Raw genomic sequence first — 57671 nt, 5'->3', positions numbered from 1 at the left:
GGAAGTGGACTTGGGCTCGCAATCTCTAAGGAAATTGTGGAAGCCTTTGGTGGCCATATTTGGGTCGATAGTATTGAAGGAAAGGGTTCAACGTTCTATATTTCACTACCAAACGAACCAGTCGAGGAGGATCTTTGGGATGAAGGAGAAGCTTAAACCTTATATTTTACCGGTTTCACTGTGCATTGCCGTACTAGTCAGTTTAGTGCTCATCGTGGCGCTACTGGTTAATCCAGCTCGCTTTGGGAGTCGAATGCATCAGGATAAGTCTGCTACGCTTAAAAGCGAAGTTTCTTCGAAGAATCGTTATGATATCTATTCTCCCACCGAGGTTATTACTACCACTAGGAGTGGGAAACAGAAGTCGCTCACAAGTGAGACCACGAGTTTGACCGGTGAAATCGTCAAAAACATCAAGACCTATCAGGTCAAGTCAATCAAAGAGGTCTCAAAGGATAACCAAAAGCGGTATATCGATACCCTTAACTCTGAAAATTCGCTGATGCTGAATTATGGTGGCGAAGTTCCAGTTAATTTGTTAAGTAAGATTTTTAATCATAAGGTGAAAAAGAATGATTTCAACGTTGATCGCATGGTCATCCCACTAAATGACAGTACCCACTTTTACCTGCTAGGCGATGACGGTTACCACGTGTACCAGGTCACCACTAAAAAGCGGAATTTAGCCAAGTTACAGAACATTCTTACTACGAAAGTTCAAAGCGTGGACGTTCAGATGCGGACGTTAAACGATCGCCCGTTTCTCTTCTACCCAAGCCAGGTCAAGATGCGTAATTACGGGTATTTACTCGCAGAACAGTCCCAGACGGCCTACATTAATCGGGTATTGGGTAATACGACGGATACCAGCGTTAAGCACCGAAAGAAGAGTACGACCTACAGTAGTCGGGACCAGTCGTTAAACTTTGACAATGAGGACAACGTTATTTATCAGGACTACCAGCAAAGTAAGCGGGGCCACAGCTATGAGGATGTTTTAAATTCAGCTTATCGTTACGCTAATAAACTAGGAATTCCACTGGATAATGCTCGTTTTGACAGTTATAATCCGGTCAAAAACACCGTCACCTACCGAACGTTTGTGGAGGGTTATCCGGTCTTCAATCAGAAGCGACTGGGAACGTGTTCGTTTAAGATGGGAAATGGTGGAGCCAATCGTTATGAATTTTCACTTTTAAGTTTCCAAATCCCAATTCCAACGAACGCCGAAAGTACCACCCTTCCAAGTACTGGAACAATCTTAAACCAACTATCCGCTCAGGGAATTGACATGAAGAAGGTCAGATCCATCACCCTTGGTTACCAAGTTGTTCCCGAAAAGAACAATAAGCAGTTAATCACCTTGCAGCCATCATGGTTCGTTAATTACGACGGCACCTGGATTAACTCCCAGTTGATTGGCAATGGGACCGGAAAGGAGAGCTTCTAATGAATTTTAAGCGAATTCAAGAAATCTTCTTGCTGGCTTTCATTATTTTAGACGTCTTCTTGGTCCTAATGATTGTTCAAAACCAAAACATGCAGTCAGAGAACACGAGTCAAAACAGTGCGAACTCCACCATTATAAAAGAAATGCGCAGGGATGAAATTTCCGTTGGCAAGCTCTCTAATAAGCGCTCTAACGGTTACTACATTTCCGCTTCTAATGATGGTAATCTCGCAAATGAGATGGGTAATTTGAAAAATCAGGACGCGCGCTTTGAAAATGGAGCGGTCGTAAGTACGTTGCGGACGCCAATTGACATTGATAATCGGAACCCACAGAACACACTGGATCCACTCATGAAAAGAAAGAGTTTTGTGATTAACGGTGAGGATTATGAGTACGACCAAAACCAGTCCAATTCAAGTAAGATTGTCTACATTCAGAAGGCTTTGACGAGTAATTTGATGGACAATAATGCCAGAATCATCTTCTATTTAGATGACGATGGGAATATTAAGAGTTATACGCAAACGGCGCTTAATAACATCAAGATTTTACACGAGAGTTCTGAGACCATTTCGGAAGAACGGGCACTGATCTGGCTCTACCAGTACAATGAGATTCCCAACAACTCCAGGGTGCTTTGGACTAGAAGATCGTACACTAAATTGTTAAACATTAATAATAATGGGGTCTACATCCCTACTTGGGTCATTGCCATCCAGACCCGCAACTCCAAGGACGTTTCCATAAGGCGGATTAACGCTTTCACTGGGTCGGTCTTAAAGACCGAAAACGTTCAGGAGAACTTTAAAAATAAAATCACAAGTGGGACAGAAGATAATTAGAAAGCTGGGAATAAGTTGAGCGAAGATCCAATGAAAATCAGTGTATTGTCGAGCGGAAGTGGCGGCAACGTTACTTATATTGAGACGAACCAGCACAAGGTCTTACTTGATGCCGGACTGTCGGGCAAAAAGATTGAGAACCTCATGAATTCGATTGGACGGAGTTTGACCGACGTTGATAAGTTATTTGTGACCCACGAACATACCGATCATGCCAAATCAGTGGGAATCTTGGCGCGTAAGTATGACATGCAGGTCTACGCGAACGAGAAGACCTGGAACGCGATGGGTAACAAGATCGGAAAATTTCCTGAGGAACAAAAGTTTATTTTTGATCCCGATACCACTAAGTCATTTGGGGACTTGGACGTTGAAAGTTTCAGTGTGTCCCATGATGCTGCCGACGCCCAGTTCTACAATTTTCACGACGGCGATAAGAGTTTTGTGGTGTTGACTGATACGGGCTACGTCTCTGATCACATTGAAGGGGTCATAAGAGACGCCAACGCGTACGTTTTAGAGTGTAATCATGACGTGGAAATGCTGAGAAACGGCGACTATTCGTGGCCAACCAAGCAACGTATCATGAGTGATGAGGGACATTTATCAAACGAAGACGGCGCGGACGCCATGATGAAAATCATCGGACGTGACACTAAGAACATCTTCATCGGACACCGCAGTCACCATAACAACATGAAGTCACTGGCTCATCTTACCGTCGCTTCCATGCTTGAAAATGAAGATTTTGGGGTCGGACAAGACTTCAATTTGTTTGACACCGATGTCGAAAAACCATCCGATTTAATAACTCTTTGAGAATAATTGATACTTTTTTAAAAACTATTTGATAGAATAATATTAAATGGGGTGTAAATATGAAGAGAACACATCCGCTACTAACAGTTGCCATCGTGGCACTAGTAGCCGGTCTATTGGGCGGTGGAATTGCCTATGGTGGGATTTCGTGGTATAACGGCGGAATGTCTCTAGGAACTCAATCCGTCCCTGCGGGTTCTAATCGTGGCGGAACCGCAAAAGTTGAGAATGTAAGGGTAAATGCCTCTAATCAGGCGGAAAAAGTCTTTAGGGACAACAAGGATACCGTTGTTTCGGTCATTAACACCGAGAAGACCAAGTCCAGTGACTCTGATCCACTTCAGGGTATGTTTGGTGGCGTGTTCGGAGGAAATGGCGGAGACAATGGTGGCCAAGACCAAAAGGATCAGCAACAGATTAGTGAGGGTTCTGGAGTTGTCTACAATAAGGATAACGGCTCAGCGTACATTGTGACCAACAATCACGTGGTGTCTGGTTCGTCCAACCTGGAAGTCATCTTGAGTAACGGCCAGAAAAAGGAAGCTAAGCTAATTGGCCATGATGCCGTAACCGACCTTGCCGTTCTTAAGATTAACGGCGATGGTGTCAATAAGGTGGCTAACTTCGGTAATTCTGACGACATCAAGGTGGGTCAAACCGCCCTTGCGATTGGATCGCCACTTGGTTCTGAGTACGCTTCGTCTCTGACTGAGGGAATCATTTCCGCAAAGAAGCGGGAAGTTCCGCAGGCTAGCACCGAGAATGGGCAACAGAACGCCAGTGCCGGTGACGCAACGGTTATTCAGACCGATGCCGCCATTAATCCCGGAAACTCGGGAGGACCACTCCTAAACAGCGCTGGTCAAGTAGTGGGAATTAATTCCATGAAATTGTCGAAAGATAGTTCCGGTACCAGTGTTGAAGGGATGGGTTTTGCCATTCCAAGTAACGAGGTCGTACGGATTATCAACCAGCTCATTAAGAACGGAAAGGTAATTCGTCCCGAACTAGGCATTAAGTACGTGGACCTAGCTAACATCTCGGTTAAGCAGCAGAAATCGATTTTAAAGCTCCCTTCAAACGTTACCAATGGAGTTGTGGTGATGGACGTTAGGGGTGGATCACCAGCCGCTAATGCGGGTCTCAAGAAAAATGACGTGATTACCAAGTTGGCTGGAAAAGACATTACCAATCAGGGTAAGTTACGTGACATCCTGTATGAGCATAACGTTGGCGACAAGATTTCCGTTACCTATTATCATAATGGGCAAATGAAAACGGCTGAGATTACGCTAGATCAGCAAGCAAAACAGCAGTAATTTAAAAAATGTTCGTCGTAGAGTAAATGCGGCGAACATTTTTTGTTTGAAAAGAGTGAACTGACATTCGGATAGCTTAATGCGATAATTGAATCAATTGTCCGTTTAAAGCCTGAATTTTAGTTGTGATGATTGTAACGATACTTATGGGTTCCGTGATAGAGGGATTGACGGTAAACTCCGAACAAAATTGGTTTAAAAAAAATTAATAATCAGAAAATACGTGGTTGGAAATGTCAAGTGGTAAAAGTCTGTGCATAACTTTGGGGATAAACTCATTGTGAAAACACAAAAGCTGTAATTGAGGCTTTTAATGATAGTGGAAAAGTATCGAGAAGTTATCCACAGGAAGTGTGCATAAGTTTATGTAACAAAATTTTATTAAAAAAAGAACGCGATAAACGTTGATATCACAACAACGAAAATTGCGTTAACGAACGTATGTCTTGTTTATTTCTGTGGATAAATAAAAATGTTGTTGACAAAATCGAAATATTAACAGGTCTTTAAATTCTCCAGAAACGTGATAGTTTGTGAAGGTACCTGTGGATAACTTTGTGGATAGTCTGTTTAAAGGAGTCGACTTATGAACATTAAATTGGTGGTAGTTGGAAAATTGAAGGAAAAATACTTCAAAGACGGAATTAATGAGTACGTCAAACGACTTTCTCGTTTTTGCAAGTTTAAGATTGTTCAGGTTCCCGACGAAAAGGCGCCTGAGAACCTTAGTCAAGCGGAAATGGACGAGGTGATGGAGCAAGAAGGAACCCGAATTTTGGCTAAAATTAAAGACCGCGAGTATGTGATTGCTTTGGCAATTCAAGGCGATGAACTGACCTCTGAAGCCTTTGCGAAGAAAATCAAGGATCTCGCAACGTACGGTCACTCGGACATTACCTTTGTGATTGGTGGGTCGTTGGGACTTGCTCGTAAGGTCTTAAAACGGGCTAACTTTGAACTGTCATTTGGTCGTTTTACGCTACCGCACCAGCTGATGCGCTTAGTGTTGACCGAACAAATCTATCGGGCTTTCATGATTAATAGCGGCAGTCCGTACCATAAATAGACTGATTGACTTTGATTAGAAACTAAGATTATAATAATTATGGATTTAAAAGGGAAGAGATGTTCGGATCATCTTTTCCATGTTCGCAAGTTAGGTGTGGTTACTGTGGTGAAGCTAATCAGTTATGATTAGCTTTTTTTATTATTTTATTTGTAAAATATGGATATTTGCTTCAATTACACGTACACGCCGAAAGGATGTCATTAATAATGAAAAATTTAAATTCGCATCGGGTGCTGCGTTTTCTGGTTCAAGTTCTAATTACCGCTATTGGAACGGCGATTATCGCTTTGGGAATGACGTTGATGCGGAAAGAAAACTTAGGAATGGACGCCTTTACCGCGTTAAGTGTCGGATTATCGCACCATTTACCGCTTGGCTTGGGTAACATCCAGTTCATCGACTACATGATCCTGTTGGTCATCGTGCTGATTTTGGATTACCATCAGATTGGTTTTGGGACTTTGATTAATATGCTGGTGGGTTACGGGGTTCAGTATTTCACGCTCTGGTTCGGTGCCTACTTGGTGTTCGATAACTTCTGGTTGAAATTGTTGTTCGCTGTCCTTGGATTCCTGATATTCACGGTCGGAATTGCCGTTTACATGTCGGCCAAGTTCGGGGTGTCCTCGTATGACGCGATTGCTCCCATTTTCTCTCAAAGATTGCACATGCCGTACTGGTTAGTAAGAGTGATTCAGGATGTGCTTTTCATGTTTTTGGCGTTCCTCGTTTCTGGTCCAATTGGAATCATGACGGTCATCATCTCGTTATGTTCGGGTCCGTTTGTGGAACTCTGGGGCAGACACCTCCATCTGATTAAATAAAAAACGGTCCGTTGGAAAAATCCAGTGGACCGTTTAGTTTAATTAATTTTTATTATCATTTGGGTCAACGCTGCAGCTTCCGCCTTCACAGTTAGCGCCTTTTTGTTGGTCGTCATCGCCACCAACCATTTCAATTGGTTGAAAGCTATCCCAAGCCTTGTCTAAAGCGGACTTGAAGACTTTTACCGGTTGAGCACCAGAAACGGCGTACTTCTTGTTGAAAATGTAAAACGGAACTCCGTTAATTCCAACTTGTTGAGCGGCGGCTTCGTCAGCTCGGACGTCGTCCTTGAATTTATCACTGTCTATAACAGATTTGACTTCGTCTTGGTTTAAACCAACGCTCATGGCAAGGTCAACTAAAACGGAGTTGTCGTCAACGTTTAAACCGTCGGCGAAGTAAGCCTCAAATAACTTGTCCATCAGTTCGGATTCTTTACCCTTGGTTCCCGCAAAGTGAAGTAAACGGTGAGCTTTTAAGGTGTTCACTACTTTAATCTTTCCGGTATCCATCTTTAAACCAGCTTCGTTTGCCAGTTCGGTGATGGTTGATAAGAATTCGGAAACTTTTTCCTTTGACATCCCCTTTTCCTTACTCATGTGGTCAGCCATGGTTTCTGGTTCACCAGATGCGTTTGGATCAAGTTCAAAACTATTGTAATGAACCTCAACGTCGTCCTTATGGTCAAAATCACTTAGTGCGGACTTGAAGTGGGCCCGTCCGATGTAACAGAATGGACATGCAATATCGGACCAAACTTGGACTTCCATTTTTTTCGTCATTTTAGTACCTCCTACAAATTATCTACTAACTAAAGTATAGTGTTCAACTGAATCAATCACAATCATCTTGCTTAAGAATCACTTATCAATGGCGTTGCTTGTTCCAAGTAACTTATCGTTTTTGATTTGTTTTGGATCTTGGTTTTGTTCAGTGGTTTGCTTACTATCACTGTTTTTTGCTTCATTTGGAGTGTTTTGATTTTTATTCTCGGCATGATCCGATGACTTCTTGTTAGAATCGCCATGGACTGATTTGAGAATCTTATTAAGCCAATTCTTCATGTTACTTCCCCCTCATCTACTTCTCACCTTATTATAGTATAGTGGGTTTTGATTGTAATGAAAGTTAACTAATTTATAAAGAATTGTGATAGGCCAACTACGAAGCGGACCTTTTGCTTGCTTTTATTTCGGAAATTAAATAGAATTAAAGTACATATTAACTTACTTTTTGTGAGTAAAGGGAGAGAGATTAAATGAAAACAGTTGACGTAATTTTAGGTAGTGCCCGATCCAATTCTAGTGGTGCCGGAATTTTTAACTTTTTAAAGAAGAACGCAGAAGAACTTGAGTCTGACAACGAGGTCAAGTTGAACTTTATTGATATTGGTGATTTAGACTTACCAATCTTCAATGAGCCACTACCACCAATGGGTGATCCTGACCGGAAATTAACGGGGGCACCCAAGAAGTGGATTGATAACATCAAGGCTGGTGACGGTTATCTATTTATCGAACCAGTCTATGACAACGGTCTTTCTGGTGCGTTTAAGAACGCCCTTGATTATATTGGCTTTGAAACGGCTGACAAGCCTGCCCGAATTGTTTCGTATTCTAGCAGTGCCTTGTCTGGTCAAGCTTCCGCTTTAGGCATTCTTCCCACTTTATCTATGTTGGGAATGGTAATGTTGCCACACATGACCATGATTGGTCACATTGACGACAACTTTGAAAAGGATGGCAATTTTGTAAGTAATGCGCCATCAGAAGAGTACTATTCCAAACAGTTAAAGGATGCGGTAGGTGACATTGCTTCTTACACCAAGCTTTTAGGTAATTAGGACTATAAATAAATACGCAAAAGGAGCACTTCAAAAAATGAAGTGCTCCTTTTTTTATTGAAAAATCATCTGCAAGACGATCAGGATAATCGAGATCAAGAAGACCGCTGTGATTATGTACTTGAAGAGTTTGTTAATCTTATTACTTCCCTCGGGGAAGAGCCACAAGATTAAGATTAAAAGGACGTTTAGGCCAATTCCCACCCAAGGATTGGGATGAAAAAAGGTTAAGACCATCAGTAACACCAAAATCACTAGTTCAAGTAGTTCCTTAAAGACTGTCAATTCAAGTAACCTCCTTTCTGTTTTACTAAAAACACCAAATCCGAGTAGACGTGGAGGTCTCTCAATAGATTTGGTGCACAGGTATGTTTTTAAAATGGCAAAAGAGATTGATTGGTACTTCTCATTACCGAACTAATTATACCATTGCGTTAAAACAAAAGCGAGATTATTTTTAATTATTTTAGATGGTTGACAAGCACTGGCGATTAAGGCTGATTTAAACGGTCTAAGTATCAACTAATAATGGATTATCATTAATCAGTACATTCAACAAAGTTAATTAATTAAGAGCCAAGTTATATTACGTTCGAGGATTTTTCTGATGCGACGATTGTTAAACATGTAACTATTAAAAAGTTAGTTAAAATTTGATAAAAATGTTTAACTTTCCCAGTGTATCAACACATATCCGCTTTTACAAATTATCGACCTTTGAACGATTTGACAAAATTTGTGAAACAGTTATCATTATTGACGTACGACTAGGAAACTTTTTCTAGTCGGTTAAAATGCTTGTTATAAATTGCGAAACCCCGTACGATATGGGTGGTTAAATCGTTTAACCATAAGCATGAATAACAATCTTAAGGAGGATTATTATGAAATCTGCAATTGAAGTGAACTCTGAAATTGGGCAGCTGAAGTCTGTCTTAATGCACAGGCCCGGAAAAGAGATTGAAAATGTCATTCCGGATACCATGAAGCAGATGTTGTTTGATGACATCCCGTATAAAAAAATCGCTGACAAAGAGCACGATTATTTCACCAATCTACTCCGTAATCATGGAGTGGAGGTTGTGTACATCGAGGATTTGTTGGAAGACATCTTAAAAAAGGATGACGTAAGGGATGATTTTGAGTCAACTTACCTAAGTGAACACTACTACACGGGTAGTTCGGCAGAGGACATCAAGCGCTACTTTGAGAGTCTCTCGATTCACGACTTGGTCAGTACGATTTATGCCGGCCTAAGACGAGATAAAATTCATTTTACTCACCCAAGTTTGCACGACGTGGCCGGGACGAACGCTTTTGATCCCTTCCTACTGGATCCACTACCAAATGCGTACTTTACCAGGGATCCGCAAGCTTCGATGGGATCTGGTTTAACGATTAACCACATGACTTTTGAGGCGCGGCGTCCGGAGTCACTCATCACGGAGTACGTGATGAAGTATCATCCACGGTTTGCCGGAAAAGTTGACGTTTGGCTGGACCGCTATAATGATGCTCGGATTGAGGGTGGTGACGAACTCGTTTTAAACGATCACGTCATGGCAATTGGTTGCTCGCAACGAACCTCAACTCGTTCGATTGAAAAACTGGCTCACAAACTTTTTGAAGATCCGAAGTCACATTTTGACACAATCGTGGCGGTTCAAATTCCGCATAACCATGCCATGATGCATCTAGATACGGTCTTCACCATGGTCAACTACGACCAATTTACCGTATATCCAGGGATCATGAACGGTGGTAAGATGAATATTAACATCCTTCATCCCGGAAAAAACAATACCATCAACATGGAACATCGTGAAAGTCTGCCGGATACACTCAAGGAAGTTCTTGGATTATCTGAGATTGACATGATGGAGACCGGTAATGGTGACCCAGTTGCCGCTCCACGTGAACAGTGGAACGATGGGTCAAATAACCTGGCAATTGCCCCTGGGGAAGTGGTCACATACGATCGCAACACGGTCACGATTGATGTGATGCGGAAACACGGTATTACCGTTTACGAGATTTTGTCTTCAGAACTATCGCGTGGCCGTGGTGGAGCTCGTTGTATGTCACAACCAATCATTCGTGAACCACTTGATAAAAATAATTAGAGGGGGAGCAAATTAAATGAGTACATTACTAGAGGAATTAAAATCAATGCAGGGACGTTCTTTTTTAAAGGAGTCTGATTTTACACCAGCCCAGATTGAAGCTTTGATTGATTTTGCCATTAACTTGAAAAACGAACACAAGAAGTACGGCAAGGTAACCAAGTATTTACACGACAAGGACCTGGTGCTCTTGTTTCAAAAGACTTCGACCAGAACCAGACTTTCGTTTGAACTTGGTGGTGACGACTTAGGTGGAAACACGGCCTACATTGATCCAACCTCAAGTCAGTTCGGCAAAAAGGAATCGGTAGAAGACTCCGCTCGAGTCTTTGGCGAACTGGCTGACGGGATTGAGTACCGGGGCTTTGAACAATCCGACATGGAAATCATGGCCAAGTACTCGGGAGTTCCCGTTTGGAACGGTCTTTCAAACGAGTGGCATCCCACTCAAATGATTGCTGACTTCATGACCGTGAAAGAAAACTTCGGTCACTTAAAGGGGCTCACGTTGACCTTTGTTGGTGACGGGCGAAATAACGTGGCTAATTCTTTACTGGTGACCGGTTCGATGCTGGGTGTGAACGTTCACATCGTGGCTCCAGACGAACTGCACCCCGAAAAATCAGTGGTTGACTTAGCGGAAAAGTACGCCAAGGAATCAGGAGCCCACTTCATGATTACCTCTGACATTGACAAAGGGGTCAAAGGATCTAACATCATCTACACCGACGTTTGGGTGTCAATGGGTGAAAACAACTGGCAACAACGAATTGACCAACTACTACCATACCAAGTCAACATGGACTTAATGAAAAAGACGGGCACCCCTGACGATGAATTGATTTTCATGCACTGTCTACCAGCCTTCCATGACGGCAACACCACCACTGCCAAAGAGGCAGTTAAAAAGTACAAGGGCCTAAACAGTCCCGAAATGGAAGTAACCGACGAGGTCTTTAGAAGTCCTTACGGGCGCCAGTTCGTTGAAGCTGGCAACCGCAAGCACTCGATCATGGCAATTATGGCCGCCACTTTAGGCGACTTAAGTATGTACAACGAAAATTAAATTTTACTAAAGCATAAATAGGATTATCAATGATACAATCATGTCCTAAATTAGGATTTGAGAGGATTGCGTAAATTATATGGGAAATAAAAAGGGAGTTTCATTATTTGGATTAATCATGCTGGTCATTAGTTCCGCGATTGGCGCTGGAATTTATAATGCCAGTGAACAGATTGCGGCAGCGGCCACTCCGGGACCCGCGCTGGTTGCGTGGATTATTACGGGAGTCGGAATTTTTGCACTAGCAATGAGTTTGAAGTCTCTAAGTGAGGATAAACCAGAACTGACTGGAATTTCCGATTTTGCCAGAGATGGATTTGGTGACTTTGCTGGATTTCTATCGGGCTGGGGATACTGGCTATCGGCATGGCTTGGTAACATTGCGTTTGCCACCATGATGATGTCAGCGATCGGTTATTTCTTTCCGGTTTTTCGATCAGGCAACTCAATTCAAGCGGTAATCATTGCGTCGGTATTCACGTGGCTACTCACGTGGTTAGTAACGATGGGGATTGAAAACGCGGCTTTCATCAATACCATTATCACCGTAATAAAAATAATTCCCTTGGTTGCTTTCGCAATCTTAGGAATTGTCTTATTCAAAGCTAACGTTTTCACCGCCCACTTCTGGGCTAATTTTAGTACTAACTTCACGTATAGTCCGGCGACGGCAATGGGGGTATTTGATCAAGTCAAGGGCTGTATCATCACCACCATGTGGATCTTCATCGGGATTGAAGGTGCCACGATGATGGCAGGACGCGCTAAGAAGCGTTCTGATGCGGCCAAGGCGACCATTATTGGCACCATCTCACTCTTGATCATCAACATCGTGATTGCGATGCTACCATATGGTTACTTACCCCAAGCCAAACTAGCTAAGTTGAGCAACCCGGCCCTGACCTACGTTGTTAAAGATATGATTGGACCAATAGGTGCGGCTTTTGTCAGTATCTCACTTATAATCACCATGGTCGGTGCCCTCCTGTCATGGACCATGCTTCCGGTTGAAGCGACGTCACAACTAGCTGATCAGAAGCTACTACCCCGGTGGTTCGGTTACTTAAACAAGCACAATTCACCTTCACACTCATTATGGTTAACTCAGATTTTGGTACAAATTGTTTTGATTTCGTTACTATTTACCGATCAGGCGTACAACCTGGCAATCTCGCTGTGTACGGCAGCGATTGTGATTTGTTACGCGCTGGTTGGTGCCGATCAAATTAAGGCTGGACTTCAGGCTCATTCGGTTAAGAAAATGATGCCGGGAATCCTAGCTCTATTGTTTGAAGTTGTCGGAATCGCAGTGGCGGGACTACAATTCTTGTGGTTATGCTCAATTGCATACGTTCTAGGCTTTGGTTTCTACATCAAGGCAATCAAGAATCAAGGACGTAAAATCACACCCTTTGAATGGATCATGATGGCATTGATAACGATTGCTGCCATTGGGGCGGTCATTGCTCTATTTATGGGAAAGATAGGAGTGTCGTAAATGAAGAGAATCGTGATAGCTCTAGGTGGCAATGCGATTTTAACCGATGATCCAACTGCAAAAGGGCAAAGAGAAGCTTTAAAAAAAACCACGAAAAAAATCGTGAAGTTTGTGCGTAATTCAACTGAGAACCTTCAGTTAGTGATTACTCACGGCAATGGCCCGCAGGTTGGAAACTTGTTACTCCAAGAACTAAACGGTAGCACGAAGGAAAATCCGCCAATGCCACTTGACGTGGTTGGAGCGATGACTCAAGGTGAGTTAGGACTGTGGATTGGGGATGCCCTCTCAGACAATGATATGACTAGTTCAACCATTGTCACGCGGGTATTAGTCAATCCCAATGATCCAGCGTTTAAGGATCCAACCAAACCCATCGGTCCGTTTTACGCGGACGTTAATTCCGTCTTAATGAAACATCCGGACTGGAAATTCGCCGAAGATGCCGGACGCGGATTCAGACGGGTCGTTCCATCGCCTCATCCCATCAGCATTTTAGAGGCGAAACAAATTAGCACCCTGGTTGACAGTGGGTTCACTGTCATTGCTGGTGGAGGCGGAGGCGTTCCGGTCGTCATGACCGATGACGGTGATGTCAAGGGCGTGGAAGCCGTGATTGATAAAGACTTTACGGCTTCGTTAATCGGACAAATGGTCAATGCTGATCAGTTAATTATCCTGACTGGCATTGACCAGGCGGCCATTAATTTCGGTAAACCAAATCAAAGAGAACTGGGATACGTGTCGCTTGACGAACTGGACATGTATCTAAAACAACGTCAGTTTGGTAAGGGTTCGATGGAACCCAAGATTCAAGCGGCGATGCAGTTTGTGAAAAACACCGACAAGGAAGCCGTGATTACATCATTAGATAACGTTGCCGATTTTGAGGAAAACGGTCGAGCAACGGTCATTAAAAAGTAACGACTGAAGAAATCACCCGATGACTATGAACTAGTCTTTGGGTGATTTTTAGTTGTTATTAAGTGGTCCGCGGGACTATAACCATTTTTCCAATTTGATATTAGCATTTAAGAACGAAATGTCAAAGATTATTCTTATCTAGTTAGAGGTAATCCAATGTCATGATTAGTCTTTAAAACAAAAAGTTCCCTTGCAACTATCAAAAGTAGTTGCAAGGGAACTTCATGGTACTTGTGGGTCATAACCATCAAATAGAAAGGAGTAGTGCATCTTGTTTGAAAACTACCGCCTACGCGGTACAAACATAGTATATCATACATGATAAAAATGTCTATCTTTATTTATTTTATGTGATTGAACGGTGGCACGATTAACGCTGGCTTTAACATAAACTTCACATGCATATCGCTATTAACGTTTAGTTGAATTTGTTATGCTTTAGACGTATATAGGAGGTTTCAATTATGAAGATTATGATTATTGGTGGAACCGGAAGAGTCGGTTCTGACCTAGTAAAACAATTTCAAAAAAACACTGACGATTCGGTTACCATTGCGGCTCGTCATCCTGAAGAAGTCAAGTTTGTGGACACCGTTGAGGAACGTCCCAAAATTAACACCATGAAGTTTAGCATCGTCGACATGAGCGTTAACGAAATGGCCGACGCAATGAAGGGCTTTGATGCCATCTACTTCACCGCTGGATCTGGTGGACACAACGTGGTCCTAGTTGACAGTTACGGAGCCATCAAGACCATGCAGGCCGCCGAAAAAGCCGGCGTCAAACGTTACATCATGCTCAGTTCAGCCTTTGCGCTTCAACCAGACCAGTGGGAAGGAAAGAAACACTACGCCAAGTTACAGGACTACCAGGCTGCTAAGTTCATGGCCGACCACTGGTTAATTCACGACACCAACCTGAACTACACCATTTTACAACCGGGTTCCTTGCTTGAGACCCCTGGAACCGGCGAAGTAACCTTTAATGATGACCAACCTGGTTCAAATTCAATCAACGACGTTTCACAGGTCTTGTTTGACGTTTTAAATAACCAACATGCCTTTGACAAGGTAATCATCATGCACAGTGGTGACATGAGTATCGAAACTGCACTTAACAATTTAAAATAGTTAGGGAGAATTAAGATGGCTGTTAAAGATAAAGTAGTTGTAATTACGGGAGCTTCTAGTGGAATTGGTGAAGCGACCGCCAAGTTGTTGGCAAAGAACGGCGCCAAGGTCGTGTTGGGCGCTAGAAGAGAGGACCGCTTACGTGCGATTCAGGAAGATATTGAAGCTGACGGTGGCGTGGCTGCCATTCAGAAGACCGATGTCACCAAACTCGATGAGGTCAGAAACCTGGCGTCCGCTGCGGTTGACCAGTTTGGTCGCATCGACGTTTGGATGAACAATGCTGGTGTGATGCCCCAATCACCACTGATTAAGGGTGACGTCAAGGGTTGGAATCTCATGATTGACGTCAATATCAGGGGTGTTTTGTACGGCATTACTGCTTCCCTTGATACGATGCGTGGTCAAGGTGGTGGCCAGTACATCAACACCGCTTCGGTGGCGGCTCACACTTCTGGAATTAACAGTGGGGTGTACAGTGCCACAAAGGCGGCCGTTAAGATGATTAGTGATTCATTACGAGAAGAAGAAGCCAATGCCAAGTCTGGCATTCGAGTTACCATGATTTCACCCGGTGCGGTCGATACCGAATTGCCTAATCACATTACCGATCCAGACATCAAGAAGCAGTTTGAGTCATACGACTTGACGCCGCTTAGTCCCAAACGGATTGCGCAATCCATCCTGTACGCCATTGACATGCCAAAGGATGCCTCGGTCAACGAAATCGTGATTCGACCAACTGATCAGGTTTAGGACTGACGCATATGAAACTTGATGTATCCAAACACGTTCTACGGGATGGTTCGTTTTTAATCATCGCCATCCTGTCAATTATGCAGTTTGCGCGCTACGTCTACACCCAGGAGTATCTGCGTTCGGCTAAGTACCTGGTGCTGTTTTTGATCACCGTCTTAATGTATGGACTAGTTCCAGATCAGGTCCTGCAGTCGATTGTCAATCTGATTATGATTGGGTTGCTCCTGATTTTTACGTGGTACGACGAACGCATTGATAAACGACGAGAAAAGAAATAAATTAATTAGACTAGTTGTTGGTTTTAACCGATAATTAGTCTTTTTTTACGGGAAAATTAACCAATCCGTGAACCATTTCCGCGATGAAGGTTGAAATTGTTAATGTTTAATACTATTATTATAAAAAACAGGTTGTTCGAATTTTGTTATCTGACAATATCCGAACATTGCATATAAAATGGAGGAGAAAGTTCGATGAATTACTATCTAATCATTAACATCATTGGGGTCGCCGTGTTCCTCGGAATTGCCTTTTTGTTTTCCAAGGATCACAAGCACGTCAACTGGCGATCGGTCATCGTCGTTTTAGTCTTAAACCTAGTCATCGCGTTTCTCCTTACTCGCTTTAGTTGGGGTCGAGACGCTGTCAAGGGTGCCGCTGAAGGATTCAACTGGATTGTGCAGGTTGCTTACACTGGGATTGCCTTTGCACTTCCCAACTGGGTACACGTCAAACAGATGAACTTTGTGACTTCAGCACTGCTTCCAATCTTAATGATTGTTCCGTTGTTTGATATCCTTACATACTTTGGGATTTTGCCATTTATCATTAAATGGATCGGAATTGCGTTATCAAAGGTCACGGGACAACCAAAGTTCGAATCATTTTACGCCGTTGAAATGATGTTCCTTGGCAACACTGAAGCCCTAGCTGTTTCTAGTCTGCAACTCAAAAAATTATCTAGTGAACGACTCTTGACCGTCGCCATGATGTCGATGTCTTGTATCACCGCTGCGATCGTTGGTTCGTACACCCAGATGATTCCGGGTCAATATGTCTTAACCGCGATCCCGCTTAACATCTTGAACGCCATCATCGTGACTTCACTACTGAATCCGGTTCACGTTACGCCTGAAGAAGACACAATTGCGACGATGACGGAACCTTCAGAACAGGTTGCTGAGGAAACGGTTGCTGATAAGCCGGAAAAACCCAAGAAAGAACCGTTCTTCTCATTTTTGGGTGACTCAATCTTAGGTGCCGGTAAGTTGGTATTAATTATTACCGCCAACGTCATTGCCTTCGTTGCTCTTGCTAACTTAATTAGTAAGTTACTGGGACTCATTAATCCTTGGTTGTCACTTCAACACTTACTTGGAATCGTGATGTTCCCATTTGCATGGCTGATGGGGATGGACGTTAACCACGCCTTCCAGTTTGCTCAGTACATGGGAACCAAGTTAGTAACTAACGAATTCGTGGTCATGGGTGCCATTGCTCCCCATATCAACAACTTACACATCTTCCCAGCTCACTACCAAGCCCAACTCTGTGTCTTCTTGACTTCCTTTGCCAACTTCAGTACCGTTGGCATGGTTATTGGATGCTTGAAAGGTCTTGTAAGTCGGGAAAAGAACGACGTTATTTCCAGAAACGTTGGATACTTAATCCTATCCGGAATCTTGGTATCATTACTCTCGGCTGGAATTGTCGGACTATTCGTTTGGTAATTATTAAATAAAATTCATGACACTTCTGATTTAATTCAGAGGTGTTTTTTGTTGTCTAGTTATAAATACGTAAGTTTAGCGAAACTTAATTTTAGTATGATACACTGAACGTAAATAATTAGGGGATGAGAATTTGAAACGAATCCATCCAAAGCTAAAGATTCGTTGGCTCGCCATCGTCTTGGTGCTAATCTCGGGGATCGTCGCCGTGACCTTCACCCATTTTGACGCACCAATGTACAAACAGACGGTGGCTCGAGTCGTAAACGTGCATAACTACGGTCGCACTTCACAAACTGATGAATTTAAGAATCATGATTACCAAGAGAATCAGAAACTGACGCTGAAAGTTTTAAACGGGGAGTACAAGGGGAAGACAATTACCGCCAACAACCAGTATTCTGGTGCCGGGGCGACCGACATGAAGTATCATGCCGGACAACAGGTCTTTATCCACGTTGCTAACAAGAATTTAAAGCCCTCGTCGATTTTGATCAATGGCTTTAAGCGGGACACCGCGGTGGTTTTCTTAATCTGGCTAACGGTGATGCTGTTGCTGGTGATTCTGAAGTTTAGTGGCTCCATGGCGCTTTTGAGTATCATCATTAACGCCATCCTGTTCTTTTTGGCGGTTTCAATTGACGTGGGAACGAGCTTCAATCCGTTTGTTTTATTTGCCATCTTGTCGGTCATTTTCACGATTGTCACCGCCATTCTGATTTTTGGGGTGTCAAAGGAGACGGTCGTGACGATTTCGTCCACGATTCTAGGGACCGCGGTCGCGATTCTGATTGCGTTCATTGTCCTGTCAGTCACGCACGAGCGGGGCATGAACTTTGAGATGATGGACTATGTGACCCAAAAACGACTGCCAATCTACTTCGTTGGTTGTATGATTGGGTCGCTGGGGGCCATCATGGACCTCTCAGCCGATATCACGTCCAGCCTGTTTGCGGTTTATGAAGAAGACCACAGTCTTTCGTTCTTGAAACTCTTAAAGAATGGTCAAAACATCGGGCGGTCAATCATGGGACCGTTGATTAACGTCTTGTTCCTGATCTTCGTTGCTGGGACTTTTCCCATGATGGTGCTGTTTTTAAGAAACGGCAATAGCTGGGGCTACTCGTTCTCAATGATTATGTCACTTGGGATCATTCAAAGTTTGATTAGCGCGATTGGGATTACGCTGACGGTGCCGATTACCAGCCTGATTGCGAGTGCACTTTGTGAAATGAAGGTGATTAAATGAGTACCATGACCGTCTTATTAATCATTCTCTTTTTCGCAATGCTGCTGGCAGGGGGCTCCAAGGGTTTCGTGGCCTTCATTGGGTTACTATGTAACTTTGGACTGGTTTTCATGTCCGTCGTTTTGATTGCGTTCGGCATTCCGTACCTCTGGGTCACACTGGTTAACGCCGTCATTATCCTCGTCATTACAATTTACTTCGGTAATGAGCAAGGCCGGAACGCCGACGTAGCGTTTGTGACCTCGTTAATCGTGGTGGCAATCGTAATTGCATTGATCATTCCAGTGGAACATTGGGCGCAGGTGCAAGGCTTTGGACCCGAAAATACCGAAGATTTGGAAGGAATGTCGCTCTTAATTGGCGTGAAATTCCTAAACGTTTCGTGCGCAATGACGATTCTGAGTTGCCTGGGAGCGGTGGCCGAAGCGGCCGTTGCCATGGCCACCGGTTTAGTTGAGATTCAGGACCATAACATCAAGATTTCCGATAAAGACTTCAGTTATATCGGGGTTTCGATTGGAAAAGAAATTGTTGGAACGGCCTTTAACACCCTGTTTTTTAGTTTCTACGGGGAGTTAGTTGGTTTGTTCATCTGGTTTGCGCGTTTGCACTACAGTATCGGCATGGTCATGAACGACAAGATTTTTGCGTCGGAGTTAATCATGACGTTGATTTCCGCCATTGGAGTGGTATTGACCATTCCCGTGACCATCGCGGTGATGCTGTATCTGAAACATCGCAAGTTGAAGAAAGCAAATAAAGCATAAATACGTAAAAAGCATTCGATTAGTCGGATGCTTTTTATTTTTATTAAATTAGACAATTCACATGATTTTTTCTATACTTTGATGTATTAATGGATAAGGTGGTTTGAGTAATGAGTAAGAAGTGGTCATGCTGCAAGAATGATAAAAACTGTGGTTCTTTTAAATATCAAGCATTAAAATGGATAAGTAAAGTTTGTAATTGGATATGTAAAGGATTAAGGGTTGTAAAACAATATTGGATGAAAATAGTAGTTGTAATAGTCAGTATTTTAGTAGTAATCGGGTTTCTAATTAAAGCTGGAATTACTGGTGATGGATGGGCAAGTTTTTTTGGTGCTATTATTGGTATTTGTGGTGTTGTATGGCAAGTAAATAGACAAATTAAAGATCAAGCTAATTCTTTGGAAAAACAAATAAATGTTCAAAATGAGAATGTCAATAGACAAATTGAAGCTCAAAATAAAAATATAAAAAAACAAATGGATCATCAAAATAAACTATTGAAAAATCAACTGGAAGAAGAAAGACAGAACAGTTTTGATTCAGCAATTTCCACTGAAAATTTTAAAGGTTATATGAGCATTTCTAGTGATTTATTATCAATCTCGGATTTATATATTAGTTTACTTGGAGATTTACACCAGGGATATTTCAATAGAGATTCTTTAGATCGTAATAATATTAGTGTCGAAAAATTAATCAAAATTCTTATGAAAGACTCTGATACGTTTACGACATTAAATCATGTTTACCAAACAAGAACTACTGATCAGAAGAAAATAGATAAAGTAAAGAATTTTAATGATACAGTCAATAAAAAGTTATTTGAAATAAATAAAACTATAGGTGATGTTAATAATTTAATTATAAATAGTACTCAAAATATACATTTAGATGTTTTGTTAAAATATGTTGAGTCTATTATTACAGGACTTGAGTCATTATCATCCTACATTGTTAAAGGAGCTAATAATATTATAAAATGATTTGTGAACTTTATCCTTTACAACTCGCGATTTCTGTGGTTAAATTAATGCAAAATAAGAAAGGGATGAAATCAATGACAACGATTACTACGAACTATCAAAATACTTACTGTTGCTGTACTTGTTACATGTAGGTCAGCGTTCGTAGTTTTAGATGCGGGTGTTGATCAAACGCCTGTATCTAAGTGTAGTAATTTTTGTGCTCAGTTAGATACAACATTTTGTTAGTCTAGCTGAGATTGGTGAATTCCAACTCAATCGAATATACTAATCTACTCTATTTACGTGGAGAAAAAGGATCAGTTAGGCTAACTTTATTGGATAGTCTAACTGATTTTTTTAATTGTTTCGTTTAACAAGGTTTTGGCAGAAACAGGATTACTTAGTTGAAGGGGAGAAATAGGATGAAGAAGAGATATTGGATTACCGTTTTAGTCGCAATTATCGTGATTTTATTTGGATATACGTTTGTATACCGACCATACCAGAAGGCCCATGCACCACAGTCAAACAAGAAGACCATTACTTTAGCAAGTTCGCCCGGTCCTTACAGTGACCTGTTTATGAAGGGCATCAAACCCATTCTTGAAAAAGACGGTTATAAGGTTAAAAATAAGTCATTCTCCGTCTTACTGAATGCCGACATGGCGTTAAACCAGGGTCAGGTTGACCTAAACGTTGAACAACACGGCGCCTACATGAATAACTTTAACAAGGAAAATCACGGGAACTTGGTTGCCTTAACCAAGGTGCCAACGATTCCAACCGGGATTTACCCCGCAAAAAAGCACAGCTTAAAAGACGTCAAGAAGGGTGACACGGTTGCCATTCCAAACGATCCATCCAACATGTCACGAGCTTTTCTAGTAATGGAAAAAGCGGGATGGATTAAGTTGAAGAAGGGCGTGGACCCCATCAAGGCCACTAAAAATGACATCATCGACAACAAGTACGACCTCAAATTTGATGAAATGGATTCGGCCAACGAACCACGTTCCAGAAACAGCGTGGACTACGCCATCATCCCTGGTTCTGACACATACGGTGCTAAGATCCCCGCTAGTTCAATGCTGCTGAAGGAAAATCCACAGAGTCAGTACATGCTGCTGGCTGTTGTAAACAAGAAGAATGAGCACACCAAGTGGGCGCAAGACGTCAAGAAGGCCTATAACTCCAAGCAGTTCATGAATTACATGAAGAAACACAATCAGGACCACGAGTGGGAAATTCCTGAGAAATAATTGAACACTGTGTCTAAAAATACGATGAAATCCTCCAAATGTTTGGAGGATTTTTTGTTTCACGTGAAACTTTTAAATGATCAATCACTCACTCACAAGAAAAGCACTTGTCTATATGTTGAGTTAATAGTGATTTTATTGTTATTATGCTTAGCTTGTGATTTAATATATATTATTAAGTAGGAGGATAGTTTTATGAACAATTTAAACTTTACAGAGTTAAGTGAAATTATTGAAAACTCTAATGTTCGGTTACATGCAGTAAAAAGGGGAAATGATGGTACATATATAAGTCATGACGTTCAATGTCCAGATGATCTTATGAATCAATTAAAAGAAATAACTACACAAGTCCTTACTTCAAATGGAAATAAGGAAAGAGATGAGTATAATATTCTAGGAGCAACTGATGGTACGATTGAGACTATTTCATCAAATGAAGATTATTATACTAACTTGGATGTAGTTATAAATTCTTTGAATAATCCTGTGGTTGATGGTAATGATAATAATTATGATTTTTTTATCTATGAATTTTACATAACTAGAAATGGTGAAACACATACGTTATATGCTTTTAGAAAAACGATTAATTTTAAGAAATTTAAGAAGGGATTTATTGGTGTTTTTAGAGAAAATAATTTTCAGAATCTTTCGCCCCAAAGTTTATTGGGGACTGATGATCAGGTTGACTTCATTAGAATTGATGAAGGAATAATGATTTTTAATCACATTTCTTTTGAAAGGGTACTTGACCTAAAAGAGGGGTTTAGACATGATGCAGAGAATTTTTTTGATGATCATCGAGAAGACTTTGAACAAGGAATTGATAATTTTAATGATTTAATACATGATGCACTTGATAATAATAGTATTATCAGAAGAATTGCAAAGATTTCTGATAATGATAATTCTACTGAATTCTTGAACCATTTAGATAGAGTTCAAACTATAAATGAAATGTTTGATCTAGGATTAGAAATACGCGATGACAGAATAATATATCATAAATCACAATTGTCTGATATAGTTCATTTGATGCAAGATGCTTATTATAGGACGTTGATAGAAGATCATCCTGGAATAGATAAAAGAAGATAAAAATTAGGTGTGTTATGAGGTAAATCAATTTGACTGGGTTCTTATATTTTTTAAAGCGTATTTTTATTTTCATTTCATCATACGTTATATTATTTATAATGCTTTTTTTTCAAAATATGTCTAGTTTTTCTTTTCCTAGTCTTTATAGGCTATTTACAGAAAATGTATGTTTTTGGATAGCCATTATTATTACTTCTGTTGTATCTTTGATAACTTTTTTAATTGTTATTTATCAGTTATGGAATATTGGAAAAAATAGTAATGATGAAGATGTGTTTTCAATTGAAAGTTATGAATCTGTTGATATGGATGTTTTAAATTATTTTGTTACTTGTCTTATTCCATTATTGTCATTAGATATAACTAATTTTTCATCTATATTAGCTAATTGTATATTATTCTTTATTGAAGGATTTTATTTTTTATTTACTGACTCATTTCAGTTTAATATATTATGGGCATTATTAGGATATAGGTTTTACAAAGTTAAGGCTAAAAATTCTTCTAGTGATTTTATATTGATTACAAGAAATAAAGTTAATGATTTTAATAGAGATGATATCAAAATGTATCAAGTTGATTCATCCAAGTTTATATATGCAAAGAAAATTAAATAGTAATAAAATATAACTACACAAAAACAGGTCAACCTCACAGTTGACCTGTTTTTTACTAAGTATTGCCAATCCTACTTGTTATCTTTGTTCAAAGCGATGTTCTTAAGGGCTTCAAAAGCATCGATGTCGATTTCTTCAGTAGTATTGTTGTTGAAGGTAACTTGGTATGAAATGATGTTACCTTCTGATTCGCGGGGATGGATTGAGTTCACGTTGTTCACGTTAATCAAACGACCATCGCCAGTTTCAACTAATCCAGAAAAGTTCATGTTTTTCACCTCCTTACTAGTATTATTACATATGACGCGCCAAAAGATAACTAATAACACGCTCAAATTGCCGTTAAATTGGGAATTTATTGCCTTTTGTTAATTTCGTGATTTACATTAAAAAGACTTAATAAATTAAGCAAGCGTTTTTATTGCAACCGTTTTCATATGGGAGTATATTAGGGTCAACAAAAGAATTAAGTACTTTTGGGAGGAAGAAATTATGACAGATGTAAAGAAAATTCCTGCAGCAGTAGCAATGCTTAAAGTTATTGAATCATATGGCGTTAAGGACGTTTATGGATACCCTGGTGGTTCCATTAACTCAACGCTTGCTGCGCTCGATCAAGAAAAAGATAACATTAATTACGTACAAATTCGACACGAACAGGTTGGTGCATTAACGGCCGCTGCTCACGCTAAACTAACTGGTAAAATCGGAGTTGCCTTTGGGTCCGCTGGTCCTGGTGCGGTCAACTTACTAAACGGTTTGTATGACGCCAAAGAAGACCACGCTCCAGTCCTTGCCATCGTTGGCCAAGTTGGTCATGACAACATGAACTACAATTACTTCCAAGAATTTCCAGAGACCCCAATGTTCTCTGACGTTTCGGTTTACGACCGTATCGTAATGACTCCTGAAAGCTTGCCACACGTTGTTGACCGTGCGATTCATGAAGCATACGCAAAGAAGGGTGTTGCCGTAGTTGTCATTCCAAATGACTTCGGTTTTGAAGAAATTCCAGATGTTCCGTACAGTTCTGCATCAAAGACTTACGACAAGCCAGCTCCAGAACCAGTCGCAACCGATGATGAAGTAAGTCAAGCCCTTAAGATGATTAAGAATGCTAAACGTCCAGTGCTCCACGTTGGTCGTGGAATCAAGGGCAATGGCGACAAGTTAATCGAACTTTCAAAGAAACTCCAGATTCCAGTTATTATGGATGGATTAGCTTTAGGCTACGTTGACGCCAACTACGAAGCTAACCTAGGAACCGCCAACCGTGCCGCATCAAAGGACGCTGACGAAATCTTGAGTACCGCTGACTTAGTTATCGCCATTGGTGGTGACTTCCCATTCGCTAAATCAGTTTATGCAAGTCACAAATTCGCTTACATCCAAATTGATGACTCTCAAATCCAACTTGGTCGTCACCACGAAGTTGACCTCCCAATCTGGTCTGACGCGGGCTCATTTGTTGACAAGGCATTGGCTCAAAGTGAAAAAGTTGCTCCAAGTCCATTCTACAAGGCCGCCGTTGCTGACCAAGCTAACTGGATGGAGTACATTCACAAGATGTTAAACATTGGCAGTGACGAAACCGATGAGAGTAATGGTAGTTTCATGGAAGAATTCAAGGACTTTGGTAAGCACTTGAAGGACACCATGACTAACGCTAACTCAACCATGCCAGTTGCCCCAATCTACAAACAAATTAACCGAGTAGCCGACAAAGATGCCGTCTTCTCAATCGACGTTGGTGACAACATCATCAACAGTTTCAGATACTTGGACATTCAACCAACTAACAAATGGGTCATTTCCGCATTGTTCGCAACGATGGGTTCTGGACTTCCTGGTGCCATTGCGGCTAAGAAAGCTTACCCAGATCGTCAAGTCTTTAACATTGCTGGTGACGGTGCCCTTTCAATGGTTATCCAAGACTTAGTAACTTTGACGAAGTATCAACTTCCAGTTATTAACGTGGTTACTTCAAACGAAGACTTAGGCTTCATCGAAGGTGAACAAGAAGACTTACCAATGCAATTCTTCGGCCTTCAACTTCAAGGTCAAAGCTTTGAATTGATCGCTAAGGGAATGGGAATTGACGCTACGACTGTTCACAACGTTTCTGAACTTCCAGCTGCTTTTGACAAAGCCGTTAAGGTTACCAAAGCTGGTCACCCATTCTTGATTGACGCAAAGATTAACCAAGACCGTGGACTTCCAGTTGAAGATTTGATCGTTAAGATTGAAAATGGTCAAATCGTTGAAACCATCAGTCCAAACTACAAGAAGGACAAGAATGACAACAAGACTTACACATTACCAGAATTCTTCGCAGAATATGGTGGCGAAGGCTTGTTACCACTTAAAGACTTCTTCGACAAATACGATGTTCAACTTTAATAAGTAAGAAAAAGAGCTCTCATTGAGAGCTCTTTTTTGTGGGCAAATAGAGGATGTAAAAACTTGAGCAAATTCCTCAGCTCACGGCGATTTAATGGTATGATGAAAGTAATCACAAGAGGATATCGGAGATGAAATATAATGAGTTTTAAAGGATTTGTTAATTGGTTTTTAGTTGTTTTTTGGATTGTGACTTTCGTGGTGTTAGCCATGGGTTTCAGTATGGTATCAATGTATATGATGGTAATCGGAATGCTGATTCACAGTTTAAATTGTGTCCTGGGAGATAAAATTTAAAGGAGGAATTAGATGTTTAAACCAATTTTATTGATTATCGCAGTGATTGCCTTAATCATTGCCTGTTATTTGTATTGGACGAATCGCGGTCGGGCTGATGATAAGAGTTATATCAAGAGCTGGACGTACTGCTTCTTTGTTGTATGTATGCTGGTTGCTGTCGTAACTTTTGCCGTCGCCACTAGAAACATTTTGTCAGTTGCTGGTTTTGTGATTGCCTTTGTCCTGTTTGTTTACTACTTGGTTCGTTACTTCGTCGTAGCGCTAGGGAAGCACTATAGTTGGGATCAGACGGTCTTCATTAAGTACTTTAGAAGAGCCGTGTACGCACTGCTTGCGACCCTAATCTTCTTCATTGCGTTCTACTGCTCATCAAATAACCAGTTGGATATGTTGCATCATCGAGAGATCACTTCACATCTCCAGATGAAGCACAAGAAGACGCACAAGGAAAAGATGAGAATGGAGAAGAAGGATAAGAAAGCGGAAATGAAATAGAAAAGAAGCATGACTTTAGCTAATAATGTTCAAGTCATGCTTCTTTTCTATTTAGATACTCATCATGCAACTTTTCAGCTAATTTATAATCTAAACAATGTCTTTTATAGAAAGAATTGGATTTGTTTTCAACAGGCTCATTGGACTTTCTATAGACCGTACGAGCCTTACTTTTTACCTTATCTTCATTTTTCTTAAGAAACAGATATTCGTTTAATAGGAGTCTATCTTTTTTACGACTTGCTTTTATTTTAATTTCAGTAAGTTCTGATTTTGGAACTGGAATCATGTTATTAAAGAGTAAATAACCAAGTATGTTGGTGTCGTTTTTTAATTCTCTTAAAGTAGTAATGACTCTACGTCTAGCCTTCATTGCGTTTATTCGATGCTTATTGTCGGAATGATATGACGTAAGTGGCACATAATAGTAATAAAAACAATTACTTTCATTTTTAATTTTCATAATTGTGCCAATATAATCTACTTCAGAAATATAATTGATTCCATGGTTATTTTTAACATGCTTCAATTTATTCTGTAAAAAGTGAATATAATGGTCACTTATTGTATAAAATTTCATCTATTTTTCCTTATTTAGACATATAAAAAGGTCGAAACCACCCCGGCTTCAACCCCACTAAAGATAAAGTTACAAGTCCCACTATCGCAGGGATACTCGATAAATAACCAAGTCTCACTATCGCAGAGACACTCGCAATAATAGTTCAGGTCCCACTATCGCAGGGATACTCGCTATCTATAATCATAATAGCATACTATGATAATTTTACAAATAAAAATCTTCCTTGTTCTCCATTTATTCCCTATGGTAAAATTATTATCGTGAAAAATTTCATTTTTACGTACTTTACTGTGCGTACGATAATATTCTACTTGGAGGTTAACGTTCATGAACGTTATGCAAGCAATTGAGAAGACCGTCACTAATGCGGGAATCATTAGTTCGATCACCTCAACGATTTTCATTATTTTACTGGGTTTCTTTTTACGTAAGAAGAACATTTTTACCGATAAATTCGGGAAGATGTTGTCAAAGGTCGTCTTGACCGTCGCCATTCCAGCTTTGGCACTGAATTCATTCATGCAACCAATCAACGATGATACCTTAAAAGAAGGAATGAATGTCCTCCTGTGGGGTTTCATCATTTACATCATCTTGATTTTCATTGCGCCACTGCTTTATCCCAAACAAGACGAGGATAAAAAAGAAGTGATGGGAATTTTAACCACGTTTGGTTCCACGACTTTCTTTGGAATTCCGATCGTTGGGGCGGTCTTTGGACCGAAGGGAATCATGTACAGTTCCATTTTCAATATTGGTTACCGGGTTTTCCTTTATTCATACGCCTACATCAGAATGTCAGGTTTGAAGATGGAAATGAAAAACATCAAGAAAATGTTCCTTAATCCTGTTGTAATTGCAACTTTCCTCGGACTTTTTCTGTGGTTAGGACAAAATTATGTTCCACATGTAACAGTTCAAACGATGTTGAACGGTATTCCTGGAAAAGGTACCAGTAGTGTAGCTTTCTACCGCATTGACCAAACCGCCTTGTGGCTCTGGAAGCCGTTGAACTACTTAGCTCAACTATCGTCTCCACTGGCTTGGTTATCAATTGGTGTCACTCTAGGTTCGATTTCGTTCAAGCAGGCTGCTTCTAACAAGCTTTCTTGGTACTACAGTTGGAACAAAGTTATCATTGTGCCATTGTTCAACCTGATTGCCTTGACGGCTCTCTCAATGCTGGGCATTATGCCAATGAGCTACGTGGCCATCGCAACGATTGTTATCATGATGGCAACCCCAACTGCCACGGTTGCTTCGGCCTACGCAATTAGCTTCAATCGGGATCCAGTCTTGGCTTCGAACGCGTCGTTCTTGTCGACCATTCTGTCAGTGATCATGATGCCGATTTGGATTGCACTGCTGGAAGTTATCAATAACTCGGGGATTATCAAATAATGGGTGATAAAATGTTCAAAATTACTGCGTACGGGGTACGTCCCGTTGAAGTCAGTTACTTCAAAGATTTGAATAAATACAATTATGAATTGAACCTGGTTTCGGAAATGTTAAATCGCGACAACGCCATTGATTCCAAGGGATCAGACGGAGTGTTAGTTCGTGGGAACTGTCTGGCTAACCGAGAAAATTTACAGAAGTTTGCTGACTGGGGCATTAAGTATGTCTTCACGCGTACGGTTGGATACGACCACATTGACCTGAAGGCTGCCAAGGAACTTGGCATCAAGGTCGCTCGCGTTCCCGGATATTCGCCTTACGCTGTAGCTGAACTTGCGATGACCCTCGGAATGAGTCTGTTTCGTAAAGTAGCTTTCGAAATCAACGCCACTCACGACGGCAATTTTATCGTCAACGATTCGTACTTTAGTCGGGAGATTCATTCCAGTACCGTTGGAATTATTGGTGCGGGTCGCATTGGCCGTGCTGAAGCTAGTTTGTACAGTGGGATGGGTGCAACCGTGCTCGCTAACGACCGTCACAAGGTTGACGCTCCTGAAATCGATGAATACGTCTCCATTGATGAATTATTGAAGCGGTCTGATATTGTTTCACTGCACGTTCCCTACACTAAAGGTGAAACTGATAACTTAATCAGTACCGCCCAAATCAATTTAATGAAAGACGATGCCATTTTGGTTAATACGGCTCGTGGTCAAGTGGTTGACTTAAAATCCGTCGATAATGCTCTTGCGTCCGGCACATTAGGTGGATATGGTTCTGACGTGTTAATTGATGAAGCTAACATTTTTGGTCACGAATTCAAAGGGATCGACAATATTAAGAACCAGGAAGTCGTTAACCTAATGAAAAAGTATCCTAACGCAATTGTGACGCCGCACGTTGGTTCGTTTACGGAACCGGCTTTGACGGACATGATTACCGTTAGTTACGACAATTTTCATGAAATGTTGACGACGGGTAAGTCTAAGAACGAGATTTAAGATTAAAAGAGAATATTAATTTTAGTCAGCATTTAACAATTATTGAGAGTGTCTTTTTTAAAGACATTCTTTTTAGTTTTACTTTTTATTCTATATGGTATAATCATCACTATAAAAAATTTCATTTTTTACGTATGAAGAGAGATGATACTACATGAAAGTGGTTAATTGTAATAATTTCAAAGTGAACTTTGAAACATACATGGATCGGGTTATGAAGGATGATGAAGAGGTTACAATTCATTGTGAGAATGGTGATTCGGCGGTGCTCGTTTCAAAAAAGAAATATGATAGCATGATCGAGAATCTGTTTGTCTTAGGAAATGGGGAGAATTTGAAGTTCTTGGAACATTCGAAGAAGCAATTGAAAAATGGAAAAACGAATCATTTGAAATAATAGTTAATTTAACATAATTATGCTGTATAATAACAAATGAAGATTATGCAATCAACTCATCGATTTAATAGGGCTGATGAGTAAAAGTTCGTTAGCTTATTGCTGATGACTTCGTTTGCCTTTAGCATTAAAAAATGCAGCTCCCATTTAGGAAGCTGCATTTTTTAATTATCGTGTCTGTTTAAACGGTCAAGTAATATATCAATTAATCGAATGATTAAATGTGATAAAGTACTAATCGTGATAGATACGATAATAAATAACAAGTAATACATGATTTCACCAGTGGGAACAGTTAGATTTTCGGTAAATCATTTCCCACTCTAATTATTATACAGTATAATTGACTTATTATCTGGTTAGGTTATAATATATTCATAACAAGTAATACATGATCACCGGTTTTCGGTAGGATTGATGATCAAGAGTTCGTCGGCTTGTCGCTGATGAGCTCTTTTTTTATCCATAAAACTACATAAAAAGGCTGAAACCTAAATTGGTTCCAGCCTTTTTGGTACTATAGGTCTCGCTAATGTGGAGACATTGACAAGATGGTGCCATTCCCACTAACGCAGGGAGCCTCGTTACTTCTATGATACCATTTCAATTTAATTAAATAAATGCCGTAATGGCCGAAGCAAAGACGATGAGAACTAACCCAAGGTAGGTCAGAGTCATTTCCTTTGGCGTCTTCTTCTGGTGCAGGAAGTAAATCCCGGTCAAAGTGGAAACGAGGACGGCTAGTTGACCCAGAACGTTGGCAGTGGCCAATCCGTTCATGTCAGGTTGAGCTGATATTAAGTACATTAACATACCAAAGCCTTGCGATAATCCAGCGAGAATGTTCTTGTATGAAACGGATTGAATGAAGACATTTTCGTCTTTTAGGTTCCACAAATCGTAAATCACGGCACATAGTACCATTCCGATGGCCTGGGGAAGAAAAGCATGGTTCCCGTCCATGGCTTGCATATTTGGCAATAAAGCTTTCATTGATGGCATGATGACAACCTGTGGAGCGGCTGAGTAAACTAAGTATCCCAGGGCACCAATCAGCTGAAAGATCGTAGCTTTCTTTAAAGCACCCTTATTGGTGGATTCTGGGTTTTGGACCCAAGCGGTGAGAGTCGCACCAAGGATTACGATAACTAGGGCAGTAAATCCTAAGACTTTTCCGATAATGCCAGTCCAGTCGCCTAGAACAAAGACTCCCCAAAGCGACGTCAGGATCAGCTGAAAGGCCGTGGTAATCGGCATTACTCGTGATGATCCAACTAATTTAAAACCCTTGAACTGCATGATCTGACCAAAGCCCCAGCCAAGTCCGGAAATAATCCCAAAGGTGGTGCTGATCCAGCCAGGAAGGGCTAATCCTTCAATGAAAAACAGGACGACCGCAAATACTAAGGTTCCAAGGGTGGCACCTAAGATTTGGTTGGCGGGTTTTCCACCCACCTTCGAAGCAATCGTTGGGAAAAGTCCCCAACCGACCATTGGTCCTAAACCAATTAATATCGCTAGCCAATTCATAATAATAACCTCCTAAAGTGTGTGAATGAATTTTTGAAACGCTGCGGTCCCCTGGTCATCGAGCTTGAAGACCCCGGCGTTTTCCAAGACGTGCATAAAGGTAATCCCGACTTCTTTGTCAATCACGTCCTGGACGTTGTCGGGATTGAGTTGGTAACTTTGTTTGATCTGGTTGGCCCAGGCAACGTGATAATCCGCGATGTCGTTAGGCTGACCAAGTAGATACTTCTTGACCTCGGCCAGTTCGGATTTCAGACGAGCGGGCAAGATGGCACGTCCCATCACCTCAATCAGGCCAATGTTTTCCTTTTTGATGTGTTGGTATTCGGCGTGGGGATGAAAAATGCCATCGGGATACTTCTTGGACGTCTGGTTATCACGCAGAACCACGTAGACCTCAAACTGTCCCTGCTCGTTCATACGGACAATCGGTGTGACCGTGTGATGCGGTGTCCCGTTTGTTTCGGCACGCACGTCGACGGACGGGTCCGAATACTTGCGCCATTCATTTAAGATATGGGTCGCAAAATCAATTAGTTCCTGTTTATCGGTCCCAGTCAGGCGAATCGTCGACATCGGCCAGTTTAAGACCTCGGCCTTAACGTCTGGATACTGGTCCAGGTCAAAGGTGAACCGGGTCTGTGCTTTCATCATTGGGAAGGTGTGATAGCCGCCCTGGTAGTGTTCGTGACTCAGAATTGAACCGCCCACGATTGGTAGGTCCGCATTACTCCCCATAAAGTACGCAGGGAACATCGAAACAATTTCAGTTAGGTTGAAAAACGTCTGCGCACTAATTTTCATCGGCTCGTGAACATCATCCAAAAAGATGCAGTGCTGATCAAAGTAGGAGTACGGTGAATACTGAAAGCCCCATGGTTTTCCGCCAACTAAAACATCAATGATGCGGTGATTGACCCGCACCGGAATTTGCGAATTACCGTAGTAACCCTCGGTTTGAGCGCACAGGTTGCACTCGGGATAACCAAAGTGGGTGTTTTGACCGGCCTTGGCAATGTCCTTGGGGTCCTTCTCCGGTTTCGACAGGTTAATCGTGATTTCCAGATCCCCAAACTTGGTGTCAATGTCCCAGAGCATGTTCTTCTTGATGCGAGCGGTTTTAATGTAGTTATTTTGTTGGCTTAAATTGTAAAAATAGTTTGTGGCCTGGTCGGGGGCTTGTTGATACAGGTTCCAGAACTTGTCGTTGACGACGCTTGGAAGTGGGGTGTAGAGATTAGTCAGTTCCGCCTCTAACAGTTCATGGTTTTTGAGGGTATCGTCAATCTGACCATTCTTAATGGCCAAGTCGATTAGCTGGTCGACCGTTGCCAATAATTGGTCAGATAAGTTCGGATTGGACACGTTCTTTTCACCAACCAAATGGTAAAGATAATTTATGAGATACGTGCGATCCGTGGGTCGGTACGTTTGTCCGGTATCAATGACCTGGTCCGCGTAATGTTCAACGAGATTTTCCATGTTGTTCACCTCACCTAAATCTGGATTTCTTTAGGGCCATCCGAGATGTTGGCGATGTAGAAGTCAGCGTCGTAGCCGAAGCGGTAGTTGTAGGTGTCACCAACGTTTTTGGTGAAGTTTGCGACTTGGTCAGATGGAACGATTGCAATCGCACACCCACCGAAGCCAGCACCGATCATTCGCGATCCAACGGCGCCGTTCTTCCAAGCTTCATGAACTAGCGTATCCAAGTTCGGACCAGTGACTTCGTAGTCGTATTCAAGGGAAATGTGAGATGCGTTCACCAGTCGACCAAATTCAGCAATGGCGTTGTTGCGTAAAGCCTTCACGGCTCTTAAGGTTCGTTGATTTTCGGAAACCGCATGACGGGCTCGTTTCAACAACGTTGCGTCATTAATGGTGTAGGTGTACTCGTCGAATTCATCATTTGACATGGCACCAAACGAAGAGAAGTCGGCCACCTTGTTGACGAGTTTTAAGGCGTCCTCACACTGTTGGCGGCGCTCGTTGTACTTGGAATCTTTGAGGCCCCGTTTCTTGTTGGTGTTCATGATGACGATTTTATCGTTTCCGAGTTTAATCGGAACGAACTCGCTCTTCATCGTGTTGGTATCGAGCAGAATGGCCGTGTCTTTTTTGCCCATCTCAACGGCGTACTGGTCCATGATGCCAGAGTTAACGCCAATGTCAGTGTTTTCAACGTGCTGTCCGAGTTTGGCTAGTTCTGGTCCCGAGAAGACGTCGTTAAACTGGTCGTTTAAAATCTTGCCAAACAGCATCTCAATGGAAGCAGAGGATGATAGCCCCGACTCGTCCGGTAAAGTGCCGTAAATTAGAATGTTAAAACCATGATCCAGCTTGTGACCCTTGTCGGCAAAGGCCTTAAACATCCCTTTGGGATAGTTAATCCAGCCATCATCGTGGTTAATTGTTAGGTCATCGATTTGAAAAGAGTTCACGCCCGTATCCGGGAAGTTCTCCGAATAGATGTTGACTTGTTTGTCGTTACTCGGAGTCACCACGGCGTACGTTCCGAGGCTAATGGCACAAGGGAAGACGTGACCACCGTTGTAATCGGTGTGTTCACCGATCAGGTTGATTCGGCCGGGCGCAAAGTACGCCTTGGTCGGTTCCTGTGAATACAAGTCTTGAAATTTATCCTTTAAATTACTAATAATTTTGTTAGTTGAAGTTATTTTCTGGGTCATTTAAAACATCTCCTTAGAAATCATTTCATTTGTAGTGATTTCTATTTTGAGAGTAAGCGTTTTCATATGGTAAGTCAAGATTTTTTATCTTATAAAATAAATTGTGTGAATGGCCCAAATCGTTAATTTGTTGCGTATGTAAGCGCTTTACATAGTCAAGCAATTCGTTATACTGAAATTGTGATCACATTGAATTTGTTAAAAAGCAACAATTTAAGCAATAGGAGGATGGTTATGAATAAATCAAAATCAAAACCTAAGAAGGACACCCTTCCGCGGTTAAGTTTGTATACAATTTTTGCGATGACGTTTGGCTTCTTCGGAGTCAGTATGGCATTCTCGCTTCAAAGCTCACAAATGGGACGAATCTTTCAGACCATTGGTGCCGATCCGACTAAATTAGGATTCTTTTTCCTATTACCACCGTTGGCTGGAATGATTGTACAGCCCTTAATTGGGAAATATTCAGATGTCACTTGGAATCGGTTTGGTAGAAGAATGCCATACTTGCTAGTGGGAGCTCCAATCGCTGCCATCGTGTTGGTATTATTGCCAAACGCTGGATCCTTTGGGTTTGGTTACGGATCGTTTGCCGCTTTACTTTTTGGTGCTATCACAATTGCTGTGATGGATGTTTCGTCAAATGCATGTATGCAACCTTCCAAGATGATTGTTGGTGACATGGTAAATGAAGATCAAAAGGATTTGACCTGGTCATGGCAGCAGTCCTATGCCAATCTAGGTGGAGTATTTGCGACGTTATTGCCATTTATTTTAACGGCAATTGGAATTTCTAACGTTGCCCCAAAAGGTGTGGTTCCGTTATCGGTTAAGATGTCTTTTTACATCGCTGCTGCAGTTCTTTTAATCATGTCATTGTATACGGTATTATCGGTTCACGAATACAGTCCAACGGTCTACGCTAAATACCATGGGATTGACGTTAACAGTCAAAAAACTAAGAGTAGTTTAATTAAATTGTTAAGAACTGCTCCTCGCCCGTTTTGGGAAGTTTCGTTCGTCCAATTCTTTAGTTGGTTTGCTTTTCAATACTTATGGACCTATGGAACTGGTTCAATTGCTAAGACTATTTGGCACGTTACTGATCCAACTTCTGCTGCATACCAAGCAGCCGGGAACTGGTTTGGAATTTTGTCAGGAATTGAGGGACTGGCTGCTGCTATCTTTGGTTTCTTGGTTCTATCACGAACTAAACCAAATTCACGTAAAATGTGGTATCGAATTGGATTGTTTGCCGGTGGGGTTGGATTTGTTTGGTTGTCATTCATTCATTCCCAAGCTCTTTCAGTGGTAGCCTTTGTTTTAATCGGAATTTCCTTTTTGGCAATGCAATCTGAGTCTTTGTCAATCGTTACTGGGGCTTTAAACGGTGAGGACGAAGGTGCTTACTTAGGACTCTTTAATATTAGTATCTGTATGCCACAGATCATCGCATCGTTGGCCAGTTTTGTGATTTTACCATTAATTGGTAAATCAATGCCGGGGATGATTTTGGTAGCTGGAATTATGATGCTGATTGGAGTATTAGCCGTTAGTGCTATTCACGTGAAACCAATTGTAACTTCAAAATAAGATTTAATTTAGGAGTTTGTTATGAAAAACTATCAATGGTGGAAAATGCAAAAGAAATCCGTCAGAATTATAATGATATCGAAAGTGAGTTGCGCACTTATGAAACAAGAATTTATTTAAGTAAATAAAAATGGGCTCATCAAACCATACCTTGATGAGCCTATTCTTGGTGAAAATTGATTTGAGAGGTGGAAATGATGAAAGACAAACAATGGTGGAAAAATGCAGTGGTATATCAGGTCTATCCACAGAGTTTTCAAGACAGTAATGGTGATGGAGTCGGTGATTTAAATGGTATTAGAGAACGGCTACCGTACATTAAAAAATTAGGTGCCAACGTCATTTGGCTTAATCCGATTTATGAATCACCAGAAGAAGACAATGGGTACGACATCTCAGATTATCGCCAAATTAACCCGAAATACGGCGACATGAATTCGTTTCAGCAGTTATTAGACCGGGCTCATGAACTGAGCATTAAAATTGTGATGGACTTAGTTGTTAATCACACATCCGATCAGCATAAATGGTTTAAGGAAAGTCGGAAATCAAAAGACAATCCGTACCGTGATTACTACTACTGGCGTGATCCAGTTGACGGTCACGCCCCAAATGACTGGGGTTCCTTTTTCAACGGTTCAACGTGGAAATATGATGAACAAACGGGTCAGTACTACCTCCATCTTTTTGCGGACGGTCAACCCGATTTGAACTGGGAAAATCCCAAAGTCAGAGAAGAAGTTAAAAGTCTGATGAAGTTCTGGTTGAATAAGGGCGTCGATGGTTTCCGAATGGACGCCATTAACTTGATTTCCAAGCCCAAAGGATTGCCAAACATGCCGAAAGCTGCCAATGCTAAATATTCGGCACCGGGTGCAGGGGTTTTGAACGGACCACGGTTGAATGAGTTTTTGCGTGAATTGAATACCGATGTCTTATCAAAATATGACATCATGACGGTCGGTGAAATGTCAGGAACTAATCCAGAACAGGCACTGGAATACACTGGTTTTGACGCGCATGAACTTAACATGGTTTTTCAATTTGAACACGTTGAATTGACACCCAATCCTGACACACGACTGAATAAATGGAACGATCAGCCCGTAAAATTGACTGATTTGAAGCGAGTCTTCAATAATTGGCAGACCAAGTTGCACAACCAGGGGTGGAACAGTCTGTATTGGAGTAACCATGACCAACCCCGAGCTGTGAGTCGGTTTGCGATTGACAAACCAGAGTATCGGAAGTTGGCTGCAAAAATGTTAGGAACGACTTTGCATATGATGCAAGGAACGCCATATATCTTTGAAGGTGAAGAACTCGGTATGACCAACGCTCACAAAGAAGACCTAACTCAATATGAGGATATCGAGGCAATCAATGCCTACAATCAATATGTAAAACAAGAGAAGATTGTTTCACCAACTAAGATGATGGAATATCTCGCCAATATGTCTCGGGATAATGCGAGAACGCCAATGCAGTGGGACAATTCCAAGAATGCTGGCTTTACCACTGGCACGCCGTGGTTTGCGGTTAACAAGAACTATAAAGAAATTAACGCAAAGGATGAAGTTGACGATCCAAATTCGGTCTTTGCTTACTATCAGAAGTTAATTGAATTGCGGAAGAATAACCCAATTATCATTGAAGGAGACTTTGAACTGCTAGACCCAGACGATGAGGAAGTCTTCACCTACAAGCGTCATTATCAAGGAGAAACTTTGTTAGTTATCAGTAATTTCACTGACCACGAGGTGGAACGTGATTATGATGTACCGGAGGACGCTGAAAAGTTGATTGGAAATTACGCTGATTTCAAAGATACGTTACGTCCTTATGAAACAAAAGTTTACTTGAGTAAATAGGAACCTGTATCATCAATCTATATTTTGATAAGTATATTAATAATATAAGATATTACACAAAGATTATATATTTTAGGAAGTTTTTATATTTAAGGATTTACATAGGCTCATAACCAATGTAAATCCTTTTTTGTGTTTGAAATTTATATGAATATAAGATTTTTAATATTTATGTTAACAACAAGTAATACTTAAAAGCATATCAACACTATATTTAAAAAATTATATTTATCGTTTAATTTTTTTGTTATTTATTTATTCTAATTATTTGACATTTATAATTATGGAATTATTATTGTTCTTTGAAAGCGCTTGCAAAAATAATTAATAACGAGGTGAATTTGAGTTATGGTAGGAATTAATAAAAATAATTGGTGGAGAAATGCTGTAGGATATCAAATTTATCCTAAAAGTTTTAATGATAGCAATAATGATGGCATTGGAGATATTAATGGAATTATTAATAAAATTCCATATATTAAATCATTAGGTGTTACATTTGTTTGGATATCACCTTTTTTTGCTTCCCCAAATATTGATAATGGTTATGATGTATCCGATTACGAAGCAATCGATCCTCAGTATGGAACAATGTATGATGTAAAAAACATGATACATAAGTTTCATCAAGCTGGAATTAAGGTCGTTTTTGATTTAGTAATTAACCATACATCTGACAAAAATAAATGGTTTGAGGAAGCAAGAAAAAGCAAGAACAATCAACATCATGATATGTATATTTGGAAGCCAAATATTGACAATAAGGAACCCAATAATTGGAAATCACTTTTTGGTGGATCAGCTTGGGAATATAACAAAGATACTAATGAGTATTATTATCATTTATTTGCAAAACAACAACCAGATTTAAATTGGGAAAATAAAAAAGTTCATGAAGAAGTTGCTGAAATTATTCACTGGTGGAAAATACAAGGAGTGGATGGTTTTAGATTAGATGCAATTTCACACTTAAAAAAATTACAAACATTTGAAAATGTTGATAATCCCGATAAAGCTATGAATGATGTTCCTGGAATTGATAAGTACTTAAAATTTTTAAGTGATCAATTTAAAAAGAATGATTTAATGACTGTAGGAGAAGCAGGTGGCGTTCCATTAGTTAGAGCTAAAAAATGGGTTGATCAAAAAAATGGCTATTTTAGTATGATCTTTCAATTTGATCATGTTAGCTTTTGGGAAAAATTTGATATTGGGAAAATTGATGTATCGAAATTAAGAAAAGTTCTTACTAAATGGCAATACGGACTTAATGATAGTGGTTGGAATGCCTTGTTTATTGAAAATCATGATTTACCAAGAGCGGTTTCATACTTTGGGGATGGAAATGAGAATTATAAAGATGAGACTGCTAAAACATTAGGAATGATGTATTTCTTAATGAAAGGAACACCGTTTATCTATGAGGGACAAGAGCTGGGAATGAGTAATGTTCAATTTGATAAAGTAGATGATTTTAGAGATTTGGATAGCATTAGATACTATCATGAACAAATAAAAAAAGGTGTTCCTACTAGTGAAATTATGAAGCATCTAAACGGTAAGAGCCGTGATAACGCTAGAACACCTATGCAATGGAATAGTAATAAATATGCTGGATTTAGTAATCATAAACCATGGATATCTATGAATCCCAGTTATTTAAAACAAAATGTAGCTAAAGAAAATCAAGACCCAAATTCTGTTTTAAATTTTTATCGTAAATTAATCAAATTACGTTTAAATGACAATATATTGTTAAATGGTGATTACCATTTAATAGATACAAATGATAATCAATTATATGTATATACGAGAAGCGTTAATAATAAAAGTTATTTAATAATTACTAATTTAAGTTCCAATGTTGCGTCGTTTGTTTTTCCTAAGGAAATGAAATTAAAACAGATATTATTTGTTGGTACCAATAAATATGATGACAAGAAAATCACTTTGGCCCCATGGGGTTCAGCTCTCTATAAGGAGATGATAGGACGTGAAACTAACTAATAAAGTAATGTTAATAACATATCCAGATAGTTTGGGTAACAATTTAACTGATTTGAAAAATATATTGGATGAATATATGGATAAGGTTATTGGTGGATTACATATTCTACCATTTTTCCCATCTTCAGCTGATCGAGGATTTTCACCAAAAGACTATACAAAAGTCGATCCTAAATTTGGGAACTGGAATGATATTAAAGATCTATCCAATTCGTATTATTTAATGTTTGATTTTATGATTAATCATATCTCAAGGCATTCCAAGTATTTCATTGATTTTAAAAAAAATCATAACAATTCTCCATATAAGGATATGTTTATTAATTGGGATGATTTTTGGAATTCCAAAAATCCACAAAAATTTGATTTGGGTCTGATTTATAAACGCAAGCCAAAAGATCCAGTTCAAGAATTTTATTTCGATGATGGTGAGTTAGGGAAGGTTTGGAATACCTTTGGCGATGAACAGATTGATCTTAACGTAACCAAACCAGTAACACAAAAATTCATTAAAGATACATTAACATTTTTAATGAATCATGGAGCATCGATTATTAGATTAGATGCATTTGCATATGCAATTAAAAAAGTTGGAACGAATGATTTTTTTGTTGAGCCGGATATTTGGGAACTTCTTGATAGTATTGAAAAAATAGTAAAACCGCGTGGGGTTAAAATTTTACCTGAAATACATGAAAATTATCATATTGTGAGGAAACTAACAAATCATGGTTATTATAGTTATGATTTTGCTCTTCCTATAGTGGTTCTTTACAGTTTATATTCTGGAAATGTTGATCCTTTGATTTGGTGGCTTAAAAATAGTCCAATGAAGCAGTTTACAACATTAGATACCCACGATGGAATTGGAGTAGTTGATGGCAAAGGTATTTTAACAGATAAAGAATTGGATTTTACTAAAAATGAAATGTACAAGATTGGGGTTAATGTTAAGAAAGTATATTCAAGTAGCAAATATAACAATTTAGATATATATCAAATAAATACTACCTACTATTCTGCACTTGGTAATGATGATAAGTCGTATCTAATAGCTAGAGCAATACAAATATTTGCTCCAGGAATACCACAAATATATTATGTTGGATTGTTAGCTGGTAAGAATGATATTGATCTTTTGGAAAAAACTAAAGAGGGTCGTAATATAAATCGTCATTATTATTCCAAAAAAGAAATTGAGGAAAATATTAATCGACCAGTTGTAAAAAACTTATTTAATATTTTGAGATTTAGAAATAAAAGTAAATCTTTTGATTTAGAAGGATCTATTAACGTAAGCAAAACAGATGATACGAGTCTTAAAATTGTCCGTTCATCTAGAAATAACAATAATAAAGCTACTATGACTGCTGATTTAAAAATCAAAAAATTAAAGATTATTGAGTCTATTAATGGAGAAAGTAAAATAATTATAAATATATAAGGAGAAAAACAATGGCTGATAAAAAGACGGAACATTTACCAAATTTAGCAACTTGGTCAATATTAGCATTAACCTTAGGTTGTTTTGGTATTAATATGGCTGGATCAATTCAAAGTTCTCAAATGGGAAGAATTTTCCAAACGATTGGTGCTGATCCAACTAATTTAGGATATTTTTTCATACTTCCACCATTAGTTGGAATGATTGTTCAACCACTAATTGGAAAGTATTCAGATATGACATGGACTAGATTTGGAAGAAGAATGCCATACACTATGGTATTTGCACCAATTGCAGCTCTCATGTTAATTTTGTTACCAAATTCAGGATCATTAGGGTTTGGATATGGTTCTACAGCTGCTATGTTTTTTGCAGCATTTTCTATTTTATTTATGGATTTAGCGACTAATGCTTCGATGCAACCATTAAAAATGGTTATTAGTGATATGGTTAATAAAGATCAAGAAAACTTTGCTTGGTCTTGGTCTTCAAACTTTAGTAGTATTGGCGGAATTCTAGCAACATTACTTCCATTTATCTTAACATTTCTTGGGGTTTCTAATGTGGGCAAACGAGGTTCTGTACCGAATTCAGTAATTTGGTCTTGTTACATTACGGCGGCTATTTTATTGATTACCATTACATTTTCAGTATTTTCTGTGCATGAATATAATCCAACTCAATATGCTAAATATCATGGAATTTCGATTGAGGAAAACAAAAAAACTCCTAGTTTTATTACCTTATTAAAAAATGCACCAAAATCTTTTTGGCAATTATCTTTAATTGAGTTTTTCTGTTGGTTCCCTATGCAGTATATGTGGACTTATAGTACTGGAGCAATTGCTAAAAATGTTTATCATGTTACTAATCCAACTTCTGCTGCATATCAAGCTGCAGGTAATTGGTACGGTGTTTTATTTGGTATTTTTTCGTTAGTTGGTGTTGGCTGGGGTCTAGTCATTGCAAAAACCAAGCCACGGCAAAGAAAATTTATGTACAAATTAGGAATTGCTTTGGGGGCTTTAGGCTACCTTTCAGTTTTCTTCATTACTAACAAATGGTTGTTAATCGTTTCTTACTCACTTTTGGGAATAATATTTGTTACTATGAATACTATCCCATTTACTATTCTGAGCGATACACTTGGTGGAAAACATCAGGGCTCTTACTTAGGACTGTTTAATATTAGTATCTGTCTTCCTCAAATTATTGCTTCGATAGGTAGTTTTATTATTTTTCCATTGGTTGGGAAATCAATGCCAGCGATGTTTATTGTTGCAGCCGTAGTTGCTTTTTGTGGGATTTTCTTTGTTCAATCAGTTTCTACAAAAAAGGCATAACAATTTTATAAATAAGTAAACACATACTTATGAAAGTTATATATTAAAGAACTTATACGAATATTATATTTGTATAAGTTCTTTTTGCTTTTAATTATTATTAAATTATTTACACTTTACCTAATATAATAAGTTAACAAAAAGTTTCATACTAGTGTTATGAAAATATTATGTAATTTAAAATTAGAAAATAACAAAAAATTTTATTTATAAAGATTCTAGTTAAGCTTTATTTAGCACAGTTAATAGAGTTTTAGGGAAATCATTCATAAATATGTTGATCGGTTTATCTTCAAGTGAAATCGAAAAAGGCTTATATTACTGGCATCTTTGTGGTATAAGTCATTAAAATATTAAACTTTTATATTGTACCTCAAGTTTTGTTTTTAAATTTAAACAAATATTATTCACAACAAAAGATTCCAAATCGGATAAACTACAATACTATTTCCCTCTGGTAGATCTAAAACAATTCTCCATATTTATTTGAATGAGTTTCTTTACACATTGCACTAACCCAGCTGGGAAATTGAATCAAAAGTTTTTGCTTTTCTTTTTTTCTTTTTAATTTATAATCTGATACTTTTACTAAAACGTAAATACTCACTAGATTTTTATTATCAATTGTTAATTTAATTGTGTAATTATTGGGATTGTTACTAATTTGTTTAATAGCATTTTTACTCTTATTAAGTTTAACTAGTACTTTACTATTTTTGTTAAAATATTTTTTAATAATTCCAGAGATGATAGTTAATATACCACCATTAATAGAGTAATTAACCTCAAATGTATTTTTTGGAAAGGGGTTCCAGAACCGAGTCCAGTCAATAAACAATGATAGGATTAAAGTTCCGATAATAGTGAGCATTGGAATTGAATAGGTAAGACATTTGAAAAATATAGATTTTAATCTGTTGAAATTAATTTGTTTCATTTAAACAAATTAATTTCAAGTTTGATAGACTTATAATTTTTGGATTTTATTCCAATTATTCCATTATTTTTAATTCTTACATGACTATCATGTTCTAAATCGTTGGATGTTAATTCTTTAATTTCTATACAATTTTTATTATTCAATGTGGTTAATTTATTTAGTATATCTATTATATTTTGTTTATTTTTTTCTGTTTTAATGTTTTTAATTTTGAGTTAATATTTTTCTCAAAAAAAAAAGAATCATGTTCCATAAATTCTATACTAGTTAACGTAAAATCATCTTTATAAAATAGCATTTTAAATAACTTAATTATTAAGTCTGAAGTTAAAGAGACTTGTTCGAAGCCATTTTTACTCATATTTTCTAAGTAGTGGTAATAACTAACTTCATTAGCTAGATAAGGTTGAATAGTGAATATTCCTGAGTTGCTTTTTTAAAGTCAATGAATACTTTTCCACGGAATTCTTTCATTATTATCCCCCTAACTTGCCTTTCGAATATATTTGTATGCTAGCATATGATTGCTTCTTTATAAAGTTTTTTAAGTTAATCTTTGTTGTTTAATTTATAAAATTAATGTCGTATTAATAGAATTTAATTATTAACTATTTTAATTGTAATGATAGACTTATATTAAAGTTGAAAATAGATAATTGTGAGGAATAAATTTTGAGTGATAATTTTGATGATAGACCTTATAAGAATGATGAAAAAAAAGCTATAGAATATATAAAATCTCTATTGGATAAAGCGGTAAATGAAAAGAGATTGACAGATGAAAGAAGATTAAGAGAAGTTCTCCATTTGCTTAATAGGAAGAAGTTTGGATTGGTATGGGAAAGCCATGCTGAGGAAGTACTTGATGAATTAAAAGATAGTATCCCTTTTTTTAAAGAAATACCATCTAAACAAATAAGTGAAGATTCAAATAATAATCAATATAATTTTCTTCTAGAAGGAGATAATTTAGTTACTTTAAACTTACTTAATCGATCTTTACATGCAAAAATAGATGTTATTTATATTGACCCTCCATATAATACAGGACATAAAGATTTTAAGTATAACGATCAGTTTGTTAATAGTAATGACAAGTATATTCACTCTAAATGGTTAAGTTTTATGAATCATAGAATGAGAGTTGCTAGAGAACTTATGAGTCCGAATGGAGTTATGTTTATAAGTATTGATAATAATGAATATGCTGAATTAAAATTGTTAATGGATGAAATTTTACCAAATGGATATGTCACTACAATTCATGTACAAATGTCAGCTACTCAAGGACAAAAGGTTGGAGCTGCGAAAAGTGGCAATATAGTTAGAAATGGTGAGTATATATTAGTCTATTCAAAATCAGGTAAAAAAAATATAATAAAACATCCTATACTAGATAGTGTTAATTATGATTCACATTATAATAAAATATTAGAAAAAATAGATGAGAACACTTTTTCTCAACATCCATTAGCAGAGGTTCTTGAAAGTAATAAAAGTATTTATAATCAACTTCAATCATTTGGATTAGTTAAAACAGGTAAAAAATTAAGTAATTCTAAAATACGTCAATATTATAATAATTCTCCTTTAACTAAGTCTTTTATAAATAGTAATGCTGATAGAATTGTTCGTGAGGACAGAGCAATTAACATTGAAAAACCAGAAAGTTATATTCCCGGTATTGTGTATAAATATAAATCAAAAACACGTTCTTATTATATAAGAAAGAGAGACAACGGAAAATTTCTACAACAAATTCAATTATCTAAAAAGATGGGTAAATCAGATGATTTTGAATCTACTTATGGCCCAACAACCATTAGAGGAGATTGGTGGAACAACTTTTATCTAGATATGGGAAATGTATCTAAAGAAGGAACAGTAAAGTTCAAAAATGGGAAAAAACCTGTACGCTTAATTAAACAACTTGTTAAAATGGTTTCGGATAAAGATTCTATTATATTAGACTTTTTTGCCGGTTCTGGTACGACTGGGCATGCAGTATCTGAATTAAATAATGAGGATAATGGTCATCGTAAATTTATTATTGCTACAAATAACGAGGGAAATATAGCTGAGAGTGTTACTTATAAAAGAATGAAAAATATCAGTAAAAAATTAAAATTAAATTTAAAATATTTCAAAGATGATTCAATTAAAAAAGACGAAGTGATTTCAGAAAGACCTTTTTTAGAAAATATTAAGCCTTTAATTGAACTACAGAATTTCACTAATTTGAAGGGGTCCAATATTGCTATTGTTATAGATAGAAGTGATGTAGACAAAGTAGATTTAAATGAAAAAAATAAAATTTATATGCGTAAACAAGTTCATGAAATGTTGTCAGTTGATCAGAAACAAGGGTATGACAATAGTGGAGCTGAAATTATTGATATTCCAGATGAATTTTATGGCAATGAAATTAAGGAGTTGATCGACTAATGTCCTTTAAGAATATAGATTTTCAAAATTCTGCTGTTATGAATTTGTTAAATGCTTATGTAAGTGACAATAAAAACATTATATTACAAGCGCCAACTGGATCAGGTAAAACTGCTATCTTAATTAAATTAATGGATAAGATCGCTTCGAATGATGATACTAAGGATATTGCTTTTGTTTGGTTAACACCTGGAACGGGTGACTTAGAAGAACAATCATGGAATAAGACTGCTGATAACGCAAATATAATCCATGCTCAATTACTTGATGATGCATTGGCCGATGGATTTAGAAAAAACACAGTAACCTTTTTAAATTGGGAGAAGGTAACGAAAAAGGGAAATATAGCCATGGCCGATGGAGATAAGAAAAACTTAGAACAAGTTGTTGAAGATGCGGCTAATGAAAATATAAAATTTGTTATTGTAGTTGATGAGGAACATTATAATGACACAGAGAAATCTAATAAAATAATTGGTATGTTTAATCCAATTAAAACATTTAAAGCCAGTGCAACACCAATTGAAGATGACAAAGCTAGGAAAGTAAAAGTTCCTGAAGAGGATGTAATATCTTCAGGGCTGATAACAAGAAGTGTTTTAGTAAATGATCAATTTGATAATCCATTATCAGATCAAATCTTTAGTGGAGCTGATTCTGATTTTATAGATGCATCATATAAAAAGAGAATTGACATAAAAAATGAGTATCAAAAACTATCTAAAGATATTAATCCTCTAGTTTTAATACAATTTCCAGATGAAAATCGTTATAGTGATGAAGTTAATGATAAAGTGAAAGAAGTAACAGAATACTTAGTTAATGAATTAGGTGAATCGAGTGATAATATTGGGATTTGGTTGGATAAGAAAAAAAAGAATATAGAAAATGTTAAAGATAATAACTCAAATGTTAATTTTTTATTAATGAAACAAGCGATTTCAACAGGGTGGGATGCGCCAAGAGCTAAAATACTTGTTAGTTTAAGATTGAATTCATCGGCCACCTTTAAGGTTCAGACAATTGGAAGAACTAGGAGAATGCCAGAACAAAAGCATTATGATAATTCATTACTTGATAATTCATTTGTCTATTCTAATGATAGTAATTATGTTAGTGATATTATTAAGTCACATTCTGGATCTAGTTTAGTCCAGATGGGAAGAAGTCAGAAGATAGATCCCTATATGTTTAATCTTGTTTCTTTAAAACGAAAAAATAAAGTTACTAAAGATTTAAATAGCGTTACTAAAGATTTAGAGGATGAATTTAGATATGAATTTAGTCTAACAAAGGATCCTGAGAAAAATAAAAAGAAATTAGAAAAATTTGGGTGGATATTTGGCAGAACTGTTAAAACTGGGATTCGTTCTGGGTCTATAACCAGAATTTCTGATTATGTAAATCTTGCCACTGTCCCTGCAAATTTAATTATTCAGAGTACACGTTCTTGGGGTTTTCGCTATGATGCTTCATTGGAAATTTTAATTCGTTATTTACATGTCGGAAATGATATCAAAAAAGTGAATAGTATTATTAAGGAACTCTTTGGGATGGATGATCAAGGATCTTCATCATATAAATTATTGAGTCTGTCCCCTAAAGATAGATATGCATTTGTTATAAATAATGCGAATAGAATTAAAGATGTAGTAAGAAAAATGGATTCAAAGATGAGTAATTATATTCAAACTAATTTATTTGATTCCGATAGTAAAAATTTATATGACCATGTTAAAATGTATTTGCCATCAAGAGATGGTTATTTAGATAACGGTAAACATGGCAAACTTCTAAAAAAGAATGTTTATAGAGGATATTCAACTTCAAACTTTGTGAAACAAACTTATCCAGAAAGAATGTTTGAAGAATTTGCTGAAAAGGAAGACGCAATTAAGTGGGTATATAGATCTAAAGATCATGGACAAAATTATTTTTCTATTCCATATGATTCTAATGTAAGAGATTATTATCCTGATTATTTTGTAAAACTATATAATGGTGATACTTATATAATTGAAACAAAGGGGGGAGAAGGTTCTCAAATTGACAAGTATGCTGGATCAAAATTTCAGTCTTTAAAAGATTATGTACATAGTCCATTAGCTAATGGTGCTAAATTTGCTTTTGTTCGGCCACTAAATGGAATTTTAATGTATGATAATACCGAATGGGATGAAAATATGACTAGTTCTGATCATTGGAAACCACTAGTAGAACTATTTGATAAGAACAGTTAGTTAATTATAGATTTGCTTTATGTAAGTATGGATAATGCGTTAACTATTTGGAACAATAAAGATTATAAAGGTGTTTAAAAGTTATATAAAAATACTCTCATAATTTGAAATGCTATATGAAGTGCCACATGATTGTTATGTATTAAATAATTTACTATTTATTTTTCATATTCAAACAAAGTAAAGTAAGAAAAAGACTCATATCGATATTAGTATCGATATGAGTCTTTTATATTCTACCAGCAAGTACTTATTTAATTATCTCCTTTCCCATTGCTTTCCCAGACTCTTCCTTTTGTTTAAAATCTTTCCTTTGCTTTTCATCTAGTCCATCTAGATACCATGATCCTTCAAATGGATTTCGATGTTTAGGTGTTAATTTTAATGACCCATCGCTTTCTTTTTTAATATCAAAGTCAGTACCTAAAGGATAGTTAAATCTTTTTGGAATTGTAATTACATTTTTATTTCCGACTTTTCTAAGTTTCATTAATAAGTCCTCCTTCAAGAATTTGGATAATAACGATTTCATCTGGCACCTTACCACGCAGTGAGCTATGCTTAAACTGTAATGATTATCCATTGATATTAATTACTTAACTTTAATCAGGAGGGGCCCATGAAAAAGAAAAAGTATTTCATCGTTACTGGAGTATTGATACTGTTAGTGATCGTCTTAGCTGGTGCGAGTTTTGTTGCTTTGCACCATCATCACAAGAAACAGATCAGTAAGGGCATGAGCATGGCCAGTTTTCCATCAAAGTTTCGCGGAGCTTGGTACTCGTACTCAACTAAAACCAATCGGTACAGCATCATCCGCAACACGAAAAGGACGAGTTCAGCGACTATTTATGGAGCCGACTCCAAACCAGATACATATTGTGTCACGATCCATCAAACCAAGTATAAGCCCCATTTTAAAGAAATTGGTAATCGCACTAAACTTAGTAATAGTTACATAAAAAAGACCGAAAATTGGTCGTTATTACGCAACATGAGTTACATTCCGTGGCAATCAGGTCCAAAGGGAAGGGCGGCCACCGTTAATCTGTACGGTTGGACGCAATCAACTGGTGATGGGATTTACCTCCAAGAACGGCGTCAGAAAGTCGACGATTACCACGTTGACATGTTGACGTTCGTCAATAACGGGGTGAATCCGATCGTTGACATGAACGAGGGTGGTCATTTCTATCGCAGTAAGCAACTGGCGCAGAAGTTAGCTGGTTGCAAGTACCATCACGAGTTTCGGTACGTTAAAGACTACTAAATTATTTCAATAGATTACTTAAGTCTTCCCAGCCGCATCCACCTGAAGTCGGACCGTGATAGTTAGAATTTCCATTATCTTGACAGCCAAACAAGTTATTCACTTGTCTGGATATCATTTCCTCCAGACTTCTGATTTTGTAGGAGTACTCCTCCTGTTTCTTGATAAAGGGAAAAGAGCCGTCCAGATAGATCGGAGTGGCAAGGTCGTTGAAGTACAACTCCAGACGGTCGTCGCCCTTGCGAATCATATGATTGAGGTTGTGATAGGCGATCCACGACGTGTTGCGCTTGCAGTGGTCAATGGACTTTAAGCGCAGGAGTTGGACGTCATTTCGAACGTACGGGATGTTTTTGTTAATCTGACAGTGACTCGCCAGCGTTTTGATTTTATCAAGGGACAAATGGTTCTTTTGCCACAACTCTTTCATCAGGACGTTGGTAGTTTGCTTCACGAGGGTAAAGCCTGAGACACGGTCGACGACGAGGGAATTAAATTGATTGCGGGCGTCCTTTAAATTGATGAGCAACAGGACCGAATCCCAGTTGATGGTGTAGGTGGTTAGTTTCCGGTTCACCTGTGACGGTAAAATCGAATTGATGTCGACCGCGAATTCGTTTCTCATCTTTCGTTTAAGTGGTTCACATAGATTCAGTGGTAATTCATTTAATTCCATGATATTTCTCCTTTTTTGTTTGTTCATTATTTAGATACGCACTTTAGGGAGCAATTTTTCATGAATTTCGATTATTTAAAATAAAATACCATTACCACCATTAAAAATAAGCTCTAGTGATCATCACTAGAGCTTATTAGGATATCAATGTGTGAAAGATTATTTGAGGTATTTACGACGCTTGTCAGCTAATCCAAAGATGCCCATCAGAGCCATGAGAAGTCCGACGATTGACAACCAACTAGTATTTGATTGACCGGTTTGAGGAAGGGTCACGTTTGAATTTCCCTGCTTCTGGTTCGTCAGATTATTAGCCTTGACAGATTGATGATAAGCAAGCGGTGAGATGGTTAAACGAGAACCAGCTTGATTACTGATGCGGTACTTAACTTCGGTTAACGGGGTTACGCCAGACGCATTGACCTGGACGCTTTCAGGACGAACCATTTCCGTATGGTTGATGTAAGCTGCCCGTGGTTTTGTGGTCCGTTGGGCGCGGTCAATGGCGTGGTTAATGATTTGAGCGTGCGCCTTTTTGGTCGTGTTTTGACCACTAGCTTGGTTAGCAGCCTGCTCGTCATGAGCCAATTCGGCTTGGTCCTTTGCTAGGTCACTCTTAGCCTTGTTTAAAGCGGCTTGATCTGCTGCCGCTTGTTTTTCAAGGTCGGATAACTTCGCCTTATCGTTGGCTAGTTTAGCTTTGGCGTTAGCTAAGTTATTGGCCTCATTTTGATAATTAATCAGTTGTTTTTGTAAAGCGGCCAGTTTAGCTTGGTCATCTTGCAGTTGCTTTTCTGCTTTTTCAAGGGCCTTTTGTTTATTGATGAGGTCTTGGGTAGCCTTGTCTAAGTCACTTTGAGCCTGTTCGTTAGCGGCCGTTGCCTTTTGTAACTCGTCGTGATCGTTATGGAGTTGGTTAGTGTCGTTTGCGACCCGTTGTCTAGCTTGAGCTAACTTGTTCTGTAGGCCAGGAAGGGCAGCGTTGTTGTGGTCGATGATTTGTTGCTGCTGGGCAATCTGCTTGTTTAAGTCGTTGATTTCGGTCTTGGCTTTGTGAATGTTAGCGGACCATTTATCCGGATCATACTGGGTAACTTGTTTTTCATCGTTACCTAATTGATTGGTCAAGCGTCCCAGCTTGTTTTGTGAGTTTTCTAGCGTTTGTTGATTACGTTTGATTGCTCCTTTACAGTCCGAGATTAATTCGAGCGTGTCATTGATTTGGCGTTCCAGTTTTTCGGGAGTCGCAATAAATGTATCACTTACACTAAATTTAGTTGAATCCTGAATTTGACTTGGGCTAATCAAAACCAAGTGAACCTGACCGTAGTTATCAACACCGATGCCAAGGTACTTGTCGTTATTGACGTTTCCGGTCTGCGGGTCGAGACCTAGAAGACTCATCTCGTGGGCATCCGATGCCTTACTGTCATTAAACAGCAAGTTCATAATTATACTGTAAAGTTTGGAGTAGATGGTATCCATAGTGGTGTAGTTGTCAAAGGTCATGTCACCAAGGGTAACGATTTCATAACCATCCGCTCCGGGGTAAACTTTCAGCCCATACTTGGCTGCCAAGTTGTTGATGGCATTGACGTCATAACCATTTTGGTTATTAATGTTCCAATCATCTTGGTTATAAGCGTTCATCAAGTCGTCAACAAATTGGTTCATACTATAACCACCGATTGCAATGTCCGTGGTACCAAACTGTTTGTGGATTTGGTTAATGAGCCATTGGACGTATTCTGCCATTTCGAGTTTTTGATTATTGGTGAATTGCGGGGTTTCCTGGCCATTACTGTTAGACTCGACGTAGACATAATCCTGTTTCGCAATGTCGCTCGGTTGATAGTGGTTGGCGGCCATTGCCGCATTATCAAACTGGTTGAACCAGTCGGAGGCGTTTTCGTTTGGATGTTGTTGTTTCCATTGCTGAAATCCCTGTAAGGTCATACCAGCGGGAATGTGAATGCTTTGCTCAAAGGCACTCTCGGACTGTTTCTCGTCGTTTAAGGTACTTTGCGCGTCACTAAGGGTCGAGTTCCACGAATTAATGTCATCTTGCGCGTTACTAATTGCTTGGTTCGTTTTGTTGACGGCATCTTGATCGTGTTTAACGTTGTTTTCGGCCTCGTCATGCTTTTTCTTAGTGGCAGCTTTCCACTTGTCTAAGTTGTCGAGCGTGGTCTGGGTATCCGCTTTTTGTTGCTTAGCCTGGTCTTGTTTTTGTTGGGCGTCCTTGGTGCTCTGTTCGTTGTTGTCAACGGCACTTTGCGCTTGATTTTGAGCGTCAGTATCGTGGTTTAACTGGTTCTGGTCGTTGTTAACGGCGCTCTGGGCTTGGTTTTGGGCCTGCTGAGTATTATCAGCGTTCTTCTCATCTTTTTCCACGGTTGCCTGGGCGTCATTTTCGGCTTTTTGATCGTTATCAACTTGACTTTGGTCCTTTTTAATGTCGTTATCGGTCTGATTAATTTGGTCCTGAGTCTTTTTGATGTTTTCGGGAGTGGCATCGGCCGCTTCTTTTTGGGCCTGGTCAACGGCAGTTTGGTCTTTGTTCACCACCCCTTGTTGATTACTTACGGCTTGAGAGTCGGAATCGACGTTCTTTTGGTCGGTGTTTACAGCCGTTTTGTCATTTGTGACCTGATTTTGATCAGTTGAGACGGCATTAGATGTGTCATTTTGTTGTTGACTAGTGGGTTGCGTCTGGACGTTTGCACTAGCAGTATTGTTGAATACTCCCACTGCAAACACTCCCGACGCTACCAAAGCGCTTCTAGTAGTAATCCTTAGCCAACGTTTATGTAGCCTTACTGGATTCACGTGCGACTGATGACTATCATCTTTTGATACCTTACAATTATCATACTTAATAAATTTACTCATAACATAAGTCCTTTCTGCTTATAAATTATTTTGCATAATTGATAATACTATAAGGACTTTTATAATACAATTGTTTTAAGTAAAAAATGATAATTATGTGAGTTGGTCTTATTTCAATAAATAAAAACCAGCGCGTAAAGCGCTGGTTTAATCATATTCAGTTTGGAGTTAAACGAGCCACCAAATAATCAAAGCAATGATGAAGACGATTAAGGCTAATCCGAGCCAGTCTTTATACGTTGGCCGATGTGGTGTCATCGTGATGATTATGTGCTTTCCAATTTTCCATTCTCTCGTTTTCATGTCATACCTCCCATATGTAATTGATGATAGTGTGTTATACTAAAAGTGTAGTAAGGAGCGAGCGTGAATCGCTCCCTAAATGAATTACCATTTAAAAACAAATGTGAGACTTAGAGAAGGTAATTTGAAGCTGATTTCAAATGCCGTTAATCTAAGTCTTTTGTTGTTTTTAGAGGCCATAGTCATCACCTCCTTACTACATTTACTATAATGCACTAGTATGGAAGCATTTAAAACACTTTTTCTATTTCATTGTATATAATGATAAATTAATTTATTTTTGATGATAAAAATGTGCTACCTTCTCAACAATTCCCGTTTTTTCCGTTCAAACTCTTCTCTAGTAATGATGTGATCATCCATCAACTTTTTGAACTTGCGGATTTCATCTGCCTCTGAAACGGGTCCGTGGTCTGTTTCCTTGGAAAAAAGGTGGTGAGGGTACTCGTCAACATCCCCACAAAACTAATCCCGACCAGCATCAAAACGACAGCGATTCCCTTGCCAATCTTAGTCTTGGGACTAATGTCACCATAGCCGACGGTCGTGGTGGTCGCAATGGCCCACCAGATCGAGTTAGTGAGCGACGTGTTTTCGACGATGGAGTGGAGGCCAGCAGATAGCAAGATAATAATCGTACATATGAGTAATAGGTAAATAAAGCCGTTGGTTTTAAGAAACCGTTCGATTCGTTCCTTGAATTTACCAAGGACACCCGCGACCCTGAAAAGTCGGAAGATGCGGGTTAATCGGGTTACCCGAGAGATTTTGAAGAAAGATAAGCCGTACCCAAACGGAATGATTGCGAGTAAATCAAACAGATGAGTTTTTACGTACTGCCATTTTGGTTTGGCAAGCAAGAGCCCACCGAAGTAGTCGACGGTGAAAATCACCCAGATGGCATCGTCAATAGCCACGTATGGTTCAGCGTCAAGATTAAGCTTATTTAAGAACTGAAGAACGGTCAGCACAATGGAAATTATTGCTAATAAGATAATCATTGCATCGTAGGTATTTCTGATAATTGGTTTGGTCACGTTCACATCACCCATCACATAGTATATATTTATTTTACCAGTCCTTAGGATCGTTTATAACAACTTCAAAAGGGTTCACTACCAAAAATGATAGTGAACTCTTTTTGTTTTTGTTCTCATATTTGAATTGCTAATAATGTTGTGATACATCAATTTTTATCATGGAATAAAAATTATAATCAGAGAAATTGCACATCAGACGGCAATTACAATCGAACAATGATTATTAAATTATTATGGAAATCATATAATTATTTTTCACAAATTACCTACAAGCAACACTAAAAGTTACAAATAATATATTATGTAACATATATTTTGAAACCAGCTAAATTGTGATGATGTACGCAAATTAGTGCCACTCTACGAATTGTTCCGTCTATTATTTTAATTTTTAATAAATTGTTCATAAAATACTTCGTGAATTTTGTTCAAACCACGTTATTCTTGTGAAGTATTAATTAATTACTTGATTGGCAATAGACCTTAACGACCGTGATTGTAATTATTATTACTTCACAAAGCGTGTTTTTAAATGGAGTGGGAGGAGTTTTTATGTTAAGTAATCCAAAGAAACATTTCAAAATGTATAAAGCTGGAAAGCGGTGGATGGTCGCCGGGCTGGTGACCTTTGCTACCGTGTCTGGTTTAGCCGTCGGAGTAAGTGCTGATACCACCGCTCAACCGGCTGCAAATAATGTGAAAACCGATGCACAAGCGGCAGGTAGCGCAGTTCCTGTAAATGCTACTAAAGCTGCCCCAACGACAACTAATAATCAAACTCAGGTTGATAAGGCACCGACTGTTAACGAACAGCAGCCAGATGACCAATCGAGTCAATCTGCAACAAATAATGCGCAAGCAGAATCACAAACGACTCAAAAGAACACCGTTACCCCATCAGTGCAAGACCAAAGTGGTAACGATCAACCAGCAGTCGCTCAAGCAAATGACCAGCCCAATAATGGTCAATCAGCTGCCAAGCCTGCTAAACAGGACCAATCACAGACTAATAATCAAACGACTGATGCTTCAAATGCTCAACCTGACAAATCACAAGTAACCGATCAACCGGCTACCAACCAAAACGCTGATAACCAGGGTGTGAAGCAGCAAACTAACCCGGTCAAAGCCGACCAGCCACAGGTGGACCAAAACAAAGCGGCTGTTGTTCCAACGATTTCGAAGCAAGACCCAACCAAAACGACTGATGATCAAGCTAATTCAGTTGCTAACAACGTTCAAAATAACCAAGCTGTTCAATTTAACGCTCAACCCGTCAAAAACGTTCAATTAGCAGACCAGACCCAACAGGGAAACTGGGGATCGGCTAAGTACGTGTACGACTACAACACTGGCACTTTGTCATTTAATGATGGTGGAGACTTAGGTAACGAATTTTCCTATGATAATTGGTTGAGTAATAACTACTATAACGTTCAACACGTTGTCTTTAATTCCAAGGTAATTGTTGATGACGCTAACGGTCTCTTCGCTTATTGGAGTGGTGTTCAAGATTATCAAAACTTGTACAACCTTGACACCTCGAACTGTACCAAAATGACCAATATGTTCTTAGACAACCATGCACTTAAGTCGGTTGATTTGACGGGAATGAATACCAGTAATGTAACCGACATGGATGCTATGTTTTACACCAACGCTGGTTTGGATGGAATGACCGGAACTAAACTTGAATATGTAAACCTTGGTGGCATTGATACATCAAAGGTAACTAGATTCTATAACATGTTTAAAGATGATCAATTTTTGAAGCGTATCTACGGTATAAACAAGCTAAATACTAATAGTGCTCAAGTAATGCACAGCATGTTCCAATCTACTTATCGATTGGAAGGATTAGATGTAAGTAGTTTTAATACCAGTCATGTAACTGATATGGCTTACATGTTCTGCGGAACCGGTGTTTTAACTGACGGCTTCAACATCAAAGGTCTTTCAAACTTAAATACTAGTAAAGCAACTGACATGAGTTACATGTTTAACGGTGATCAAAGCATCACGGACCTAAGTGGAATTACCAACTGGGACACTAGTAACGTGACGTCGATGAGTAACATGTTTGCCAACTGCTCTGGCCTTAAAAGTTTGGACCTTTCCAACTTTGATACCCAAACCACTAACACGACTGACATGCTTGCAAACGATCAAAGTTTAAGTGAGCTCAAGTTAGGCAATGAAACTGGTTTGTTGGATTCTCATTTGCAAGCGGTTCCTAGTCAATACGCTGGTTGGGTTCAAGTCGACGCCAATGGCCACGTGATTCCTGGTCAGAATGCCTTATCTTCAGATGAATTAACCAACGGTGAAGCTCATCCCGGAACATGGATTTGGGGAAATCCAGTAAAAGATGAATCATCAATTCATGCTCAAGGAACTACGATCTATGCCGGTGATGCTGTCCCAACCGACGCTGCGGCTTATAACGCTGGAGCTACCAACGAAGATGGCACAAAAGCATCCATTACCAAAATCGATATTTCCAAAGTTAATAACCAAGTACCGGGTCAGTATCCAGTAACCATCACGGCCTCCAATGGTCAAAGTATGACGGTTACGGTCACTGTTCTAGCTAACCAAGCCAACATTACGGCTCACGGCATCTCCATTTATGCTGGCGACAACGTACCAACCGACGCCGCAGCTTACGGTGCTAGTGCAACTAACGAAGATGGAACAAAGGCAACGATTACCAAGATTGATACTTCCAAGGTTAATAATCAGGTACCAGGACAGTATCAGGTTGGCATTACCGCATCAAACGGCAAAACCTTCTTTGTTCCAGTAACAGTTTTAGCAAATCAGGCTAACATTACTGCTCATGGCATCACCATTTACGCCGGCGATGACGTTCCAACCGATGCCGCATCGTATGGCGCCACTGCCACAAACGAAGACGGCACAAAGGCAACGATTACCAAGATTGACACATCTAAAGTCAATAATCAGGTACCCGGACAATATCAAGTTGCCATTACCGCATCAAACGGTAAGACTTTCTTCGTACCAGTCACGGTTCTGGCTAACCAAGCCAACATCACCGCCCATGGCATTTCCATTTACGCTGGCGACAACGTGCCAACGGACCCAGCTGCTTACGGTGCCAGTGCCACAAACGAAGACGGCACACCCGCAACGATTACTAAGATTGATACTTCCAAGGTTAACAACCAAGTACCCGGACAGTATCAAGTCGCAATTTCTGCTTCTAATGGCAAAACCTTCTTTGTTCCAGTAACAGTTCTAGCTAACCAAGCCAACATTACAGCTCACGGCATTTCAATCTATACCGGCGACGACGTTCCAACCGACGCCGCAGCTTATGGCGCTAGTGCCACAAACGAAGATGGAACACCCGCAACGATTACTAAGATTGATACTTCCAAGGTTAACAACCAAGTACCCGGACAGTATCAAGTCGCAATTTC

The 57671-nt window shown here is 39.0% G+C and carries 49 protein-coding genes and 1 pseudogene (1 of these 50 running past the window's edge); 36 read left to right on the top strand and 14 right to left on the bottom strand.

The genetic code is table 11. The features are described from left to right. From walK to AC6UD8_RS05150, 7 genes are all read left to right on the top strand, one after another. Positions 1-156 carry the 3' portion of a cell wall metabolism sensor histidine kinase WalK gene (gene walK, locus AC6UD8_RS05180; RefSeq protein WP_500694192.1) on the top strand. The gene continues 1704 nt to the left of window position 1, outside the view, so 156 of the gene's 1860 nt are visible here — the last part of the coding sequence; its start codon lies beyond the left edge, outside the window; the stop codon is at positions 154-156. Next, on the top strand, positions 140-1450 hold the full coding sequence (locus AC6UD8_RS05175; protein ID WP_500695956.1) for a YycH family regulatory protein: 1311 nt from the start codon (positions 140-142) through the stop codon (positions 1448-1450). Before walK ends, AC6UD8_RS05175 begins: the two co-directional genes overlap by 17 nt. Next, positions 1450-2295 (top strand): two-component system regulatory protein YycI, encoded by an 846-nt coding sequence (locus AC6UD8_RS05170; RefSeq protein WP_500694190.1) that lies wholly within the window; start codon positions 1450-1452, stop codon positions 2293-2295. The genes AC6UD8_RS05175 and AC6UD8_RS05170 overlap by 1 nt, the downstream gene beginning before the upstream one ends. Positions 2296-2325: 30 nt before the next feature. Continuing rightward, complete coding sequence (locus tag AC6UD8_RS05165) at positions 2326-3114, top strand: MBL fold metallo-hydrolase (protein WP_500694189.1); 789 nt, start codon at positions 2326-2328, stop codon at positions 3112-3114. Positions 3115-3173: 59 nt separating this feature from the next. Beyond that, positions 3174-4433 (top strand): S1C family serine protease, encoded by a 1260-nt coding sequence (locus tag AC6UD8_RS05160; protein WP_500699696.1) that lies wholly within the window; start codon positions 3174-3176, stop codon positions 4431-4433. Positions 4434-5019: 586 nt separating this feature from the next. Further along, a complete protein-coding gene (rlmH, locus tag AC6UD8_RS05155) occupies positions 5020-5499 on the top strand; it encodes a 23S rRNA (pseudouridine(1915)-N(3))-methyltransferase RlmH (RefSeq protein ID WP_500699695.1) in 480 nt (159 codons plus the stop codon). A gap of 209 nt (positions 5500-5708) precedes the next feature. Continuing rightward, entirely contained in the window at positions 5709-6326 is a 618-nt protein-coding gene (locus tag AC6UD8_RS05150) for a YczE/YyaS/YitT family protein (protein WP_500699694.1), read from the top strand. A gap of 42 nt (positions 6327-6368) precedes the next feature. On the opposite strand, the gene AC6UD8_RS05145 is transcribed toward AC6UD8_RS05150, so the two are convergent. Together AC6UD8_RS05145 and AC6UD8_RS05140 are read right to left on the bottom strand one after the other, a co-directional pair. Continuing rightward, positions 6369-7109 carry a DsbA family oxidoreductase gene (locus tag AC6UD8_RS05145; protein WP_500699693.1) on the bottom strand — a complete coding sequence of 247 codons (741 nt, stop codon included), beginning with the start codon at positions 7107-7109 and terminating at the stop codon, positions 6369-6371. A 78-nt stretch (positions 7110-7187) separates the two neighbouring features. Then, positions 7188-7391 (bottom strand): hypothetical protein, encoded by a 204-nt coding sequence (locus AC6UD8_RS05140; RefSeq protein ID WP_500699692.1) that lies wholly within the window; start codon positions 7389-7391, stop codon positions 7188-7190. A gap of 194 nt (positions 7392-7585) precedes the next feature. On the opposite strand from AC6UD8_RS05140, the gene AC6UD8_RS05135 reads away from it, so the two are divergent. Next, positions 7586-8170 (top strand): NADPH-dependent FMN reductase, encoded by a 585-nt coding sequence (locus AC6UD8_RS05135; RefSeq protein ID WP_500699691.1) that lies wholly within the window; start codon positions 7586-7588, stop codon positions 8168-8170. 54 nt (positions 8171-8224) lie between these two features. On the opposite strand, the gene AC6UD8_RS05130 is transcribed toward AC6UD8_RS05135, so the two are convergent. Next, positions 8225-8455: a hypothetical protein gene (locus AC6UD8_RS05130; RefSeq protein ID WP_500694182.1), complete on the bottom strand. Its 231-nt coding sequence runs from the start codon at positions 8453-8455 to the stop codon at positions 8225-8227. 599 nt (positions 8456-9054) lie between these two features. Between AC6UD8_RS05130 and AC6UD8_RS05125 the strand changes: the two genes are divergently transcribed. The 14 genes from AC6UD8_RS05125 to AC6UD8_RS05060 all read left to right on the top strand — a co-directional run bounded on the left by AC6UD8_RS05125 (position 9055) and on the right by AC6UD8_RS05060 (position 23361). Next, positions 9055-10293: an arginine deiminase gene (locus tag AC6UD8_RS05125; protein ID WP_500699690.1), complete on the top strand. Its 1239-nt coding sequence runs from the start codon at positions 9055-9057 to the stop codon at positions 10291-10293. Between the two features lie 16 nt (positions 10294-10309). Further along, entirely contained in the window at positions 10310-11359 is a 1050-nt protein-coding gene (gene argF, locus AC6UD8_RS05120; RefSeq protein ID WP_500695966.1) for an ornithine carbamoyltransferase, read from the top strand. A gap of 79 nt (positions 11360-11438) precedes the next feature. Then, entirely contained in the window at positions 11439-12857 is a 1419-nt protein-coding gene (locus tag AC6UD8_RS05115; RefSeq protein WP_500699689.1) for a basic amino acid/polyamine antiporter, read from the top strand. Beyond that, the gene (arcC, locus tag AC6UD8_RS05110; RefSeq protein WP_500699688.1) at positions 12858-13781 is read left to right on the top strand and encodes a carbamate kinase; all 924 of its coding nucleotides are present in this window, start codon (positions 12858-12860) and stop codon (positions 13779-13781) included. A gap of 464 nt (positions 13782-14245) precedes the next feature. Next, positions 14246-14911, top strand: coding sequence for an SDR family oxidoreductase (locus AC6UD8_RS05105; RefSeq protein ID WP_500699687.1), 666 nt, complete (start codon positions 14246-14248; stop codon positions 14909-14911). 15 nt (positions 14912-14926) lie between these two features. After that, positions 14927-15667: an SDR family oxidoreductase gene (locus AC6UD8_RS05100; protein WP_500699686.1), complete on the top strand. Its 741-nt coding sequence runs from the start codon at positions 14927-14929 to the stop codon at positions 15665-15667. 11 nt (positions 15668-15678) lie between these two features. Further along, positions 15679-15948 carry a hypothetical protein gene (locus AC6UD8_RS05095; RefSeq protein WP_500695971.1) on the top strand — a complete coding sequence of 90 codons (270 nt, stop codon included), beginning with the start codon at positions 15679-15681 and terminating at the stop codon, positions 15946-15948. 195 nt (positions 15949-16143) lie between these two features. Beyond that, on the top strand, positions 16144-17400 hold the full coding sequence (locus tag AC6UD8_RS05090; RefSeq protein WP_500699685.1) for a NupC/NupG family nucleoside CNT transporter: 1257 nt from the start codon (positions 16144-16146) through the stop codon (positions 17398-17400). A gap of 133 nt (positions 17401-17533) precedes the next feature. Further along, the gene (locus tag AC6UD8_RS05085) at positions 17534-18649 is read left to right on the top strand and encodes a YibE/F family protein (RefSeq protein WP_500699684.1); all 1116 of its coding nucleotides are present in this window, start codon (positions 17534-17536) and stop codon (positions 18647-18649) included. Continuing rightward, positions 18646-19416, top strand: a complete 771-nt coding sequence (locus AC6UD8_RS05080) for a YibE/F family protein (protein WP_500699683.1) — start codon at positions 18646-18648, stop codon at positions 19414-19416. Before AC6UD8_RS05085 ends, AC6UD8_RS05080 begins: the two co-directional genes overlap by 4 nt. A 110-nt stretch (positions 19417-19526) precedes the next feature. Continuing rightward, positions 19527-20402: a hypothetical protein gene (locus AC6UD8_RS05075; RefSeq protein WP_500699682.1), complete on the top strand. Its 876-nt coding sequence runs from the start codon at positions 19527-19529 to the stop codon at positions 20400-20402. A 404-nt stretch (positions 20403-20806) separates the two neighbouring features. Next, positions 20807-21643, top strand: a complete 837-nt coding sequence (locus tag AC6UD8_RS05070) for a MetQ/NlpA family ABC transporter substrate-binding protein (protein ID WP_500699681.1) — start codon at positions 20807-20809, stop codon at positions 21641-21643. A 195-nt stretch (positions 21644-21838) separates the two neighbouring features. Further along, a complete protein-coding gene (locus tag AC6UD8_RS05065) occupies positions 21839-22744 on the top strand; it encodes a Kiwa anti-phage protein KwaB-like domain-containing protein (protein WP_500699680.1) in 906 nt (301 codons plus the stop codon). A 29-nt stretch (positions 22745-22773) separates the two neighbouring features. Further along, entirely contained in the window at positions 22774-23361 is a 588-nt protein-coding gene (locus AC6UD8_RS05060) for a KwaA family protein (protein WP_500699679.1), read from the top strand. Positions 23362-23432: 71 nt separating this feature from the next. Here AC6UD8_RS05060 and AC6UD8_RS05055 read toward each other — a convergent pair whose 3' ends face one another. Then, positions 23433-23630, bottom strand: coding sequence for a hypothetical protein (locus tag AC6UD8_RS05055; protein WP_500694170.1), 198 nt, complete (start codon positions 23628-23630; stop codon positions 23433-23435). A 223-nt stretch (positions 23631-23853) separates the two neighbouring features. On the opposite strand from AC6UD8_RS05055, the gene AC6UD8_RS05050 reads away from it, so the two are divergent. Both AC6UD8_RS05050 and AC6UD8_RS05045 read left to right on the top strand, forming a co-directional pair. Beyond that, positions 23854-25761, top strand: coding sequence for a thiamine pyrophosphate-dependent enzyme (locus AC6UD8_RS05050; RefSeq protein ID WP_500723582.1), 1908 nt, complete (start codon positions 23854-23856; stop codon positions 25759-25761). Between the two features lie 309 nt (positions 25762-26070). Continuing rightward, the gene (locus AC6UD8_RS05045; RefSeq protein ID WP_500699678.1) at positions 26071-26556 is read left to right on the top strand and encodes a hypothetical protein; all 486 of its coding nucleotides are present in this window, start codon (positions 26071-26073) and stop codon (positions 26554-26556) included. Between the two features lie 34 nt (positions 26557-26590). Here the strand turns inward: AC6UD8_RS05045 and AC6UD8_RS05040 are convergent, their stop codons facing one another. Continuing rightward, positions 26591-27136, bottom strand: a complete 546-nt coding sequence (locus AC6UD8_RS05040; RefSeq protein ID WP_500695980.1) for a type III toxin-antitoxin system ToxN/AbiQ family toxin — start codon at positions 27134-27136, stop codon at positions 26591-26593. Between the two features lie 330 nt (positions 27137-27466). Here AC6UD8_RS05040 and AC6UD8_RS05035 point away from each other — a divergent pair, with 330 nt between their 5' ends. From AC6UD8_RS05035 to AC6UD8_RS05025, 3 genes are all read left to right on the top strand, one after another. Beyond that, entirely contained in the window at positions 27467-28540 is a 1074-nt protein-coding gene (locus tag AC6UD8_RS05035; protein ID WP_500695981.1) for an AEC family transporter, read from the top strand. 11 nt (positions 28541-28551) lie between these two features. After that, on the top strand, positions 28552-29544 hold the full coding sequence (locus tag AC6UD8_RS05030) for an NAD(P)-dependent oxidoreductase (RefSeq protein ID WP_500699762.1): 993 nt from the start codon (positions 28552-28554) through the stop codon (positions 29542-29544). A gap of 154 nt (positions 29545-29698) precedes the next feature. Continuing rightward, on the top strand, positions 29699-29941 hold the full coding sequence (locus tag AC6UD8_RS05025) for a type II toxin-antitoxin system Phd/YefM family antitoxin (protein WP_500695983.1): 243 nt from the start codon (positions 29699-29701) through the stop codon (positions 29939-29941). A gap of 612 nt (positions 29942-30553) precedes the next feature. On the opposite strand, the gene rbsU is transcribed toward AC6UD8_RS05025, so the two are convergent. From rbsU to AC6UD8_RS05010, 3 genes are read right to left on the bottom strand one after another with little or no spacing between them, the layout of a single operon-like run. After that, positions 30554-31471: a ribose/proton symporter RbsU gene (gene rbsU / locus AC6UD8_RS05020; RefSeq protein ID WP_500695984.1), complete on the bottom strand. Its 918-nt coding sequence runs from the start codon at positions 31469-31471 to the stop codon at positions 30554-30556. A 12-nt stretch (positions 31472-31483) separates the two neighbouring features. Next, positions 31484-32953: a UDP-glucose--hexose-1-phosphate uridylyltransferase gene (galT, locus tag AC6UD8_RS05015; protein WP_500699677.1), complete on the bottom strand. Its 1470-nt coding sequence runs from the start codon at positions 32951-32953 to the stop codon at positions 31484-31486. Positions 32954-32967: 14 nt separating this feature from the next. After that, positions 32968-34161 carry a galactokinase gene (locus AC6UD8_RS05010; RefSeq protein WP_500699676.1) on the bottom strand — a complete coding sequence of 398 codons (1194 nt, stop codon included), beginning with the start codon at positions 34159-34161 and terminating at the stop codon, positions 32968-32970. A gap of 234 nt (positions 34162-34395) precedes the next feature. Here AC6UD8_RS05010 and AC6UD8_RS05005 point away from each other — a divergent pair, with 234 nt between their 5' ends. The 5 genes from AC6UD8_RS05005 (at position 34396) to AC6UD8_RS04985 (ending at position 42419) form a co-directional block, all read left to right on the top strand. Beyond that, entirely contained in the window at positions 34396-35754 is a 1359-nt protein-coding gene (locus AC6UD8_RS05005; protein WP_500699675.1) for an SLC45 family MFS transporter, read from the top strand. Positions 35755-35951: 197 nt separating this feature from the next. Continuing rightward, the gene (locus tag AC6UD8_RS05000) at positions 35952-37625 is read left to right on the top strand and encodes a glycoside hydrolase family 13 protein (RefSeq protein WP_500699761.1); all 1674 of its coding nucleotides are present in this window, start codon (positions 35952-35954) and stop codon (positions 37623-37625) included. 348 nt (positions 37626-37973) lie between these two features. Continuing rightward, entirely contained in the window at positions 37974-39632 is a 1659-nt protein-coding gene (locus AC6UD8_RS04995) for an alpha-glucosidase (protein ID WP_500699674.1), read from the top strand. Further along, complete coding sequence (gtfA, locus tag AC6UD8_RS04990; RefSeq protein WP_500699673.1) at positions 39619-41076, top strand: sucrose phosphorylase; 1458 nt, start codon at positions 39619-39621, stop codon at positions 41074-41076. The genes AC6UD8_RS04995 and gtfA overlap by 14 nt, the downstream gene beginning before the upstream one ends. Positions 41077-41087: 11 nt before the next feature. Further along, positions 41088-42419, top strand: a complete 1332-nt coding sequence (locus AC6UD8_RS04985; protein WP_500695991.1) for an SLC45 family MFS transporter — start codon at positions 41088-41090, stop codon at positions 42417-42419. 463 nt (positions 42420-42882) lie between these two features. Here AC6UD8_RS04985 and AC6UD8_RS04980 read toward each other — a convergent pair whose 3' ends face one another. After that, positions 42883-43356, bottom strand: coding sequence for a hypothetical protein (locus AC6UD8_RS04980; protein ID WP_500723580.1), 474 nt, complete (start codon positions 43354-43356; stop codon positions 42883-42885). Between the two features lie 675 nt (positions 43357-44031). Here AC6UD8_RS04980 and AC6UD8_RS04975 point away from each other — a divergent pair. Together AC6UD8_RS04975 and AC6UD8_RS04970 are read left to right on the top strand one after the other, a co-directional pair. After that, a complete protein-coding gene (locus AC6UD8_RS04975) occupies positions 44032-45804 on the top strand; it encodes a site-specific DNA-methyltransferase (RefSeq protein WP_500699672.1) in 1773 nt (590 codons plus the stop codon). After that, positions 45804-48044: a DEAD/DEAH box helicase family protein gene (locus tag AC6UD8_RS04970; RefSeq protein ID WP_500699671.1), complete on the top strand. Its 2241-nt coding sequence runs from the start codon at positions 45804-45806 to the stop codon at positions 48042-48044. Before AC6UD8_RS04975 ends, AC6UD8_RS04970 begins: the two co-directional genes overlap by 1 nt. A 250-nt stretch (positions 48045-48294) precedes the next feature. On the opposite strand, the gene mazE is transcribed toward AC6UD8_RS04970, so the two are convergent. After that, entirely contained in the window at positions 48295-48534 is a 240-nt protein-coding gene (gene mazE / locus AC6UD8_RS04965; RefSeq protein ID WP_500699670.1) for a type II toxin-antitoxin system PemI/MazE family antitoxin, read from the bottom strand. 129 nt (positions 48535-48663) lie between these two features. On the opposite strand from mazE, the gene AC6UD8_RS04960 reads away from it, so the two are divergent. Then, entirely contained in the window at positions 48664-49314 is a 651-nt protein-coding gene (locus AC6UD8_RS04960) for a hypothetical protein (protein ID WP_500699669.1), read from the top strand. Between the two features lies 1 nt (position 49315). On the opposite strand, the gene AC6UD8_RS04955 is transcribed toward AC6UD8_RS04960, so the two are convergent. The 4 genes and pseudogenes from AC6UD8_RS04955 to AC6UD8_RS04940 form a co-directional block, all read right to left on the bottom strand. Beyond that, positions 49316-49990 (bottom strand): hypothetical protein, encoded by a 675-nt coding sequence (locus tag AC6UD8_RS04955; RefSeq protein WP_500699668.1) that lies wholly within the window; start codon positions 49988-49990, stop codon positions 49316-49318. A 159-nt stretch (positions 49991-50149) separates the two neighbouring features. Further along, the gene (locus tag AC6UD8_RS04950; RefSeq protein ID WP_500699667.1) at positions 50150-52882 is read right to left on the bottom strand and encodes an LPXTG cell wall anchor domain-containing protein; all 2733 of its coding nucleotides are present in this window, start codon (positions 52880-52882) and stop codon (positions 50150-50152) included. Between the two features lie 168 nt (positions 52883-53050). Continuing rightward, positions 53051-53185 (bottom strand): hypothetical protein, encoded by a 135-nt coding sequence (locus AC6UD8_RS04945; protein WP_500699666.1) that lies wholly within the window; start codon positions 53183-53185, stop codon positions 53051-53053. Positions 53186-53482: 297 nt separating this feature from the next. Further along, positions 53483-54237, bottom strand: a pseudogene (locus tag AC6UD8_RS04940) (ion channel). A gap of 540 nt (positions 54238-54777) precedes the next feature. Here AC6UD8_RS04940 and AC6UD8_RS04935 point away from each other — a divergent pair. Continuing rightward, the coding region (locus tag AC6UD8_RS04935; RefSeq protein ID WP_500699665.1) for a BspA family leucine-rich repeat surface protein at positions 54778-57671 on the top strand (2894 nt) is incomplete at its 3' end.

The sequence above is a fragment of the Fructilactobacillus sp. X1R3C1 genome (assembly GCF_059901545.1).
The sequence above is the reverse complement of the archived record's forward strand: the minus strand, read 5'-3'. Positions and strand labels throughout refer to the sequence as shown.

Excerpts from the sequence above, each read along its gene's own strand:
- AC6UD8_RS05175 (WP_500695956.1), top strand. The coding sequence starts at position 140 with ATGAAGGAGAAGCTTAAACCTTATATTTTACCGGTTTCACTGTGCATT.
- AC6UD8_RS05170 (WP_500694190.1), top strand. The coding sequence starts at position 1,450 with ATGAATTTTAAGCGAATTCAAGAAATCTTCTTGCTGGCTTTCATTATT.
- AC6UD8_RS05165 (WP_500694189.1), top strand. The coding sequence starts at position 2,326 with ATGAAAATCAGTGTATTGTCGAGCGGAAGTGGCGGCAACGTTACTTAT.
- AC6UD8_RS05160 (WP_500699696.1), top strand. The coding sequence starts at position 3,174 with ATGAAGAGAACACATCCGCTACTAACAGTTGCCATCGTGGCACTAGTA.
- rlmH (WP_500699695.1), top strand. The coding sequence starts at position 5,020 with ATGAACATTAAATTGGTGGTAGTTGGAAAATTGAAGGAAAAATACTTC.
- AC6UD8_RS05150 (WP_500699694.1), top strand. The coding sequence starts at position 5,709 with ATGAAAAATTTAAATTCGCATCGGGTGCTGCGTTTTCTGGTTCAAGTT.
- AC6UD8_RS05145 (WP_500699693.1), bottom strand. The coding sequence starts at position 7,109 with ATGACGAAAAAAATGGAAGTCCAAGTTTGGTCCGATATTGCATGTCCA.
- AC6UD8_RS05140 (WP_500699692.1), bottom strand. The coding sequence starts at position 7,391 with ATGAAGAATTGGCTTAATAAGATTCTCAAATCAGTCCATGGCGATTCT.
- AC6UD8_RS05135 (WP_500699691.1), top strand. The coding sequence starts at position 7,586 with ATGAAAACAGTTGACGTAATTTTAGGTAGTGCCCGATCCAATTCTAGT.
- AC6UD8_RS05125 (WP_500699690.1), top strand. The coding sequence starts at position 9,055 with ATGAAATCTGCAATTGAAGTGAACTCTGAAATTGGGCAGCTGAAGTCT.
- argF (WP_500695966.1), top strand. The coding sequence starts at position 10,310 with ATGAGTACATTACTAGAGGAATTAAAATCAATGCAGGGACGTTCTTTT.
- AC6UD8_RS05115 (WP_500699689.1), top strand. The coding sequence starts at position 11,439 with ATGGGAAATAAAAAGGGAGTTTCATTATTTGGATTAATCATGCTGGTC.
- arcC (WP_500699688.1), top strand. The coding sequence starts at position 12,858 with ATGAAGAGAATCGTGATAGCTCTAGGTGGCAATGCGATTTTAACCGAT.
- AC6UD8_RS05105 (WP_500699687.1), top strand. The coding sequence starts at position 14,246 with ATGAAGATTATGATTATTGGTGGAACCGGAAGAGTCGGTTCTGACCTA.
- AC6UD8_RS05100 (WP_500699686.1), top strand. The coding sequence starts at position 14,927 with ATGGCTGTTAAAGATAAAGTAGTTGTAATTACGGGAGCTTCTAGTGGA.
- AC6UD8_RS05095 (WP_500695971.1), top strand. The coding sequence starts at position 15,679 with ATGAAACTTGATGTATCCAAACACGTTCTACGGGATGGTTCGTTTTTA.
- AC6UD8_RS05090 (WP_500699685.1), top strand. The coding sequence starts at position 16,144 with ATGAATTACTATCTAATCATTAACATCATTGGGGTCGCCGTGTTCCTC.
- AC6UD8_RS05080 (WP_500699683.1), top strand. The coding sequence starts at position 18,646 with ATGAGTACCATGACCGTCTTATTAATCATTCTCTTTTTCGCAATGCTG.
- AC6UD8_RS05075 (WP_500699682.1), top strand. The coding sequence starts at position 19,527 with ATGAGTAAGAAGTGGTCATGCTGCAAGAATGATAAAAACTGTGGTTCT.
- AC6UD8_RS05070 (WP_500699681.1), top strand. The coding sequence starts at position 20,807 with ATGAAGAAGAGATATTGGATTACCGTTTTAGTCGCAATTATCGTGATT.
- AC6UD8_RS05065 (WP_500699680.1), top strand. The coding sequence starts at position 21,839 with ATGAACAATTTAAACTTTACAGAGTTAAGTGAAATTATTGAAAACTCT.
- AC6UD8_RS05055 (WP_500694170.1), bottom strand. The coding sequence starts at position 23,630 with ATGAACTTTTCTGGATTAGTTGAAACTGGCGATGGTCGTTTGATTAAC.
- AC6UD8_RS05050 (WP_500723582.1), top strand. The coding sequence starts at position 23,854 with ATGACAGATGTAAAGAAAATTCCTGCAGCAGTAGCAATGCTTAAAGTT.
- AC6UD8_RS05045 (WP_500699678.1), top strand. The coding sequence starts at position 26,071 with ATGTTTAAACCAATTTTATTGATTATCGCAGTGATTGCCTTAATCATT.
- AC6UD8_RS05040 (WP_500695980.1), bottom strand. The coding sequence starts at position 27,136 with ATGAAATTTTATACAATAAGTGACCATTATATTCACTTTTTACAGAAT.
- AC6UD8_RS05035 (WP_500695981.1), top strand. The coding sequence starts at position 27,467 with ATGAACGTTATGCAAGCAATTGAGAAGACCGTCACTAATGCGGGAATC.
- AC6UD8_RS05030 (WP_500699762.1), top strand. The coding sequence starts at position 28,552 with ATGTTCAAAATTACTGCGTACGGGGTACGTCCCGTTGAAGTCAGTTAC.
- AC6UD8_RS05025 (WP_500695983.1), top strand. The coding sequence starts at position 29,699 with ATGAAAGTGGTTAATTGTAATAATTTCAAAGTGAACTTTGAAACATAC.
- rbsU (WP_500695984.1), bottom strand. The coding sequence starts at position 31,471 with ATGAATTGGCTAGCGATATTAATTGGTTTAGGACCAATGGTCGGTTGG.
- galT (WP_500699677.1), bottom strand. The coding sequence starts at position 32,953 with ATGGAAAATCTCGTTGAACATTACGCGGACCAGGTCATTGATACCGGA.
- AC6UD8_RS05010 (WP_500699676.1), bottom strand. The coding sequence starts at position 34,161 with ATGACCCAGAAAATAACTTCAACTAACAAAATTATTAGTAATTTAAAG.
- AC6UD8_RS05005 (WP_500699675.1), top strand. The coding sequence starts at position 34,396 with ATGAATAAATCAAAATCAAAACCTAAGAAGGACACCCTTCCGCGGTTA.
- AC6UD8_RS05000 (WP_500699761.1), top strand. The coding sequence starts at position 35,952 with ATGAAAGACAAACAATGGTGGAAAAATGCAGTGGTATATCAGGTCTAT.
- AC6UD8_RS04995 (WP_500699674.1), top strand. The coding sequence starts at position 37,974 with ATGGTAGGAATTAATAAAAATAATTGGTGGAGAAATGCTGTAGGATAT.
- AC6UD8_RS04985 (WP_500695991.1), top strand. The coding sequence starts at position 41,088 with ATGGCTGATAAAAAGACGGAACATTTACCAAATTTAGCAACTTGGTCA.
- AC6UD8_RS04980 (WP_500723580.1), bottom strand. The coding sequence starts at position 43,356 with ATGAAACAAATTAATTTCAACAGATTAAAATCTATATTTTTCAAATGT.
- AC6UD8_RS04970 (WP_500699671.1), top strand. The coding sequence starts at position 45,804 with ATGTCCTTTAAGAATATAGATTTTCAAAATTCTGCTGTTATGAATTTG.
- mazE (WP_500699670.1), bottom strand. The coding sequence starts at position 48,534 with ATGAAACTTAGAAAAGTCGGAAATAAAAATGTAATTACAATTCCAAAA.
- AC6UD8_RS04960 (WP_500699669.1), top strand. The coding sequence starts at position 48,664 with ATGAAAAAGAAAAAGTATTTCATCGTTACTGGAGTATTGATACTGTTA.
- AC6UD8_RS04955 (WP_500699668.1), bottom strand. The coding sequence starts at position 49,990 with ATGGAATTAAATGAATTACCACTGAATCTATGTGAACCACTTAAACGA.
- AC6UD8_RS04950 (WP_500699667.1), bottom strand. The coding sequence starts at position 52,882 with ATGAGTAAATTTATTAAGTATGATAATTGTAAGGTATCAAAAGATGAT.
- AC6UD8_RS04945 (WP_500699666.1), bottom strand. The coding sequence starts at position 53,185 with ATGAAAACGAGAGAATGGAAAATTGGAAAGCACATAATCATCACGATG.